Source organism: Streptomyces sp. NPDC020362 (assembly GCF_040642095.1).
In the GTDB taxonomy this organism is placed as follows: Bacteria; Actinomycetota; Actinomycetes; order Streptomycetales; family Streptomycetaceae; genus Streptomyces.
In genome coordinates, this window is sequence record NZ_JBFAET010000065.1 from 1 (window position 1) to 44,004 (window position 44,004).

Below are 44,004 nucleotides of genomic sequence, written 5' to 3' on the forward strand. Positions count from 1 at the left end.
CGCCACCCTCCTCACCCGCCGCCGTGGGCCTGACCCGATCCCAGGGTCCGGCCCTCGGCGGCGTGTGCGGCGGTTCAGCGCGTCAACGCCGGTGACCAGGGCTTTATTCCGGGATCGGCCGTATTCAAAAGTGTCTTATCTCACCGATCGTCAACCCCTTATTACGGTCGCGTAGGTCACATCCGAAGGTGAATCATGGTCCGATGTGGCAGACGATTCGAAGAGTGACAACACATCAGTGATCGGGTCGTACGTAGCGGTGGGGGACAGCTTCACCGAGGGCGTCGGCGACCCCGGACCCGATGGGGCGTTCGTGGGCTGGGCCGACCGGTTCGCGGTACTGCTCGCCGACCGGCGGCCCGAGGGCGACTTCGTGTACACGAACCTGGCCGTGCGCGGAAAGCTGCTCGACCAGATCATGGCCGACCAGCTCCCGCAGGCCGTCGAACTGGCCCCGGACCTGGTCTCCTTCTGCGCGGGCGGCAACGACATCATCCGGCCCGGCACCGACCCGGACGAGGTGGCCGAGCGCTTCGAGCGGGCCGTGTCCCAGCTCACCGAGGCAGTCGGCACCGTGCTGGTGACGACCGGCTTCGACACCCGTGGCGTCCCCTTGCTCAAGCACCTGCGTGGCAAGATCGCCACCTACAACGGGCACGTGCGCGCCATCGCCGACCGGTACGGCTGCCCCGTGCTCGACCTGTGGTCCCTCAAGTCCGTCCAGGACCGCAGGGCGTGGGACGACGACCGGCTCCACCTGTCGCCCGAGGGGCACACGCGCGTGGCACTGCGGGCCGGCCAGGCCCTCGGGCTCAAGGTCCCGGCCGACCCGGAACAGCCCTGGCCGCCGCTCCCGCCCCGGGGCAGCCTGGAGATCCGCCGTGACGACGTCCACTGGGCCCGCGAGTACCTCGTGCCCTGGATCGGCCGCCGGCTGCGCGGTGAGTCCTCCGGGGACCATGTGACGGCGAAGGGCACCCTGTCGCCGGACGACATCAAGATGCGGATCGCGTCGGTGGCCTGACCGCCCGCGCCCGTGCCCCGTACCGCAGGCTCAGTGGTGCGGGGCACGCGTGCGGCCCGATCCCGCTGCCTGGCGTGCGAGGGGGCGCTGTCATCGGCGACGTACAGGGCGCGCGCACGCACGCGACGGCCGGGCGCCTGCCCCGGCCCGTTCACCGCGATGGCCGGATGCCGCCCCGCGCCGCTCACCGCGGCAGCTGGGTGCCTGCCCCGGCCCGTTCACCGCGTCGAGGCGGTCAACGCCTCACGTTCCAGCCCGAGTTCCCGGGCCAGGGCGTCGTCCACCCAGGCCTGCGCCCGGGAGCGAGGCACCGCGCCCGGATACGACGTCAGCTGCACGGCCAGCCCGTCCAGGAGCGCGGTCAGTCGCAGGGCCGCCGCGGTCGGGTCGGCGCACACGAACTCTCCGGCCGCCACACCCTCCGCGATGACCTCGGTGATCGCCGCCTTCCACTGCTTGTCGAGGCCGCGGGTGACCTCCTGCAGCGCGGGTTCGCGCAGCGCCGCGGCCCAGCCCTCGATCCACAGCCGCCAGCCCTTGGCCTGGCCCGTGGGCGCGTACCACCGCACCGCCGCCCGCAGTCGGCGCAGCGCCGACGTCCGCCGGCCCAGCAGCCCCCGCAGATGCGCCAGATCGTCCTCGGCCGCGTGCGCGAATGCGGCGGCGACCAGCTTCTCCTTCGTGGAGAAGTGGTACAGCACCAGGGCGTTGCTCACGCCGAGGGCAGAGGCGACGTCGGAGATCCTGACCGCCGCCACACCCCGTACCTCGATCTGCCCGATGGCCGCCCGCAGCAGCTCCTCCCGCCGCTCGGCCACACTCAACCGCACTCTCGCCACGCGGTCACCCTAGCCTGCCCGTTCGCTCCCGGTGGTGTTCGCCCGGTTCCACCGTTGTGCACCGGACACCCACGAGGCCGGAGCGAGCCCCTGCGGACTCCGTCGGCAGCCGGGCCTTCCCCCGCATCTGGTCCAACCAGTTGACCAGTCGTCCGGTGCGGTCCACTCTGTGCGCCATGACGCAGCGACGCATCCGTCGTGAGGCCGTTTCCGACCAGCTCTTCGTTCTCCTGCGGGACAGGATCCTCGGCGGGGAACTGGCATCCGGGTCGGCGCTCACGCCTGAAAGAGACCTGGCGGAAGAGTTCGGCGTGAACCGGCACGCGGTCCGTGAGGCCGTCAAACGGCTTCAGCAGGCGCGGCTCGTCGAGGTCAGCCACGGCGGTCGCACGCTCGTCCTGGACTGGCGGCGCACTGCCGGCCTCGACCTCGCCATGGGGATCGCGGCGGCCGACGGCGGGCCCTCGGTGGCGGATCTGGCCCGGGACGCCCTGGAGATGCGGGCGTGCATCGGTGCCGACGCGGCCCGGTTGTGCGCGATCCGGTGCTCCGACCACACCGCCGGGAGGCTCGCCGAGGCCACGGACCGGTACGTGACGAGCGGACCCGATCTGACCGAGCTGCAGGAGGCGGACGTCGCCTGGTGGCGGATGATCGTGGAGGGTTCCGGGAATCTGGCCTATCTGCTGGCCTTCAACAGCCTGGTCGGCGGCACGCTCCCGGTCGCCGACGTGCCCGACGACGTGCGGACGGCCGAACTCCTCGATGTCGAGGCCCATGTGAGGCTCGCGGCGCACATCACGGCGCACGAGTCGGGGGCGGCGGAGCGGCTGGCACGCGAGTTGCTGTCCCGCAGCGTTCCCGTGACGCCCCGGAAGGCGGTGCGCTGACGTGATCCCGGCCGTGTTCTACGCAATACCTGCCTTCGTGCTCCTGGTCGTCGTGGAAGCTCTCTCCTACCGCTTCCTCCCGGACGACGACGAGCGCGGTTACGAACTGCGCGACACCGTGACCAGCATGTCCATGGGCGCCGGCAGCCAGGTCGTGGCGCTGCCCTGGAAGGCGGTGACGATCGTCGTGTACGCGGCCCTGTTCACCGTCGCTCCCTGGCACCTGTCGGCGTCCTCCGCGTGGACCTGGGTACTGCTGTTGTTCGCCGACGACCTGGCGTACTACGCCTTCCACCGCGCTCATCACCGCGTACGGGTGCTGTGGGCGAGCCATGTGGTGCATCACTCCAGCCTCAGGTTCAACCTCTCCACCGCGCTGCGGCAGAGCTGGACGCCGATGACGGGCCTGCCGTTCTGGCTGCCGCTGGCGCTGTGCGGCATTCCGCCGTGGATGATCCTGCTCCAGCAGTCCTTCAGCCTGGTCTACCAGTTCTTTCTGCACACCGAGCGGGTGGACAAGCTGTGGCGGCCCGTGGAGTGGTTCTTCAACACCCCCTCCCACCACCGCGTCCACCACGGCTCGAACCGCGCATACCTGGACCGCAACTACGGCGGCATCCTCATCGTCTGGGACCGGCTCTTCGGCACCTTCGAGCCCGAGGGCGAGCAGGTGGTGTACGGCCTGACGAAGAACATCGGCACCCACAACCCGGTGCGGGTCGCCTTCCACGAGTTCGGCGCCGTCTGGCAGGACGTGCGTCGGGCGCGGACCTGGCGCGACCGCGCAGGACACCTGCTCGGCCCGCCCGGCTGGGCACCCCGGGCGGACGGGTGACGGCCGGGGTTCAGACCTCGCCGCGCAGCACGGGACGCAGGGCGTCGAGCACGGCCGGGTCGTCGATGGTGGAGGGGAGTTCCGGATCCTGGCCGTCGGCGATCTCCCGCATGGTGCGCCTGAGGATCTTCCCCGACCGGGTCTTGGGCAGCGCGGCGACGATGTCGATGCGGCGCAGCGCCGCCACCGGGCCGATGGTCTCGCGCACCGAGGCCACGAGGTCGGCCGCGACCTCCTCGGGGCTTCGCACGGTGCCCGCCTTGAGGACGACGAAGCCGCGCGGCACCTGGCCCTTGAGCTCGTCGGCAACGCCTACGACGGTGCACTCCGCGACGTCCGGGTGCCCGCTGAGGACCTCCTCCAGGGCGCCGGTGGACAGACGGTGCCCCGCGACGTTGATCACGTCGTCGGTGCGGCCCATGATGAACACGTAGCCGTCCGCGTCCTTGTGCCCGCCGTCCCCGGACAGGTAGTAGCCCTCGTACGCGGAGAGATAGGAGCGCACGTACCACTCGTCGTCGCCCCACAGCGAGGTCAGCGTGCCCGGCGGCAGCGGGAGACGGATCGCGACCGCTCCGTCCGTGCCCGCATCCACCTCGCGGCCCGACGCGTCGAGGACCCGGACGTCGTAGCCGGGCATCGGCACGGTGGCGGAACCCGGCTTGACCGGCCGGGGATCCAGGCCGACGGGGTTGGCCACGATCGGCCAGCCGGTCTCCGTCTGCCACCAGTTGTCGATCACGGGGATGCCGAGCAGGTCGCCCGCCCAGCGCTGTGTTCCGGGGTCCAGACGCTCCCCGGCGAGGAACAGATGGCGCAGCGAACTGGTGTCGTACGCGCGCCGCAGCGTCCCCTCCGGGTCCTCCCGCTTGACGGCACGGATGGCGGTCGGTGCCGTGAACAGGGTGTTCACCCGGTGCTGGGCGACGACCCGCCACAGCGCGCCGGCGTCCGGGGTGCCGACCGGCTTGCCCTCGTAGAGCACCGTGGTGCAGCCCGTCAGCAGCGGGGCGTAGACGATGTACGAGTGGCCGACCACCCAGCCGACGTCGGACGCGGCCCAGAACACGTCGCCGGGACCGGCGCCGAAGATGTTCTCCATCGACCAGCGCAGCGCCACGGCGTGGCCGCCGTTGTCCCGCACCACGCCCTTGGGCCGGCCGGTGGTGCCGGAGGTGTAGAGCACGTACAGCGGGTCCCCGGCATCGACCGTGACACAGTCCGCCGGGGCGGCCTTGCTCATGGCCTCGTCCCAGTCGATGTCGCGTTCGGTCAGGTCTGCCGTGAGCTCGCTGCGCTGCCGGATGATGCAGTGGTCCGGCTGGTGGCGGGTGCGGGCGAGGGCGGCGTCGAGAAGCGGCTTGTAGGGGACCAGGCGGGACGGCTCGATGCCGCACGAGGCGGAGACGACCACCTTCGGGCGGGCGTCGTCGATGCGGGTCGCCAGCTCGTGCGCGGCGAATCCGCCGAACACGACCGAGTGCACGGCCCCGATGCGGGCGCACGCCAGCATTGCGATGACGGCCTCCGGGATCATCGGGAGGTAGATCGCCACACGGTCGCCCTTGGTCACTCCGAGGTCGCTCAGCACACCGGCAAAGCGCGCGACCTCGTCCCGCAGCCCGCGGTAGGTGTAGGAGTCCACGGTTTCCGTGACGGGGCTGTCGTACACCAGTGCGACACGGTCGCCGTGGCCGTCTTCGACGTGCCGGTCGAGGGCGTTGTGGCAGGTGTTGAGCCGTCCGTCGCGGAACCAGCCGTACAGCGGCGCGCGTGAGGAGTCGAGTGCGCGGCCCGGCGGGGTCGCCCAGTCGATGCCGCGGGCGGCGTCGAGCCAGAAGCCCTCCGGATCCTCCAGGCTGCGCCGGTAGACGGCGAGGTACTCGCCCTCTTCGGGAGTGCTCGGCATCGCGTTTCCCCTCTTCTCTTCGCCTGTGCGCCTGTGTAGCGTGCCGCCCGCCGCTGCGCCCGGCGCCTCAACCCGCCGACGGTTCCCTGTGGGCTGCGTCACCAGCGGGTCGGGCCGGCAGGCCGAGCAGCCGCACGGCGTTGCGTCCGGACCCTGTATCCAGCATCACGCGCCCTTCGTGCGGTGTCGCCGGATCCGGTGGTGCCCGGTGCCCGCGGACCTGTCGCCCGCCCCGTCAGCGGTACCACCCGAAGCGCTCCGCGATCACCCGCAACCGGTCCGTCACCAGCGCGTGGGCCGCGGTGCGCGGGGTCGTCCCGTCGGCCTGCGCGCGAGTGAGCGTCAGGTCGACCAGAGCGCGCATCGAACGGCGGATGTGCGCGAAGGCCTCGTCCGCGTCCGGGCCGATGTCCCCGAACAGCGTCCACCACCACCAGGCGTTCGTGGCGGAGTTGACCACGACGTCCGGCAGCACGGTCACCCCGCGCGCGGCGAGCAGCTCCTCCGCCTCGGGCCGGACGGGCATGTTGGCGGCCTCGACGATCCAGCGGGCGGTGATCCGCTCCTGCTCGGCGGCGCCGATCGCATAGGACACCGCCGCGGGCACGAGCACCTCCGCGTCGGCGGACAGCCAGGCGCCGCCGGGCAGTTCACGGTCGCCGGGGCGCAGTGCCGAGCGGTGGACGGTGCCGTACGCGTCCCGCGCGCCCAGCAGAGCCTCCACATCCAGGCCCTCCGGGTTGGCGATCGTCCCCTTGACGTCGGCCACGGCCACGACCGTGAGACCCGCGCGCGCGAGGAAGCGCGCCGTGGCCCCGCCCATCGTGCCCAGGCCCTGCACGGCGACCCGGGTGCCCGCGTACGGCACCGACGCCCGGTCCAGGGCGGAGAGCACCGACTCGGCGACCCCGCACCCTCCCGCCAGCTCGTCCAGCCCGATGCCGTCCACCTCGACCGCGAAGGCTTCCGCGAGCCGCTTGCGGGCGGCCGTCTCGTCGTCCAGCAGCGGGTAGACGGCCTGGATCGAGGAGACCAGCCCCGCCTCTGCGGCCGCCCGGTCCACCAGTTCCTGGGTGAGGCCGAGGTCCTCCCCGGTGGTCCAGAAGGCCTCGATGTACGGCCGCATGGCGCGCAGGTAGCGCACCAGCAGCCCGTACGCCCCCGGGTCCCGCGGATCGCAGTCGATGCCGCCCTTGGCGCCGCCGAGGGGGATGTAACGGCCGTCCGGGGCGTAGTGCAGGGCCTCCTTCATCGTCATGCCGCGGGCGAGCCCGGCGACCTCCTCGAGGGTGCAGCCGGGCCGCATGCGCAGTCCGCCGCTGGCCACACCCCGCACCAGCCGGTCGACGACCAGGAAGCCCTGCCGCCCGGTCACGTGGTCGGTCCAGACGAGCGACATCAAGGGGGCTGTCATGGGATCTCCCGGGTGTGATTACTGAATGGCGAGTCAGTATTCGGAGGCGGTGGGCGGCGTGTCAACGTGCTGAATACTCGTTCAGTAGCGTGGGCCGGTCGCCCGCCTGTGACCCATGCGGCACCGGACCTGTCGGAGGGGCCGACCATAATGGAGGACCTCAGCGACTCCACCTGGAGGTACCGTGACCGGTCTGCGTTCCCTGAGCTCCGGGCTCCGCGCACTTCAGCCCGAGGCCTTCGGCGCGGAACCGAGCGGTGAGCGCCTCGCGCGCATCCGCCGTTCCCCCCATTTCAAGGACGGCGTCTTCCAGAACCCGGGCGGCGTCGCCCGCACCCGGCCCTCCGGCTCCACAGTGGACCTGGCCAAGGTGTTCCTGGACAAGGAGACGCGGCCCCTGCGCGCCCCCCGCGGCACCGTCCCGGTGCACCCCACCACCCTCGCCGACCTGGCCAAGCCGCCGGCCGACGGCCTGCGGGTGACCTGGATGGGCCACTCCAGCGTGCTCGCGGAGATCGACGGCCACCGGGTCCTGTTCGACCCCGTCTGGGGCGAGCGCTGCTCCCCGTTCCCGTTCGTCGGGCCCAGACGGCTGCATCCGGTGCCGCTGCCGCTGGCCGCGCTCGGACCGGTCGACGTGGTGGTCATCTCGCACGACCACTACGACCATCTGGACCTGCCCTCGATCAAGACGCTGGCCGGCACCGACACCGTGTTCGCCGTACCGCTCGGCGTCGGTGCCCACCTCGAACACTGGGGTGTCTCCCCGGACCGGCTGCGCGAGCTGGACTGGCACGAATCCACCAGGGTCGGCGGGCTCACCCTCACCGCGACACCGGCACGCCACTTCTGCGGCCGCGGCCTGCGCAACACCCAGCACACCCTGTGGGCGTCCTGGGCCGTCGCCGGCGAGGAGCACCGGATCTACCACAGCGGCGACACCGGCTACTTCGAGGGCTTCAAGGACATCGGCGCCGAGCACGGCCCCTTCGACGCCACGATGATCCAGATCGGCGCGTACAGCGAGTTCTGGCCGGACATCCACATGACCCCCGAGGAGGGGATGCGCGCCCACCTCGACCTGCAGGGCGGAGTGCCGCACGGCGTCCTCATGCCGATCCACTGGGGCACCTTCAACCTCGCCCCGCACCCCTGGTCCGAGCCCGGCGAGTGGACCAAGGAGGCCGCCGAGGCGGCCGGCCAGGCGGTGGCGCTGCCCCGGCCCGGCGAGCCCTTCGAGCCCGCGGGCAAGCTCCCCGCGGAGCCCTGGTGGCGGGACGTGTCCGGATCCGTCCGCCGCACCTGGCGTTCCCTCGGGGCACTGGCCGCGGAGCCGGGTGTGCGGACGGGACTCGACCGCGCGGACTGATGCGGCGCGGTCGATCCTGGACCGAAGACGGAGAGTAGAGGCCATGGCTGATACTCTCCGTAATTTTTTTGTGGGACGGATGGTCGGCGGCGGGGGTCGGGTGGCGGCCGTGGCGGGTGGTCCCCGTCGGGCATCGGGCGCGCGGGGGCGGTCTGCGCGGCCATGAGCGTCCGGACCGCCCGTCTGCTCGCCTGACCGCTTTTGAGCAGGTCGTTTCGATCTCTTTCGGATCTGTCTCGCGAGCGCTGCGCGTTTATCGGTCTGTCGTACGACGCCTCATACCAGAGCGGGACCCTGCCCGGGTGACTTTGTCAACTGCCCACCGCACATGATGCGCAGGCGACTACTGTGAGTGTCCGGATGGCAGCCCGACGGACCAGTACGAGGACGCAGATGTCTCACCTCCGCGAACCGGCCACCCGTGCCGACCGCCGAGAGGGCGGCCGGCACGGGAGACCGGTCGCCCGACCCGCTCCCGCACTGCCCGAGACGCACATACGGCCTCAGCTCATGCGGCTGGCCGTGCTGCCGCCCGTCGCGGTCGCGCTCAGCGGCAGCGCGGCAGTCCTGTTCACCGTGCGCTCCACCGGCGCACGCCCCGGTCTCACCCTGTGGGCCGTGCTCGCCGGTGCGGTCGCGGTGACCTTCGCGGGCATCCTGATCGCCGCCGTCGCCGCGGACCGCGCCGCCCGCTCGGTCCACGACCGCGTCGACGCCCTGCGCAGCAGCGCCGCCCGGGGAGAGGCCGACCTGCGCGCTCTCGTCGAGGCCCTGCGCCGCGGGGAGACGCCGCCGCAGCGGGGGCAGCGCCGCCGCGCGCCCGAGGACGCCGACGACTTCGAACTGCTCGCCGCCGATCTGGCCCGGGCGTACGACGGCGCCGTCACCGCCGTCGTCCAGGCCGCCCAGCTCTCCAGCCAGGCCGGCAGCGAGCAGAAGCTGGAGGTGTTCGTCAACCTCGCGCGGCGGCTCCAGTCCCTGGTGCACCGGGAGATCTCGATCCTCGACGAGCTGGAGAACGAGATCGAGGATCCCGACCTGCTCAAGGGCCTGTTCCACGTGGACCACCTGGCCACCCGCATCCGGCGGCACGCGGAGAACCTCGCCGTGCTCGGCGGCGCCGTCTCCCGTCGGCAGTGGAGCAACCCGGTGTCCATGACCGAGGTGCTGCGCTCCGCCATCGCCGAGGTCGAGCAGTACTCCCGGGTCAAGCTGGTGCCGCCCATCGACGGCGAACTGCGCGGCCACGCCGTCGCCGACGTCATCCACCTGCTCGCCGAACTCGTCGAGAACGCCACGGTGTTCTCCGCCCCGCACACCCAGGTGCTGCTCCGGGCCAACCTCGTCACCTCCGGGCTCGCCGTGGAGGTCGAGGACCGCGGGCTCGGCATGCCGGTCGGCGAGCAGAGCAAGATGAACGCCCTGCTCGCCGACCCGGACCAGGTCAACGTGGCCAGCCTGCTGGCGGACGGCCGCATCGGCCTCTACGTCGTCTCCCAGCTCGCCCGCCGGCACGGCATCACCGTGCGCCTGCAGACCAACATCTACGGTGGCGTGCAGGCCGTACTCGTCGTCCCGCAGGCCCTGTTGGGCACGGCGCCGGGCGTCCCCGGGGCCGTACCGCAGCCGCAGATTCCGGGCGCGCCCGGCCAGTCGTCCGTACCTCCGTCTCCGCATGCGGTCGGTGCAGCGCGGGGCGTCGGCGGCGACGCCGGGCCGATCCCGGGGCTGCACGGCCAGGCGGAGAGCCACCAGGGCCGAGCCGCGGGGGCAGCCGGGGCGGGGACGGCGGCCGTCGGCGCGGAGACGGCGGCCGGGCAGCGGGACACAACAGGGCAATGGGACACAACAGGGCAACGGGAGGCGGTAGGGCAACGGGACGCAGCAGGGCAGGGCGGGGCCGGACAGGCTTCGGGCACCGGTCGGCGACGGCACGCGCACCGCGGGTCCGAACGGGGCGGTGCCGCCCAGAGCGAGGGCGCACAGCACGGGAGCGTGCAGGGCTCGGGTGCGCCGGACCCGCTTCCCGTGCGCGGCGCCCATGTGCAGCGGCCCAACCCCGCCGAGGCCGTGCCCGGCATCAGGGCCGAGGACCGCGCCGCGGTCGAGACGAACGCCGGCGCCGCGCCCACTCCGCGCGGCGGCGCGGTGCGCGGCACCATGGGCAAGCCCCAACTGCCGCGCCGCCGTGCCCAGGAGCACATCGTGCCCCAGCTGCGCGGCGGTCCGGCCCCCCGGCAGGACTGCGAGACCGTGGTGGGCCACGATCCCGGCCTGATGGCGGCCTTCCAGCGCGGCGTCGGCCTCGCCGAGGCACAACAGCACTTGGAGTCCGCCCATATGGAGTCCGCCCATATGGACGCCCCGCACAGGGAGTCCGCGCACGGGGAGCCCTCCTCCATGGACTCCGCGCACCTGGCCTTCCCCCACAGGGGGCCCGCCCGCACGGAGTCGGCGTACCCGGAGTCTGCGCACACGGAGTCTGCGCACACGGAGTCGGCGTACACGGAGTCGGCGTACATGGAGTCGGCGTACATGGACTCGGCCCGCACGCAGTCGCTGCCCAGGGAGTCGGCCCGAACGGCTTCGGGACATATGGGGACCGGACACCGGGATGCCGACCATCTGACTCCGGCACACAGGGACATCGGTTCCCTGGAGGCCACCCCCATGAACCCACCGCCCGGGGAAGCGGCCCCCATACGCGAGGCGCACGCCCACGCGCCCGCATCCGACGGCATCCACGGCACCGGCCGGACCGACGGGAGCGCACCGGCCCGATGACCACCCCCGTTTCCGAACGCCTCCCCACCCCCAGCGCTCCCGCAGACCTTCGTACCCCAAGGAGTCGATCCACCATGGCGAGCGATGCACCGACCGCCCAGGCATCCGACCTCGACTGGCTGCTGAGCGGCCTCGTGCAGCGCGTGCCGCACACCAGCAGCGCGGTGCTCCTGTCCTGCGACGGACTGGTGAAGTCCGTGCACGGCCTCGATCCCGACAGCGCCGACCACATGGCGGCCCTCGCCTCCGGCCTGTACTCCCTCGGCCGCAGTGCGGGCGTCCGGTTCGGCGACGGCGGGGACGTCCGCCAGGTCGTCGTCGAACTCGACTCGATGCTGCTGTTCGTCAGCACCGCGGGTTCCGGCACCTGCCTGGCGGTGCTCGCCGGCCGCGAGGCCGATGCCGCCGTGCTCGGCTACGAGATGGCGATGCTGGTCAAGAGCGTCCGTCCCTACCTCGTGACCGCGCCCCGGCAGCACGCCGTCGATTCCACGGCGATGAGGCCTTGAGCGTGGCCGCAGCCGGCGACGGGCCCTGGCTCGACGACGCGGCCGGGCGGCTGGTGCGCCCGTTCACGGTCAGCAACGGCCGCACCAAGCCCAGCATCGCCCTCGACCTGATGTCGCAGGTGATGGCCACCGGTGTCACCCCGCTCGGCTACCTCGGCCCCGAGCATGCCCAGGCGCTCGACCTGTGCCGCGCGCCCGTCTCGGTCGCCGAGGTGGCCGCGCATCTGAAACTGCCCGCGGTCGTCACCAAGGTGCTGCTCTCGGACCTCGTCGACTGCGGGGCGCTCACCACCAAGCCCCCCGCCTTCCACCACAACCCCACTGACCGGTCTCTGCTGGAGGCAGTGCTCGATGGACTACGACGACAGCTCTGACCCGTTCCCCACCGCACTGAAGATCCTGGTGGCGGGCGGGTTCGGGGTCGGCAAGACGACCTTCGTGGGAGCGGTGAGCGAGATCGCCCCGCTGAGCACCGAGGAACTGCTCACCACGGTCAGTGCCGCCACGGACAATCTCGACGGCATCGAGAACAAGGTCGAGACGACGGTCGCCATGGACTTCGGCCGGATCACCCTCGATCCGGAGCACGTCCTGTACCTGTTCGGCACGCCCGGGCAGGAGCGGTTCTGGTTCATGTGGGACGAGCTGTCCGAAGGGGCGCTCGGCGCGGTGATCCTCGCCGACACCCGCCGTCTGGAGGAGTGCTTCGCGGCCGTGGACTTCTTCGAGGAGCGCGGCCTCGCCTTCATCGTCGCGATCAACGAGTTCGACGGCGGCTACCGGTACGACCCGGCGGAAGTGCGTGCGGCCCTCGACCTCGACACCGAGGTCCCGGTCGTCTGCTGCGACGCCCGCATCTCCAGCTCCGGTGTGCAGACCCTGCTCACCCTCGTACGCCACCTCATCGCCCACGCCCCGGCGCCCGCGCCGAGCCACGGCGCCCACATGTGACCCAGCCACATCGCCCACGGAGCCGCCCTATGAGATACGCCCACAGCGACGGAGTCCGGCCATGAGCTATGAGCCGCCCCGGCCGGTCCGTGGTCTGCTGCTCACCCCGGAGGACAAGGAGGCCCCCGCCCGCATCTCCCGGCTGCGCCGACTCGGCCTGGGGGAGCGGCCCGAACCCGCCCTGGACGCCTTCGCGGACCATCTCGCCCGGCTCACGGGAGCGCCGTACGCCATGGTCAACTTCATCGGCGAGGACCACCAGTTCTTCGCGGGCCTGCGCACCCCCGTGACCGCGCCGGTGGTCCGGGAGGACGGCAGCAGGCCCGAGGTCGGCCGGGTCCTGCCGCGGGACCACGGTTTCTGCCCCCATGTGGTGGTCCGCCGCAAGGCCCTGGTCCTGGAGGACGTCCGCGACTACCCCCGCTTCGCCGGGAACCCGGTCGTGGACGAGTACGGCATTCGGTCGTATCTCGGAGCCCCGCTCATCGACAGCTCGGGCATGGTGCTCGGCACCGTGTGCGCCTCCGACATCGCCCCCCGTGCGTGGGGGAGATCCGGTCTGGAGACCATCAAGGCGCTGGCCGCCGAACTCGCCCTGAACATCGAGCGATCCGCGGACGACGGACTGCCGCTCTGAGCGACGAAACGCGGGGGACGACGGCCGCCCGGAGCGACGTGTGCACAGGGCGACGGCCGAGGGGCGTGAAGGAAAGCTGTGGCGGCGGTTAAGAAAAGCTCGATGGACCCGGGCCCGCGGATGGGGCAGATTGCACAGTGATTCCACCCCTCTGACCCGGTGCGGGCTCCTTCGGCGTGCCCGCGGCCGGGACCTCACCCACGGGAGTCGTAGCGTTGAAGGCGCTCGTCAAGCAGAAGGCGGAGCCGGGCCTGTGGCTCGCGGACGTCCCGGAGCCCGCCATCGGTCCCGGTGACGTACTGATCAAGGTCATGCGGACCGGTATCTGCGGCACCGACCTGCACATCCGGTCCTGGGACGGCTGGGCGCAGCAGGCCATCAGCACTCCGCTCGTGCTCGGGCACGAGTTCGTCGGGCAGGTCGTGGAGACCGGTCGCGACGTCACCGAGATCCGGGTCGGCGACCGGGTCAGCGGCGAGGGCCACCTGGTGTGCGGCAAGTGCCGCAACTGTCTGGCCGGCCGCCGCCACCTGTGCCGTGCAACCATCGGCCTCGGCGTCGGCCGGGACGGCGCGTTCGCCGAGTACGTCGCGCTGCCCGCGTCCAACGTCTGGGTGCACCGGGTCCCGGTCGACCTCGACGTTGCCGCGATCTTCGACCCGTTCGGCAACGCCGTGCACACCGCGCTCTCCTTCCCGCTGGTCGGCGAGGACGTCCTGATCACCGGCGCCGGCCCGATCGGCCTGATGGCCGCCGCGGTGGCCCGCCACGCCGGCGCCCGCAACGTCGTCGTCACCGACGTCAGCGAGGAGCGCCTGGAGCTCGCCCGCAAGATCGGCGCGAGCCTCGCCCTGAACGTCTCCCGGTCCACGATCGCCGACGGGCAGCGGGAACTGGGGCTGCGCGAGGGCTTCGACATCGGCCTGGAGATGTCCGGCCGCCCCGAGGCCATGCGGGAGATGATCGCCAACATGACGCACGGCGGCCGGATCGCCATGCTCGGCCTGCCCGCCGAGGAGTTCCCGGTCGACTGGTCCCGGATCGTCACCTCGATGATCACCATCAAGGGCATCTACGGCCGCGAGATGTTCGAGACCTGGTACGCGATGTCGGTGCTGCTGGAGGGCGGCCTGGACCTCGCCCCCGTGATCACCGGCCGGTACGACTACCGCGACTTCGAGGCGGCCTTCGCCGACGCGGCCAGCGGCACCGGCGGCAAGATCATCCTCGACTGGACCGCTTGATCCCGGCTCGGTTCACCTCCGGGGCGCCCGGCCGGCGGCGAGCGATCGACCGTGCTCGGCCCTTCGGGCCTCCGTGCGCCCGCCCGCTCGCCACCCGCGCGCCCCTTCGGCTCACTCGCCCTCGTACTTGATGGAGTCCCCTGATGTTCACCTCTGTTCGTGACGACCTGCGCGCCACCCTGGAGGAGATCCGCGCCGCCGGCCTGCACAAGCCCGAGCGCGTCATCGACACCCCGCAGTCCGCGACCGTCAACGTCACCGCCGGCGGCCGCCCCGGCGAGGTCCTCAACTTCTGCGCCAACAACTACCTCGGTCTCGCCGACCACCCCGAGGTCGTCGCCGCCGCCCACGACGCCCTGGACCGGTGGGGCTACGGCATGGCCTCCGTGCGCTTCATCTGCGGTACCCAGGAGGTGCACAAGCAGCTGGAGGCGCGGCTGTCCGCGTTCCTCGGCCAGGAGGACACGATCCTGTACTCCTCCTGCTTCGACGCCAACGGCGGTGTCTTCGAGACCCTGCTCGGCGAGGAGGACGCGATCATCTCCGACGCCCTCAACCACGCCTCCATCATCGACGGCATCCGCCTGTCCAAGGCCCGCCGGTTCCGCTACGCCAACCGCGACCTCGCGGACCTGGAGGCCAAGCTCAAGGAGGCGACGGAGGGCGGCGCACGGCGCAAGCTGGTCGTCACCGACGGCGTCTTCTCCATGGACGGTTACGTCGCCCCGCTCGCCGAGATCTGCGACCTCGCCGACCGCTACGACGCCATGGTCATGGTCGACGACTCGCACGCCGTCGGCTTCGTCGGCCCGACCGGCCGCGGCACCCCCGAGCTGCACGGCGTCATGGACCGCGTCGACATCATCACCGGCACCCTCGGCAAGGCCCTCGGCGGCGCCTCCGGCGGCTATGTCGCCGCACGCGCGGAGATCGTCGCCCTGCTGCGCCAGCGCTCCCGTCCGTACCTGTTCTCCAACACGCTCGCCCCGGTGATCGCCGCGGCCTCCCTGAAGGTCCTCGACCTGCTGGAGTCCGCCGACGACCTGCGCGTCCGCCTCACCGAGAACACGGCGCTGTTCCGCCGCCGGATGACCGAGGAGGGCTTCGACGTCCTTCCCGGCGACCACGCCATCGCACCCGTCATGATCGGTGACGCCGCCGAGGCGGCCCGCATGGCGGAGCTGCTGCTGGCGCGGGGTGTGTACGTGATCGGCTTCTCCTACCCGGTCGTCCCGACCGGCCAGGCCCGCATCCGGGTCCAGCTGTCCGCCGCGCACTCCACCGACGACGTGAACCGCGCGGTCGACGCCTTCGTCGCGGCGCGTGCGGAGCTGGCCGCCTGAGCGGTGCCGGCACCTGGGGACATCCGGCGCCGGCACCTTGGGATAATTGACGGCATGATCGAGGCACGGCGGCTCCACATCCTCCGTGCGGTGGCGGACCACCGCACGGTCACCGCGGCAGCCGCCGCGCTCTATCTCACCCCCTCCGCCGTCTCCCAGCAGCTGACGGCCCTGGAGCAGGAGACCGGTCACCGCCTGGTCGAGCGCAGCGCCAAGGGCGTACGGCTCACCGCGGCGGGCGAGATCCTGCTCAGCCACACCAACGCGGTCCTCGCCCAGCTGGAGCGGGCCGAGGCGGAGCTGGCCGCCTACAGTTCGGGGGAGGCCGGTACGGTCACCGTGGCCGCCTTCGCGACGGGCATCGCCCAGGTGGTGGCGCCCGCGGTGGCCAGGCTCGCCTCCACCGCGCCCGGCATCCGGCTGCGCGTCCAGGACGCCGAGGGCGACGCGAGCCTGCCCATGGTCCTGGACCGGCAGGTGGACGTGGCCGTCGCCGTCGAGTACCGGGGCGCCCCGCCCGCCGACGACCCCCGGCTCACCTACGTGCCCCTGTACGCCGAGCCCTTCGACGCGGTCGTCCCGGTCGGCCACCGCCTCGCCGACGGCCCCGAGGTCCCCCTCGCCGAACTGGCCAAGGACCCGTGGATCGGCCCGTACCCCGGCAACCCCTGTCACGACGTGGTCGTCCTGTCCTGCGAGAGCGCCGGGTTCCAGCCCCGCTTCGAGCACTCCTCCGACGACTTCCGTGCCGTGGTCGCCCTGGCCTCGGCCGACGCGGGCGTGGCTCTCGTACCGCGCTCGGCCCTGCGCGGCATGGACCTCACGGGGGTGGTCGTCCGCCCCGTCGACGGCGTGGCCCCGACCCGCCGTGTCTTCGCGGCCATACGACGAGGAGCCGAGGGGCACCCTCTGATCCGCCCGGTGCTGGCCGCACTGGGTGAGGCGGCGCGGGCGTGAGACTGCCGTAGCCCGCCGGTCTCCTCGGCGGGCCGGTCCGGCGACCTGCGCCCGACGACCCCGCACTACCGGCGGGCGGACCCGCCGACCGGGTGACTGTCAGTGGCACGGGTTACCGTGCGTGGCATGCCGGATGCCGAAGACGTACGCCGTATCGCCCTGTCCCTGCCGGACACCACGGAGAAGATCGCCTGGAGCATGCCCACGTTCCGGGTGGCCGGGAAGATGTTCGCCACACTCCCGGAGGACGAGACGTCCATCGCCGTGCGCTGCCCCAAGGAGGAGCGCGACGAGCTGGTCATGGCCGAGCCGGAGAAGTTCTGGATCGCCGACCACGAGGCCCAGTTCGCCTGGGTGAGAGCGAGACTCGCCGCCCTGGACGGCGAGGACGAACTGCGGGACATCCTCGCCGACTCCTGGCGCCAGGCCGCTCCGCCCCGGCTCCTCGACGCCTACCCGGAGTTGGGCCTGCCCGGCGGCCGCTGAAGATCCCTCGGCACCGGCCGGGGCCGCGTGGCACGATCCCGCGCGGCGGGGGCGCCGAGGGCAGGGACCGGGAGGGCAGTGCACTGGTCCACTTCCGCAGCCGCCCCCGCGCCGCCCCCCCGCCGCCCCCGCATCGCCCCCGTGCCGTGTCCGCGCGCAGTCACGCCCGCACGGCTGTCCGCCCCGCACCCGCGAACCGGCCGATCCGCTCCCGCAGGCTCCCCGCGTCGAGCCCGTGTGCGGCGACGTGCTCCTCGATCGTGCCGTAGCGCCGCAGCTCGCGGCGTCCGACGCCGAGCCCCAGCACCCGGTGCGGCACATCGGCCAGCGCCTCGCTCACGGCCGTCGTCGACGTCCCCGCGAGGTACGGCTCCACCAGCACGACATCGGTGCCCGCCGCCTCCACGGCCCGGCGCAGCGTCACCGCGTCGAAGGGTCGTACGGTCGTCGCGTACAGCACGGTCACGTCCAGCCCCTCCGTGGCGGTGAGCACGGCGTCCAGCACGGGACCGACCGCGACGACCACACCGCGGCGCCCCTCGCGGACCGTCAGGAAGCGCTCCCCGTCGACCGCCCGCCCCTGCCGGTTGGCCTGCACGGAGAGCCGGACGTACACCTTGTCGTCCCCCGCGGCGACCGCACGCCGCAGCAGCGCCTCGGCCTCGTCGGGATGCCCGGGCACGTGCACGGTCCAGCCGTCCAGGGTGTCGAGCAGCGCCACGTCGCCGGGCGCCATGTGCGTGTAGCCGCCGGCCGGCCAGTCGAAGGAGGCGGCCGCGCTCACCAGCACCGCCCCGGCATCCTGGTGCCCGAGGTCCAGTTTGACCTGCTCGAAGGGCCGTTCCACCAGGAAGCTGGCGAAGGTGTGCACGACGGGCCTGAGCCCGGTGAGTGCAAGCCCGGCCGCCGCCCCGACCAGGAGCTGCTCGCGGATGCCGACGTTGATCACCCGCTTCGGATGGCGCCGTGCGGCCTCGGCGAAGCCGTCCTTGCCGATCTCGGCGAGGACCACCGCGACACGGGGATCCTCGTCCAGCAGCCGGGAGACGACGGGGGCGAAACGGTCACGCATGGTGTCCATGAGGTTGGGCCTTTCTACGGAGATGTCGCGCGGGACGGACGAGAGGGATCAGGCGTTCTTCGGCTCGACACGGGCGACGACCACGTGTGGACGTCCCGGATGCGGGGCCGTGAACGCGGCGTGCAGCGCCTCGTGGTCACGCCCGTCGACGGTCACCGCCGACCAGCCGGCGGCCCCGAACCGTGCGGCGATCCCGCCGGGCCGGGCGTGGCTGGCGGAGGAGTTGTCGATCACGACGGTGTGCAGCCGGTCGAGCCCGGCGGGCCCGGCGAAGGCGATCGCCTCGTGGTTGCTGCCCTCGTCCAGCTCGGCGTCCCCGATCAGCACCCAGACGGCCGGCTCGTGCAGGCCCTGTGCATGCAGCCCCAGCGCGGTGCCCACACCGATCGGCAGCCCGTGCCCGAGCGACCCGCTGCCGATCTCGGCTCCCGGCACCAGCACCCGGTCGGGATGGTGCCCGAGCGGGGAGTCGTACGCCCCGAAGTCCGGCAGCCACTCGACCGGCACGAAACCCTTCGCGGCCAGCACCGCGTAGTACGCCATCGGCCCGTGCCCCTTGCTCAGCAGGAACCGGTCCCGGGCGGGGTCCTCCCCGGCGTCCGGCGTGGCCCTGAGCACCCGGTCGTACAGCACCCACAGGACGTCGAGCGTGGAGGTGGCCGCCGGACCGTGCTTCTCGTCGCCCGTCATGAGCCCCATCAGCCGGGGCAGGTCCTCGTAGCCGTACAAACGGCTGTCGTCCGCAGTGATCGTCATACCGAGGATCGTGCAACCTCAACCAAACTCGAGGTCAACCCGGAAACGGATGCGCGACCACCGACCCGAGTGCGGTAGAGTTTCCCTGCGCGTTTCGACCAGGGAAACCCCAGGTCAAACGGCACCGGGACGTGGCGCAGCTTGGTAGCGCACTTGACTGGGGGTCAAGGGGTCGCAGGTTCAAATCCTGTCGTCCCGACCAGCTTTGCAGCCGGTCGGAGGCCGTCTTCTCAGGACTGAGGAGGCGGCCTTTGCTGTGTCCGAGGGTCTCCCGCCGGCAGCTCTCCCTTCCCTTCCTCCTCGTCCTCCGTGCAGTCGAGCAGCAGGCGGTGGTCGCCGGCGGCGATCTTGGCCACCATCCCGGCGAGTTGTCCGCAGGCTCGCGCGATCTCCCGCTGGTTCTCGTTGCGCTCGCTGACGACTGCCGACAGCAGCAGCGCGGTCAGTGCGGCGGATCCGTTGAACGCCTGCAGAGTGATCATGGTGATGAGCAGGTCGTGGCCGGCGAACGGGCCTGATCTATGGGCGGCGGCGATGATCGCGAAGAGGGACACGGCCAGCGCGCAGGGGGCGGCCCCGGCCAGCTGGAAGCGGAAGGCCGCCCAGATCAGCAGCGGGAAGCCGAGGAACAGCAGTGGGGCGTCCGTGGCTTCGAGGACGCCGACACCGAGGGTGGCCGCCACAAGCAGCAGCGCCTCCACCCACCGGGAGGACGGCACGCCCCTCGGCCGGCGTGCCGAGCGCAGGACGAGAAGGAAGGGCGCGACCACCAGGACGCCCATCGCGTCGCCGGTCCACCAGACCGACCACGTCCGCCAGAAGTCGCCGGCGCTCTGCACACCCGAGAGGACCAGGGTCGCGGTGCCTACCGTCGAGCTGATCAGCATCCCGGTGAACGCGCCGAGAAAGATCAGTGCGAGCGCGTCCCGGAAGCGGTCCAGTTCATTGCGGAACCCCGCGCGGCGGAGCAGTGCGTAGGAGCAGACGGGCGCGAGGGTGTTTCCCGCCATGATCGCGAGCACGGCCAGAGGCGATGGCCCCAACGAGACGTTGACCAGGAACGCGCCGAGTGCGATCCCGGGCCAGACCCGCAGGCCCAGGATGAGCAGACCCGCCACCGCGATGCCGCTCGGCGGCCACAGGGGCGTGACCTGGTGGCGCACCAGCTCCTGGATCAGCCCCAGCTTGGCCGACCCGAAGTACAGCGCGGCGAGAGCGCCCATCTCCAGGGCGACCCGGCCACCGTGCCGGAGCCGTTCACGCCGCACGACAGCCATCGGGCGACCTCCGTGTCGTCACCGCCCCGGAACTCATCATCCGCCGGATCTCCCGGATCCTCCACGCCACCGTGGGGCCGCGCAGGCGACGCCCCCGCAGCGGGAGCCCCGGAGGTCAGGCGGGCGGGGTGCGCAGGGCGACGATGGCCATGTCGTCGTGACCGTCGCTCGGGTGGTGGTCGGCCAGTGCCCGGACGAACTCCGGCAGGGGCAGGGCGGCATGCGCCGCGGCGAGCCGGGCGAGTTCGCTCAGACTCTCGTCGATGGGGCGGTCGGGATGCTCGATCAACCCGTCGGTGAAGAAGACCACGGTCGCGGCCGGGGGGAGGAGGCGGGAGTGGTCCGGCCGAGGCTGCGCGGTGTCGACGCCGAGCGGCAGCCCGGGCTCGGCGAGCAGGTACTCCACCCGGCGCTCGTGGGTGATCACCAGGGGCGGGACGTGGCCCGCGGTGCTCCAGCGCAGCCGCCAGCCCGCTCCCTCCGGTTCGATGCGGGCCAGCGTGGTGGTCGTGACGGGGTTGTTCGTCAGGGCCTCCAGGGTCCGGTCGAGCTGGGCCAGGATCGCGCCGGGCGGACTGCTCTGGTCGAACAGCAGAGCGCGCAGCATGTTGCGGGTGGAGGCCATGGCGGCCGCGGCGTGCAGATCGTGGCCGACGACGTCACCGATCACGACCGCCACGGCGTTGTCGGGCAGGCGGACGGCGTCGTACCAGTCCCCGCCGAGCTGGCTGGGCTGGGCGGCAGGCCGGTAGATGGTGGCGGCGGTGAACGGCTGCAGGTCGGGCAGCGTGGGCAGCAGGAGCCGCTGGAACTGCTCGGCTCCGACCCGTACCCGTTCGAACAGGCGGACGTTCTCGATCGCGATGCCGGCCGCGCTGGCCAGAGCGACGACGACGTTCTCGTCCTGTGCGTCGAAGGGCCGTCCGTCGTTTCGCTCGGCGAGGTAGAGGTCGCCGTAGATCTCGCCGCGCACGCTGATGGCGACACCGAGCAGGGTGCGCAGGTGCGGGTGGCCGGGCGGGAAGCCGGCGGAGGAAGGGTGGGCCGGGATGTCGTCGACCCGCAGGGGTTCGGGGTGGTGGATCAGGTGCCCGAGGACTCCCAGGCCGCGCGGCAGGCCGGTCTCGGCCAGATCGAGGCGCTCCTGCTCGGACAGGCCGGCCGTGATGAACTTCTCCAGGCGCTCTCCGGTCTCGTTGAGCACGCCGAGCGCCCCGTAGCGGGCGCCCACCAGGTCCATGGCGGTGGTCACGATCCGGTGCAGCACCGCGGGCAGCTCCACCTCACGGCTGATGGCCACGACCGCGTCCAGCAGGCCCTGCAGCCGGTCGATGGAGGACACCAGGGCGCGCAGTTGTTCGTCGATCCGGCCCAGCTCGGAGCGGAGGCGTGCGTGCAGGTCGGGAAGCTGCTGCCGGCGCTGCCGACTCCCTGCCTTGTCTCCCGCCATCACATTCCGGCCTCCTGGCGCGGTCCCGGTCGATTCGAGACCACAGCTTGGTACAAATCAGGTTAGACACCTATGTGTCGATCCACGCACCGTGCCGCTGCCGCCGCGCCGCCATCACCGCGTACACGATGATCCCCACGAACAGGAACAGCACGCCCTGGTAGACCGCCGCGTATCCGGCGCCCGCGACGAGCCAGAGGGAGAACGCGGTCGCCACTGCGGTGATCACGGCGTCCCGTGCGAGGCGGGCCCGGTCGACCGTCCGGCCCCGGCCGGAGACGAGGTGGAAGACCTGTGCGGCGGTGGCCAGCAGGTACGGCACGGTCGCGGTGAACGTGGTGACGAGGACCAGGACGTCGAAGACCTTCGCCGAGCCCGACACGTAGTTGTAGAGGGTGAGCAGCGAGGCGAGGACGACCGTGACGCCGACCCCGACGGTGGGCACGCCCCGGCGGCGACGGGCGAACGCGGCGGGGAACAGACCGTCCCGGGCCGCGGCGTAGGGAGTCTGGGCGCTCAGCAGCGTCCAGCCGTTGAGGCAGCCGGTCATCGACACGAGCGCGGCCAGGGCGACGGCCCAGCCGCCCCAGCTGCCACCGAACATGGTGTTCACGGCGTCCGAGAAGGGCGCGGTGGAGGTCACCAGGCGGTCGTGCGGGACCGTACCGAAGACGGACAGCGTGCCCAGCAGGTACACGAACGCCGCGCCGACGGTGCCGATGACGGTGGCGCGCCCCACGTTGCGGCGGGCGTTCCTGACCTCGCCCGCGCTGACGGCGGCGGACTCCACGCCGAGGTAGGAGAAGAGCAGCAGGGCGGCGGAGGCGGACACCGCGCCGACCGCGCTGCCGCCGCCGGCGTTGAACGGCCCGAGCTTCGCCGGGTCGAAGAAGAACAGCCCGCCGACCGCGACGAGCAGCAGCGGGACGAACTTCAGCACGGTGGACACCAGCTGGACGGCGCCCACGTAGCGGGTGCCCGCGAAGTTGGCGAGCGCGGGCAGCCACTGCAGCGTCAGCGCGGCCAGACAGGCACTCCAGCGGTGGTCACCCACCGGGACGAGCACGTCGAGGTAGCCGACGGCGGCGACCGCGAGGGCCGCGTTCGATACCCAGGTGGTGATCCAGTACGCCCAGGCGGCGAGGAAGCCGGCGAAGTCCCCGAAGGCCTCGCGGGCGTAGAGGTAGGGCCCGCCGGTGCGCGGATCGCGCTCGGCGAGGCGGCCGAAGACCAGGGCGAGGGCGATGGCGCCGACGGTCAGGACGCCGAAGGCGACCAGGCTGACCGTGCCGTAGGGGGCGACGGAGGCCGGGAGCAGGAAGATGCCGCCGCCGATGATGTTGCCCATGACCAGGGCGGTGGCGACGGGCAGTCCGAAGCCGCGGGTGTGCCGGCCGGTGCCGCCCTGGGGGTCCTCGGGGGAAACCGTACGGGTTTCCGGCGGGGTGGGAGCCGGTTGCGGGGCGGTCCCGGTGACGTGCATGGGGTGGTGCGCCTCTCATCAAACTGATGTTCCCGGGATCACCGGGGCGAGGCCATGGTCGGGGACGCCCCGACCTGGCACAAAATCACCGTTCCTTGTTTCGTCAGGACCGCCCGATGACGCAAGAACTGCACCTCGGAGGGCACCTGGCCGATGGATGTCCTACGCGGTCCCGGCGTCCCGCCGCGACACTCCCAGGTAGGCGACGAACCCCAGGATCGCCACCGTCCAGGACAGGGTGACCGGGCCCAGGCCCCAGTCCAGGCCGCCGCGGGACGTCGGCAGGGCCATCCAGTCGGCGGTCGAGGCGCCGAGGGGGCGGGTGATGACGTACGCCGTCCAGAAGGCGGTCACCGCGCCGAGGGTGCCCGCCCGGTGGGCGAGGGCGGGGACGCAGATCGCGACGGCGAACAGGACGACCGAGCCGAGATAGCCGAGGCCGATCGTCGCGGTGAGGTCGCCCGCGGCGGTGCCGAGGGCGAACGTGGCGAGGACGGCCGCCCAGTAGAACGCCTCGCGGCGGCGGGTGCGGATGCTGTGGATCGACAGGGTCCGCTCGCTGGCGTACCAGAGGGCGAAGACGGCGGCCAGGGCGACCATGAACAGCGGCGTCGAGAGGGTGTAGGGGACGCCGAGGCCCACGTGCAGGATGTCGGCGGCCATCGTGCCGAACACGCTGACCATGACGATCGCCGTCCAGTAGACCCAGGCCACGTAACGGCGGACGGCGAACTGGAGCACGAGCGAGGCAGCGAACGCGAGACCCCCGAGGCCGACCGCCGGGACGGGGCCGAGCCGGTGCGCCAGGAAGTCGGACGCGGTCTCGCCCATGCCGGTGGTGAGGACCTTGATGATCCAGAAGTAGACGGTCACCTCGGGCACCTTGTTCGCGCCCTCCGCGAGGAGGGCGCGGCCGTTGCCGAGGGGCCGCTGATCGAGGACGTGCTCTGTGCTCATGACCCGCACCCTCGCACGGTCAACTGTCTGTTCCCCAGCCCCCTTTGCCATTGTTTTGGGGCTTCGGGTGCAGGTGTTGCCACGCGTCGCGGCGAGCCTGAACAGAACCTGAACGCCGTGGAGAAAACCCTGGTCACAGGCGGGATGCGGTGGGTATGAAGATCGGTTGGACCGCCGGCCGCACCGGCCTCGCCGGGGCGTCAGGACACGACGTCAGGACACCACCTCAGGACACGACGCCCACGTGCGCGAGCGCCTGCTTGAGCAATACGCCGTGCCCGCCCGGCATCTCGCTGTGCACGGCCTCGGAGGCGGCCTCCTGCGGGCTGAACCACACCAGGTCCAGCGCGTCCTGCCGGGGTCGGCAGTCGCCGGTCACCGGGACGACGTAGGCGAGGGACACGGCGTGCTGGCGCGGGTCGTGGTACGGCGTGATCCCGGCCGTCGGGAAGTACTCCGCGACGGTGAACGGCTGCAGGGAGGCCGGCACCCGGGGCAGCGCGACCGGGCCGAGGTCCTTCTCCAGGTGGCGCAGAAGGGCGTCACGGACCCGCTCGTGGTGCAGGACGCGGCCGGAGACCAGGGTCCGGCTGACCGTTCCGTCCGGGCCGATGCGCAGCAGCAGTCCGATGCTCGTGACTTCGCCGCTGTCGTCCACGCGCACGGGCACCGCCTCGACGTACAGGATCGGCATCCGGGCCCTGGCCATTTCCAGCTCGTCCGTGGTCAGCCAGCCGGGAGTGGTTTCGGTCATGTCAGCCATTGCTTGATCATACTTTCCGAGTGGGGCATCCGCTCAGTCGCGGGCCGGATCGATTGCGGGCAGTCCGTACAGTCGGCGGGCGTTGTCACGGCCCGTCCAGGCCGCGATGCGCAGGGCATCGGTCAGGCTCAACTCGTCGGCGTCCACCCGGGCTTGCAGCATTTCGGCCAGCCCCTGCCGGAAGGACACCGCGCCCAGGTGGTGGAACTCGGCCACACCATAGGCGTCGGAGCTGTACAGCAGTTTGCGGAACGGGGTGATCTCCAGCGCCTCCTCCAGCACCGCCCGGGAGCGGGCCGGACCGGTGTAGTGCAGGGCCAGGCCGACGTCCAGGTACACCTGCTCGAACACCGCGGCCAGGTAGGCCGCCTGACGCTGGTACGGCCAGCAGTGCAGCAGCAGGACCGGTATGGCCCCGGCCGTCAGGTGCAGCCAGTCGGTGAGCAGGGCGGGATCGGCGCGGTGCAGCCGCAGGTCGGCGTCGCCGAACCCGGTGTGCAGCTGGAGGGGAAGGCCCAGGTCGACGGCCGTCCACAGCAGGTGCCGGACCAGGACCGGGTCGCTCAGGCGTCCGCCGGCCGCGAACCACTGCCCGGCCGCCCGGGCCACCTCCGCGTCCGTGGGGCGCTCGGGGGCGAGGGCGAAGCCGGTGCGGTAGGCGGCCACCGACTTGACCGCGACCACGCCCGGGCGCCGTACGGCCTGCTCGGCGGCCGTTTGGAACCCGGTCGCGTACGCGCCCGCCGACCCGCCCCGGGCGGCCACCTCCTCGGCGATCTGCTCCAGCCGTACGACCTCGTGGGCGGCGCCGCCGGAGGCCTCGGCCAGCTCGGCCGGGGAGGTGACGGGGTGCGGGGCGTAGCCGGTGTCGACGCAGAAGACCTCGGCTCCCGCGGCGGCCAGGAAGCGCCGGTTGACCTCGCGCCAGCCGAGGGCCGAGCGGCGGGCGAGGTAGTCGGCGGGAGGGGCGTGGCGGGGCAGGTCCAGCAGGGGCGCGCAGTGGCGGCGCACGGCCACGCCGACCGGGCTGTCGAAGGGCGACACGCCGGGCCAGGCCTCGCCCTCGGTGATCAGCGACTCGAACTGCCCGGGCGCGAGGTCGGCCGTCACGGCGCCGTGGCAGTGGTGGTCGACCAGCGGCAGCGCGGCGAGCGCCTCGTGGACCGGGCCGGGGGCGGGCACGTCAGTACGTCCACCGGTAGGCGGCGGCCACCTGCGCGTCGTCCAGCCCGTCGACGGCCGCGGCCTCCCCGAGACGTACGGCGGTCACCGCGTCCGCCAGGACCGGGCCCAGCGCGGCCCGCAGTACCGGGTCGGCCCGGAATCTCTCGACGGCCTCGGGCAGCGAGACGGGCAGGCGCTCCACCCCGAGGGCGGCGGCCTCGTCCGGGCCGTACCGGGCCGGGTCGCCGGTGATCTCCCGCGGCAGCGTCCGGGACGCCGACATCCCGTCCAGCCCCGCGGCGATCACGCAGCCGAGTGCGAGATACGGGTTGGCGGCCAGGTCGACCGGTTTGACCTCCAGGTTCGCGTCCTCGTCCTGACGGCCGGCGGTGCCGGTGACGATGCGCAGTGCGGCCTCGCGGGTCTCCCGGCCCCAGGCGGTGAACACGCCCGCCCACTGCGAGGGTCTGAGCCGCAGATAGCTGGCCGGGCTCGGCGCGGTCACCGCCGTCAGCGCGGGCATCCGGGCGAGCACCCCGGCGGCGAACGACTCCGCCGCGGCCGTCATGCCGTAGCGGCCCTCCCCGCCGGCGTGCAGGTTCACCCCGTCGCGCCAGCAGGACAGGTGCAGATGGCCGCCGTTGCCGACGCCCTCGGCCAGGTACGCGGGCGCGAAGGAGACCCGCAGCTGGTGCCGCTGCGCCACCGCACGGATCGTCTGCCGCACCAGCACGCTCCGGTCGGCCGCCGCCACCGGGTCGAGCGCGCCGACCGAGACCTCGAACTGGCCGGCCGCGTACTCGGGATGGATCTGGTCGACGTCCACGCCCTGCGCCGCGAACGCCGCCAGCAGGTCGGCGGTGTAGTCGCTCAGCTCCACCTGCCGGATCGCGCCGTACGCGGGGCCGGACACCGCCGGGACGAATTCCTCGCGGGGCGGCGCGCCGAGCCCGATGGACCACTCGACCTCGACGGCCGCCTTGAAGGCGAGGCCGCGCCGTTCGGCGGCGTCCGAGACGATCCGGCGCAGAAAGGTCCGGGCGCAGCCGGGGTGCCGCTCGCCCTCCTGGGTGATCCGGTCCACGGGCGCCCATGCCCAGCCGGGCTGCCCGGCCAGCACCACCAGCTGGTCGAGGTCGGGGTAGAGCCTGAGGTCGCCGTCGGGGGAGCCGAGGACGTCGGTGGTGACGATCGAGTCGTCGGCCAGGAAGGTGTCGAACACCGGCGACATGCCGACCCCCCGGGTCACGGCCGCCTCCAGCCGGGCCGTGGGAATCGTCTTGACCCGGCCGATGCCCGCCGTGTCGACGTACGCCAGGACGATCCCGTGCACCCCCTGGGCGGCCAGGTCCACGGTGAGGGCGGCGACCCGGCTCAGGTCGCCGGGGCGCCCGCCGGGCACGGGGTCGGCAAGGGTGGTCATGCATCCTCCTCGACGGGCTCGGCCCCCGGCCCGGGCCGGGGTCGGGCCCGCGGGGGCGGGGTCAGGGTTTCACGGCCACCGCGCCGTACTGCGGTACCACGGCGGCATCCGGCTCGGCGCGCCACTGCGAGCACGGCACCAGCCCCGGCTCGACCGGCTCCAGACCGTCGAGGAACGCGGCGATCTCGGCGCGGCCCCGAGCGGTGATCGGCGGAGTGGCGTTGGCGTTCCAGAACTCCATCGCGGCGATGTTTCCCTCGCCGCCCACGTCGGCGTCGAAGGTCGGGTGGGTGAGCACCAGGTGGCTGCCGGAGGGCATCGCCGCCATGATCCGGCGCACGACGTCCCGGGCCTGCCCGGTGTCCAGGACGAAGTTGAGGATGCCCAGCATCATCACCGCGACCGGCCGGTCCATGTCGAGGGTCTCGGCGGCGCGTCCGACGATGGCGTCGGGGTCGTGCACGTCGGCGTCGATGTAGTCGGTGACGCCCTCCGGGGAGCTGGTGAGCAGCGAACGGGCGTGCACGAGCACGATCGGGTCGTTGTCGACGTACACGATCCGTGATTCGGGCGCGATCCGCTGCGCTATTTCGTGGGTGTTGTCCACGGTCGGCAGGCCGGTGCCGATGTCGAGGAACTGCCGCGTCCCGCGCTCCGCGGCCAGGAAGCGCACCGCCCGGCCCAGGAAGTCCCGGTCCGCGCGGGCCACGGTCCGGATCACCGGGAACATCCCGGCGACGTGCTCGCCGACCCGCTGGTCGACCTCGTAGTGGTCCTTGCCGCCGATCCAGTAGTTCCAGACCCGCGCGTTGTGCGCCACGGAGGTGTTCAGCCTCGCAGGCCCGGCCGTCGGGGATTGGCCCTCGCTCACGTCGCCGCCCTTCTCCCGTGCTTTCGTCCGCAGGTCATTCTGCCGCCGTCTGATCGCGCTGTCCCGGGAACGGCGCAGCGTGTGGGCGCGGGCGTCCTCCGAGGCGTCCGGGCGCATGAGGAACACTGGACCCCTGGTTCCCACCGGCCCCCCGGTGTCCCGTTCCCGACCGGAAGAAGGACATGCCCGCCACGCCCGCGTCCCTGCTCGAAACCCCCGGCCCGATCGCCGGTTCCGCCGGCATCCGGCTCGTCGTCACCGACATGGACGGCACCCTGCTGGACGACGCCAAGCGGATCCCCGACGGCCTGTGGCCCATGCTCGCCGAACTGCGCCGCCGCGGAGTGCTGTTCAGCCCGGCCAGCGGCCGCCAGTACACCACCCTGGCCCGGCAGTTCGCCGAGGTCGCCGAGGGCATGGTGTTCATCGCGGAGAACGGGACGTATGTGGTCCGCGACGGCGTGGAGCTGAGTTCCGAGCCGCTGGAGCGCTCCGTCGCCGCGGACCTCGCCCGGACGGTACGGCGGCTGCGCGCGGACGGCGTCGACGTGGGCGCCGTGGTCTGCGGCAAGCGGTCGGCGTACGTCGAGCGGACCGACGAGCCGTTCCTCGCCGAGGTCCGCAAGTACTACGTGGAGCACCGGATCGTCGAGGACGTCACCGCGGTCGAGGACGACCTGATCAAGGTGGCACTGTTCGACTTCGGGCCCGCCGAGCAGACCACCGCGCCGGCCCTCGAGGCGTTCGCCGCCACCCACCAGGTCGTCGTCTCGGGCGAGCACTGGGTCGACGTGATGAACCGCGCCGCCAACAAGGGCGCCGCGCTGCGCGGGCTCCAGCGCGAGCTGGGCATCACGCCCGCGCAGACCATGGTGTTCGGCGACTACCTCAACGACCTGGAGATGCTGGACGCGGCCGAGTGGTCCTTCGCCATGGCCAACGCCCACCCGGAGGTCCTCCGCCGGGCCCGCCACCTCGCCCCGTCCAACAACGACAACGGCGTACTGCGGACCGTCGCCGAGGTCCTCGGCATACCGCTGCAGCGCTCCTAGATCCGCTTCCCGGCCGGGACCGGGCGTGCTCACGCCGAACCCCGGCCTGCGGGGGGCGAAGGAGGTCGCGGAGCGGCACGAGGGCGAGGTGCACCGGGAAGCCGGGCCAAGGCTCACCGGGACGCCCTCCGGGATGCTGGGCGATCCGCTGTCCGCGGCGGCGTCCGGCCGGGGTTGCGGCCGATCCCGGCCGGCCGGGATTGCGGCCACCAGGGGCTGGGGCCGTCCGGGGTTGCGGTCGGCAGGGTTGCGGTCGGCAGGGGGTGCGGCGGGTCAGGCCGTGGGCTTGCGACCCACCGCGCCGTACAGGGATATCGGTCCGGCCCCGTCGGGCGCGTTCTCGGGGCGCCAGTCGGCCACCGACACGATCCCCGGCTCCAGCAGGCCGAGTCCCTTGAAGAACACGCCCACTTCGGCCTGCGAGCGGGCCACCAGGGTCACCCCGCCGGCGGCGTACGCGTCGATGCCCCGGCGCACGTTCTCCGGTTCGAAGTCGGCCGTCATCGTCGACACCACCAGGCAGCTGCCCGGGGCCAGCGCCTCGACCAGCGTGGCGACCAGGTCGTGGGCGCCGTCCTCGTCGGCGATGAAGTGCAGGAGCGCGATCAGGGACAGGGCGATGGGGCGGTCGAAGTCCAGGATCCCCGTTGCCTGTTCGAGGATGGCGTGCGGATCGCGGGCGTCGGCCTGGACGTACTCGGTCACACCTTCGGGGGTGCCCCGCAGCAGGGCGCCCGCGTGCGCCAGCACGATCGGGTCGTTGTCGACGTAGACGACCCGCGACCGCGGGGCGACCGACTGCGCGATCTGGTGCAGATTGGGCTCGGTGGGAATGCCGGTGCCGATGTCCAGGAACTGACGGATGCCCGTCTCGGCGGCCAGCACGCGCGTGGTCCGGCGCATGAACGCCCGGTTGGCGAGTGCCGCCCGCGGGGCACCCTGGTCGATCGCCGTGATCCGGCGCCCGAGTTGCTCGTCCACGGGGTAGTTGTCCTTGCCGCCGAGGAACCAGTCGTACACCCTGGCCGGATGCGGCCGGGTGGTGTCGATCTCGTGCCCGGCCGACTGGGTCCCCGTCACGTGCTGCTCCTCCGCTCGACTGGCCCCCGTGCGCGTCCGGGGGCGCGCGAGCAGTCTGACACGATCATGCGCAACGGTGCAGACGGCCTTCGGTCACCTGCCGCCCCCGGACGCGGTCAACAGCTCTTTTCCGGCGCAGAGTTGCCGGACGACCGCACCCTCGCCGCGGCGCCGGCCGACGCCGCAGGGGTGCCCGCCTGCCCGGTCGGCTCCGGGAGCGTGGCGTCGAGGAAGCGGATCACCTCCGCGAAGACGTCCGCCTTGTTCGTCTCGTGGAACACCTCGTGCCGCGCCCCGGCGAAGATCCGCTCGGCCCGTCGGCCGCCGCTGAGCCGCTCCACCCCGATCCGGCTCCCGGGCAGCGGCACCAGCCGGTCCTCGTCCCCGTGCAGCCACAGCAGCGGCAGTGGTCCGACGTCCCCGCCGTCGGCGACCGACTCCAGGGTCCGTACGAACGCCTGGAGCGTCGGCCGTTTCATCGGGCCGTGCCAGACCAGCGGGTCGGCGGCGTACGCGCTGCCCACGGCGGGGTCGCGGGAGAGCGCGGCCGGACTGATCGGGGTGTCCGGGATCTCGTCCAGGGCGAGCAGCCGCCCGGGCAGCTCCCAGGCCCCGATCACCGGCCCGGACAGGATCAGTGCGCTCAGCTCGCCGTCGTAGCGCTGGGCGTAGCGGGCCGCGATCAGTCCGCCCATGGAGTGGCCGACCATGACGAGGGGGAGGCCGGGGTGTGCGGCACGGGCGAGGTCCGCCACCTCGCGCACGTCGGTGACGACGTCCTCGAAGTCCTCGATCACCACCCGCTCACCGGCCGACTTTCCGTGCCCGACGTGATCGGGCCCGTACACGGCCGCTCCGTGCTCGGTGAGCAGACCCGCCAGTGCGTCGTACCGGCCCGCGTGCTCGCCGTAGCCGTGCACCACGAGGGCCAGGTAGTGCGGCTCGGCGTGCGGCCACTCGCGCACGGCGATGCCGTCGAGAACGTGCTCGCGGACGTGGGGCATGTCTCCTCCGGCTGCCTGGGTGAAGGTTCCGGGGGATCTTCCCAGGGAGCCGGTCGGAGGTCTATAGTCCAAAACTAGCAGTGCTAATTAAGTGGTGCTGCGCAACAGACAAAGATCCATGCTGATCCACAGCGTCGTCGGTCAGGAGTCCAAGCCGTGCGTCCCGTCCACTTCGCGGCCGCCCGCCGCACCCCCATCGGCAAGCTCCGCGGAGCCCTGTCCGCCCTGCGGCCCGACGATCTGGCGGCGACCGTGATCCGCCACCTGGTGGCCGACGTGCCCGCCCTGGACCCGGCCCGCATCGACGACGTCTACTGGGGCGCCGCCAACCAGGCCGGCGAGGACAACCGCAACGTCGCGCGCATGGCCGCGCTGCTGGCCGGCCTGCCCGAGTCCGTCCCGGGCGCCACCGTCAACCGGCTGTGCGCCTCCGGCCTCGAAGCGGTCACCACCGCCGCGCGCACCATCGCCGCGGGCGAGGCCGACGTCGTGCTCGCGGGCGGCTCCGAGTCGATGAGCCGCGCCCCCTTCGTGCTGCCCCGCCCCGACGAGGCCCTGCCGCACCGCATCGAGACCTACGACACCCGCCTCGGCTGGCGCCTGGTCAACCCGGCCATGAAGGACCTGCACGGCCTGCTGTCCATGGGCGAGACGGCCGAGGAGGTCGCCGAGCGGTACGGCATCTCCCGGGACCGGCAGGACGCGTTCGCGCTGCGCAGCCACCAGCGGGCCGCCGCGGCACGCAAGAACGGCCACTTCGACGACGAACTCCTGCCCGTGGAGACCCCCGACGGCATCGTGGTCGGGCAGGACGAGTGCGTCCGCGAGGACACCTCGCTGGAGAAACTGGCCCGCCTCAAGCCCGTCTTCCGGGCCGGGGGCACGGTCACGGCGGGCAACGCATCCCCGATGAACGACGGCGCGGCCGGGCTCCTGCTGGTCAGCGAGGAGGCCCTGAACGAACTGGGCCTGGAGTCCCTCGGCCGGTACGTCGCCGGCGCCTCGGCGGGCGTCCATCCCGACGTGATGGGCATCGGCCCCGTCCCCGCCACCCGCAAGGCACTGGCCCGGGCCGGCTGGACGGTCGGCGACCTCCAGGAGGCCGAGTTCAACGAGGCGTTCGCCGCCCAGGCCCTGGCCTGCGTCGACCAGCTCGGCATCGACCCGGACCTGGTGAACCCCTCCGGCGGCGCGATCGCCCTCGGCCACCCGCTGGGCTGCTCCGGCGCCCGCATCCTGACCACGCTGCTGCACCGGATGCGGCGCACCGGCGCGGAGCGGGGCCTTGCGACCATGTGCGTGGGAGTGGGGCAGGGGAGCGCGGTGCTGGTCGAGAGGCACTGACAGCTCTTCAACGGGGGCTCCCACCAGGAGATTCGGTAGCCCGAGCCGCAGCAAGGAAACGGAGCGTCACTGCATGGCAACCCTGTCCGTCGCCGCCATCCTCGCCGAGAACGCCCGGCGCCGCCCCCGGAAGACGGCACTTGTCGAAGGCGACCTGCGGCTGTCCTTCGAGGAGGTGTGGCGACGGGCCAGGGCACAGGCGGGCGCGCTCACCGCGCTGGGCGTACGGCCGGGGGACCGGGTCGCCCTGATGGCGCCCAACACCGCCGCGTTCCCCATCGCCTACTACGCGATCGCCGCGGCGGGCGCAGTCGTCGTCCCCGTGCACCTGCTGCTCTCGGCGCCCGAGGTCGAGCACGTGCTCCAGGACAGCGGCGCCACGCTGCTGCTCGTGCACCCGGCGCAGGCGGGGACGGGAAGAGCCGCCGCCGACGCCCTCGGCGTCCGCGCCGTGACCCTCGGCGAGGAGTCCGACCGGCTCGCGGCCGACGCCGAGCCGCTGCCCTCGTACGTCACCCGCGCCGCCGACGACCCCGCGGTCGTCTTCTACACGAGCGGGACGACGGGCGTCCCCAAGGGCGCGGTGCTCACCCACTTCAACCTCGTCATGAACGCGACCGTCAACGCCTTCGACGCCAACGACATCCGCGCCGACGACATTGCCCTCGGTGCGCTGCCGCTCTTCCACGCCTTCGGCCAGACGGTGTCGCTCAACTCCACCTGGCGGGCGGGCGCGACGCTCGTCCTGCTGCCCCGTTTCGACGCGGCCCGCGCCATCGAGCTGATGGCCGAGGAGAAGGTGAACACCTTCCACGGTGTGCCGACCATGTTCGTGGCCCTCGCGGCAGCCGCCGCGGACGCGGGCACGCTGCCCGAGCTGCGCGTGTGCATCTCCGGCGGCGCCTCGCTGCCGGTGGCCGTACTGGAGCGATTCGAGGCCGCGTTCGGCGCGCGGATCCACGAGGGGTACGGGCTGTCCGAGACGTCGCCGACCGCCACTGTCAACCAGCCCGTCTTCGGCACCCGGGCCGGTACCATCGGGCACCCGCTGTGGGGCGTCGACGTGGAGATCGCCCGCGCCGAGGTCGAGGGCCGCGTCGAACTCCTGCCCCCCGGCGAGCTGGGCGAGGTCGTCATCCGCGGGCACAACGTCTTCTCCGGCTATCTGGGCCGCCCCGAGGCCACCGCCGAGGCCGTGGTCGACGGCTGGTTCCGCACCGGGGACCTGGGCACCAAGGACGAGGAGGGCTTCCTCAGGATCGTCGACCGCAAGAAGGACGTCATCATCCGCGGCGGCTACAACGTGTACCCGCGGGAGGTCGAGGAGGTCCTGATGCGTCACCCCGGCGTCGCCCAGGTCGCCGTGATCGGCCTGCCCGACGAACTGCACGGCGAGGAGGTGTGCGCCGTGGTCGTACCAGCGCAGGGCACCGCCCCGGACGCCGCCGGCATCACCGAGTGGTCCAAGGAACACCTGGGCCGGCACAAGTACCCGCGGCGCGTGGAGTTCGCGGCCGCCCTGCCGCTCGGGCCGAGCATGAAGGTGCTCAAGCGGGAGCTGCGGGCGCAGTACACGGGCCGCTGAGACACCCGGCGCCGGCCCTCGACGGCCTTGGTGCGCGCGGACGTCGATGTGCCGGGTGTGTGTCGGACGTCGATGTGCCGGGTGTGTGTCGGACGTCGATGTGCCGGGTGTGTGCCGGCCGTCGGCGTGGCCCGTGTGTGCCGGCCCTCGACGTGGCCCGTGTGTGCCGGCCGTCGGCGTGGCCCGTGTGTGCCGGCCGTCGGCGTGGCCCGTGTGTGCCGGCCGTCGACGTGGCCCCTGTGTGCCGGCCCTCGACGTGCCCCCTGGACCGCCCGCTGCGGCGGGCCCGCCGGACCGGCCGTGAGGACCGCCCTGCGAGACGGTCCTTACGCCACCGGATGCGTGGGCATACCATCGGTCCCCGCATGAACACGATGACGCTCTGGCACACAACCGGCTGGGAGTTCGCAGCGCTCGCCTTCGCGGCCCTGCTCGTCGGCTTCTCCAAGACCGCCGTCAGCGGGGCCAACACGGTCAGCCTCGCGATCTTCGCGGCCGTCCTGCCGGCCCGCGCCTCCACCGGGGTGCTGCTGCCCGTCCTGATCGCGGGCGACGTGCTCGCCGTGCTCACCTACCGGCGGCACGCCCACTGGCCCACGCTGTGGCGGCTGTTCCCGGCGGTGGCGGCCGGCGTGGTGGCCGGCACGCTGTTCCTGATGTGGGCCGACGACGGCATCGTACGGACCTCGATCGGCGCGATCCTGCTGCTGATGGCCGGCATCACCCTGTGGCGGCGGCGCCGGGCCGAGGCGGCCGACGAGCCGGACGCGGTCACCACCCGGGCGGGCCGGGCGAAGGCTCGTTCGTACGGCGTCCTCGGCGGGTTCACGACGATGGTTGCCAACGCGGGCGGGCCGGTGATGTCGATGTATCTCCTTTCGGCAGGCTTCCGGAAGCTCGGATTCCTCGGCACGTCGGCGTTCTTTTTCCTCATCGTGAACGTGTCCAAGGTGCCCTTCAGCGCCGGACTCGGCCTGATCGACGGCCGCTCACTGCTGCTCGACGCGGCGCTCGCCGTGTTCGTCGTGCCCGGTGCGCTGTTCGGCCGATGGGCGGTGGACCGGATCAACCAGCGGCTGTTCGAGCAGCTGGTGATCGCCGCGACCGTCGTGGGCGGCGTCCAGCTCCTGGTGCGCTAGCCCCAGAGCCCGGGCAGGTCGGCGAAGGAGTCCAGCACGTGGTCCGGGCTGCCGCTCGCCCGCTCGACCGCCTCGGGCAGGAACTTGCCGGTCCGCACCAGCACGCCGGTGATGCCGAGCCGCTGCGCCGCGAGCACGTCCGACTCGATGTCGTCCCCGATCATCAGCGCCTCGCCCGGACCGACGCCCAGCCGTGCGAGCGCGGCCTCGAAGAAGGCCCGCGACGGCTTGCCGGTCACCTCGGCCTTCGTGCCGGCGGCCGCCTCCAGCCCGGCGACGAACGCCCCCGCGTCCAGCTGGAGCCCCGCATCCGTACGCCAGTACAGGTTCCGGTGCATGGCGACCAGCCGCGCACCCCGTTGCAGATGCCCGAAGGCCCGGTTCAGCGCGGCGTACCCGAACTCGGGCCCCGCGCCGCCGAGCAGCACGACGTCCGGTACGGCACCGGCGCCGTCGCCCTCCTCGTCGACCAGGGCGAGGCCCGCCAGGTCCTCCCGGACGTCCCCGCTGTTCAGCAGGGCGCAGCGGGCGCCGGCCAGATGGGCGGCGGTGGCCGCGGGCGCCGTCATGATGTCCTCGGCGCTCACCGCGAAGCCCGCGTCCACCAGGGTCGCGGCGATCGACGCCCGGGTGCGGGACGTCGTGTTGGTGACCAGCACGACCCCGAGCCCCGCCTCCCGGATCGCCCGCAGGGCCGCCACCGCGCCCGGCAACGGCCGCCAGGACACGGTGAGCACCCCGTCGATGTCGATGAGCACGGCACGCACGGACGCCACGGAACCCATGCCCGGACCCTAACGGGCAGGAGCACCGCCCGGAGCCCGGCGCCTCGGGACATCCCCTACGCTCACCCTCATGTCCCCGCACGTCCTGATCCTCGGCGGCACCACCGAGGCCCGCCGGCTCGCCGCCGACCTCGCCGCCCGGCCCGGCGTCCGGGTCACCACCTCCCTGGCGGGCCGCGTGAGCCGGCCGGGGGCACTGGAGGGCGAGGTGCGGATCGGCGGCTTCGGCGGCGCCGAGGGTCTCGCCGAGTGGCTGCGCACGCACCACGTCGACGCCCTGGTCGACGCCACGCACCCGTTCGCCGAGGCGATCACGGCGAACGCAGCCCGCGCCGCGACGGCCACCCGGGTGCCCGCGATCGCCCTGCGCCGTCCCGGCTGGCGCCCGGGCCCCGGCGACCGGTGGTACGACGTCGACTCCCTGACCGCGGCCGCCGAGACCCTGCCCCGACTGGGCCGGAGGGTGTTCCTCAGCACCGGCCGCCTCGGCCTCGCGGCCTTCGCCCACCTGAGGGACCTGCACTTCGTGGTGCGGTCGGTGGAGCCGCCCGAGCCGCCCCTGCCACCGGACGCCGAAGTCGTCCTCGCACGCGGCCCGTTCGGCCTCGCCGACGAGAGGGAGCTGCTGCGCGCCCACCGGATCGACGTCCTGGTGACGAAGGACAGCGGCGCAGAGGCGACGTCCGCGAAGCTGACGGCCGCGCGGGAACTCGCCCTGCCCGTGGTCGTCGTACGACGGCCCCCGCTTCCCGACGGTGTCACCGCGGTGGCGGACGTGGCGGGCGTACTCGACCGGCTGGGGTTCAGCGGCCCGTAGGGGCACCCTCCATCGGCCCCGCCCCCCGGGGCTCGCCGCTCAGGCCTCCTCGGGATTCCGGCGCAGCAGATACGTGTCCATGATCCACCCCTTGCGCTCGCGCGCCTCGGCCCGCAGCCGCTCGATGCGCGGGCCGGCCTCCCCGATCGGGCCGGACACGAGGATCTCGTCCGGGGTGCCGATGTACGCACCCCAGTAGATGTCGATGTCCTGGTCGGCGTACTCCCGGAAGGCCTGGTGCGCGTCCAGCATGACGACCACGTCGTCCACGCCGTCCGGAAAGCCCTCGGCCAGCCGCCGCCCGGTGGTGATCTGCACCGGCCGGGCGACCCGGTTCAGCCCCGTACGGTGCCGGGCGACCAGCGCGGAGACGCTGCTGATGCCGGGCACCACGTCGTACGCGAACTCCACCGCGCCCCGGGCCAGCACCTCCTCCAGGATCCCCAGCGTGCTGTCGTACAGCGACGGGTCCCCCCACACCAGGAAGGCACCGGTGCCGTCCTCGTCCAGTTCGTCGGCGATCAGCCGCTCGTAGATCCCGGCGCGGGCGCTGCGCCAGTCCTCGACGGCCGGCGAGTACGACGCCCCGCCCGCCTTTCTGTCCCGGTCCGGATCGCGGGCCTCCACCACCCGGTACGACCCCTCTGGCAGATGCGCGTCCAGGATGTCCCGGCGCAGCTGGGTCAGATCGCTCTTCACCTCGCCCTTGCCGAGCAGGAAGAACACGTCCGTGCCGCGCAGCGCCCTGACGGCCTGCAGGGTCAGCTGCTCGGGGTCGCCCGCGCCGATACCGATGACATGAATCTTTCGCACGCCCCGAGTCTGCCCCATGCCACCGACAGCCCGTCCATCGCCTCCGTACGGCCCGCGACGGAGTCGGTCAGGTGCCGACAGGAGGCTTTACTGCGTCGGTCAGGAGGCGGCAGGGGGCCTCGGCGGCGTCGGTCGGCGGCCGAGCCGGGGTGCCTCGGCGGCGGCGTCGACGGGCCCCGGTCCGCCGTCCACCCGCCCGGCCAGCTCGCGCGCCCACCGGACGACGCCCGCGAGATCCATCCCGTACGGCCGGGCCTCGTCCTGCTCGGCGGACCACTCCTCGACCGCGCCCGCGCCCCGGCGCAGCAGCCGCGCCCCGCCGGTGGCGTTGCCGCGGGCCGCGTGCGTGAGTCCCACCGCCAGCTGGGCCAGCCCCCGCCACAGTGTCCGCTCCGCCTCGGGCCCCGACTTCCAGGCATCCTCGAACACCTCGTGGGCGTGGAAGGGCCTGCCCGCGTCCAGCAGCGCCTGTGCCTCGGCGACCGTCTCCTGCGGGGTCCGTACGACGCCCTCCGGCTGCCGGGCGACACCCTCCGCTCCGTACGGAAGCGGCCGCCCCAGGCCGTCCCGCGGCCGGGCGCTGCGCGCCCGCCCGTCCACATCCCGGTCCCGGCCGCCCGCCGGCTGCTCGGCCGCTGCCCCTGCGTCTCCCATGCGACCGATTCTCCCCGCACACCCCCGCCCTTTTACGGCGCACCCCCGTCGGTGGGGTAGAGTTCTGTTCGCGCGATCACGTGGATCACCGCGAGTGAGCGCATCGGGACGTGGCGCAGCTTGGTAGCGCACTTGACTGGGGGTCAAGGGGTCGCAGGTTCAAATCCTGTCGTCCCGACTGGAGTTCGCTCCGTCGGTGCAGGTCAGGGCCTTGTTTCACGAAAGTGGAGCAGGGCCCTAACTCGTTTCCAGGGCAGTCTCTCCCAACTTCTCACACCGGTAATGATCTTGGTCGGCCGAGCAGCTCGCCCAGCTTCTCCGAGCCGGCCTTGAGCCTCTGCGGGTCGGGGTGGACGTAGACCCGCTTCGTGAAGCTGAGGTCCGTGTGTAGGAGCAGGAACCGGATCTGCTCGTCGGTCAGCACCGGCCGATGTGCTGCGGCGGTGGGCGTCATCTGCGGATCCATGAAGGGCGGTGGGGTTATCGGCCGGTGGAAACGGGGCTGGCCGGCCCCACAAGCGCTGGGCGAGGTGGGTGGTGTGGCCGGTCCCGATGACGGCGATCACGTCGCCCGGCGAAGCCAGGGTCGCGACGTGCTGCTCCAGGTCCGGGCTGAGGACGGAACGCGGTCCGTGCAGGACGCGGAGGCGGTCGGCGGTCAGGCCGTGGTGAGCGGCGGTGCGGGCGATGGTGCCGGCGCCGAAGCCCGGGTGGGCGTTGCCGGCAGGGTCGAACACGGGCAGCAGGACAACGTCGTCGGCGACGGCCAGCCGGCGGCCGAGTTCGCGGCCGTGGGCGATGGTGGCCGGCCGGCCCGTGGGCTCGTACAGTGCGATCACCCGGCCGAGGTGACCGGTCAACTGCCGTGCGGCGGCCAGGTCGTACGCCGGCTCCGCCGGGTGGACGGCGATGGAGTCCACGATCGTGATGCCGTTCGGCCTGCCGGCAACCGTCACGGACCGGACGATGCCCTCGAAGTCGGCCAGGCCTTCCGCGGGATCCGCCATGCTGGCGCCGAGTGCCTGCCCGGCAGCGACCACGAGCGCCGCATCCCGCGCTTCGTGCCAGCCCATCACCGGTATCAGCAGCTCCGCCTCCACGCCGTCCAGGCCCCGCAACCGCAGGCGGGTGGCGCTGCCGTCCCAAGAGGAGTCCAGAACGCATACACCGGCGCCGTCGTCCTGGCCGCCCGTCACCACCCGCGGCCCCGGATGGGCCGCCAGCCGTGCCGCCAGCGCTGCCGTTCCTTGATGCCAGACCGGCATCACCACCGTCTCGCTGCGCCGGGCGAGGCCCTCCAGATCCTCCAGTTCGTCCTCGAGTTGGCCGTGTTGAACAGCGGTGGCCGCGGTGATCACGCTGAGCGTGGTCGTGGCTGGGGAGCGGACCCCTGGCGCACGGAAACGGCATCTGCCGGATCCGTACGAACCGTTCGTCGAGTACGTGACAGCCCGGCTCGCCGAGGACCCGCACTTGTGGGCGCAGACGTTGATGGACGAGCTGGAACCGCTGGGGTTTCCGTTGTCGTATCAGTCGCGACTGGCAGCCGAGCCGTACAACAGCCTTCGATACATGTCGTGTGAGTACGACTACTTCGACACCGTGAAGTAGTCGGCCGGATCAAGGGTATTGAGCGGGATCCACCGCTGCGGTAATGCCGCGGTGGATACTCGAGTGCTACCCGATGAGACGCGGAAGAAGTCCTGGATATCGAGCGCAATTCGAGGATCGTCATCGACACGTCGTGCCATTTCGTAATAGACGGCCAGCACGTGGATACAACGCCCAGTGCCGTCCGAGCAGGAGCAGTCGACGCCTGCGAGTATCGGTGCCGGCGAGTGGCCCACCTCGGTGATCGTGCGGTGCACCTCATCGGTGAGGGTGGGCCGAGCACCGTACAACTGGCCGGTGATCCCCACGATCGTCTCCCGGGACATCGGCGCCACCTCGATGCAGGCCACCGATGTGCTGCGGCCACGCTGGACAACGCCGCGCACGATGCAGCCGTCGATCGTGACCTGCACTCCTCCAACGCGCGCCAGCTTGCGGGCGCGCGGCAACAGCGGGTTGGGTCGGGTCTGGCGTAACGGCTGGGCGAGCCGAACCCAGTCCCGCCCCCACGCTGTGCAACCAAAGTCGTCGTCCGCCATATCAGCCGGCTCGCTTCCGGCGCAGGGTCGCAATGAGGCGGTCGTCATCCAATCGGGCCAATTCAGCGACACCGGACATATCGGCGATATCGGATAGTGCGGATTTGCGTGAATGCATGGCCGCGATGTGCTCCTCAACGGTGGTATTGGTGGTCAGGGTGGTGACGGTCACGGTGCGGGTTTGACCGATCCGATGGACTCGATCGGAGGCCTGCGCTTCCACGGCCGGATTCCACCATCGGTCGAAGTGAATGACGTCGGCTGCACGGGTGAGAGTGAGCCCGGTGCCCCCAGCTTTCAGGCTGAGCACCAGCACTTTCGGACCATGGTCGGTCTGGAAGCGGCGGACGATGTCGGCCCGCTGTTCCTGATTCAAGCCGCCGTGGAAGAACGGGACAGGCACACGGAACTGCTCGCCGAAGTGCCGAACGAGCAGTTCACCGGTCTTCCGGTATTGGGTGAAAATCAGTGTTGGCGAATCAGTTTCGAGGTTGTTGGCCACAATGTCGGTGCACAGGTCGAGCTTTCCCGACCTCCCCGATAGTTCGTCGGAGTCGTCGGAGTCGTCGGTGACCAGTGTCGGGTGGTTGCAGACCTGCTTGAGTGCGGTCAAAGCTGCCAGCACCCGGGCCTGGCGCTGTGCGCCGCTGCCGAAGCCGTCGTTGATCGCCTGCTCCAGCACTTGGTCGTACAGTTGCTGCTGTTCTTCGGTAAGGTCGCAGATCAGGTTGGCGTGGATCTTGGGTGGGAGTGATCCTGCAACCTGAGACTTCTTCCGCATCAACACAACTGGCTCGATCGCCCCGCGCAGTCGGGTAGCGGCGGCGAGGGAACCGTCCGCGATCGGCCGGATAAAGCGACGACGGAACTGCGCCTTATGCCCGAACAGCTGCGGTGCGACCAGATTGAGCAGTGCCCAGAGTTCCTCAAGGTGATTCTCGACGGGCGTTCCGGTCAACGCGATTCTCGCGTCGGCCGCGATGGTTCGCGCGGCCTTCGATACTTGTGTGCGGGGGTTCTTCAGCACCTGCGCCTCGTCGAAAACCGCAGTGGCCCAATGATGCTCCATTAGGACAGGGCTATGTATGCGTAGCGTCGGATAGCCGGTGAGCACTACCGTCCTGTTGTCCATCGCCTCCAGCGGCCCTCCACGCCAGATCATCGTCCGTAGATCAGGTGCAAACCGCGCGATCTCGTGTGCCCAGTTCCCGACCAGCGACGTGGGACACACCACCACCTGAGGCCCCTCATCGGCGCGCCCGACGAGATAGCCGATTGCCTGCAGCGTCTTACCGAGCCCCATCTCGTCGGCAAGCACCGCACCGCCGTGTGCGTCAACAGCCTCGCGCAGCCAGCTCACACCGCGGACCTGATATGGCCGCAGCTCGGCGGCCAGTGCTGTGCGCAGTTCGGCCGCAACAGCAGCAGTGTGACGAAAGACGGCCACGGCATGCTCCGCTGATGTCACGGCGACACCAGTGGCATCGGGAACGGCATGCCCGGCGATCGGCAGGGCCGAATCGCCGCCCGCAATCCGCGCCCGCCAAGCATCGACGGACCGACCGGGCGAGTCGAGGAGCGCGCCAGCGAGCTTGTCCGGCTCGATCAGCGCGCAGTCGACGTCGGACACCTCAAACTTGGACAGGTCCGGCGTCGGGACAACCAAGGCAACCGTCTGGACGTCACCAACGGGCGGGGCAGCTCCCACCGCGCGGCAGGACCAGGTCCATAGGGCAAACATATGACGGTCGAGGAGGTACGTGGCTTGACTGTCAACCCGGACACCAGGGGGTCTTTGCCCGATTTCCATCGCGTCAGTGGCTGCCCACTCGGCACCCCCATGTGCGGGTTGGCTATCGATCCCGCAATGGGGGTCGTAACCGAGCGGCTTCGGCAACGTTGGAGGCGCGGTCATGAACACCTTCGGATATCGATCGGCGGGAACCAGAAAGACTGGACCATAAGTAAACTCCACGACGCTGTCAAGCTTAGAGATTCTTGTAAATAATGTTGCGGCCGAACGGAATGTATGCCCTCTGCCGGATTTGCGGACTGAATAATTTTGTGCCTCTGGTGGATTTACGAGTTGAAGGATTTCATGTCTTCCGGAGGGTTGCGGCTGAGCGGACGTCATGCCCTCCAGTGAGCTGTCGCACCGCGTCCTGCGACCCCAGCTCGGTGCCCACGCCAAACCGCAGCTCCTGCCCGCCCAAGACTGCCGGAACACTGGCACTTACCTGACGCTTTACCGAGCACCATTTCTGCGTCACTCACCATGGCCTTCAGCCTCGATCCATCGTGCGCATTCTGGTCACGGGTGTCGGGCGGGTTCGGGGTGGCCTTTCGGGTGCGGGGAGCAGGGTGTGCCGGGTGGCCGTCCGGTGCGGGTTCTCCGGTGTCTTTCGGGTCGTGGGTGGGCAGGGTGGTCGCGCGGGTCGGCTGAGTATGCGCTGTCCGGTCGCTGTCCACAGGTCGGTGAAGTCGTCGGCCCAGCGCCGGCGTTCGGGCAGGTGGAGGGTGAGGCGGCGGGCGCCGGTGGCGATCCGGGCGGGGATGTTGGTCGGGTGGCGGCGGTTGGTGCCGGTGCGTGCTTTGGCGTGGAAGGTGGGGGCGAGGTGGCCGGCGGCGGGGGTGAGGTTGTAGGCGGTGGCGGCGAGGGTGAGTCAGGCGGCGTTCGCGGTGGACTTCCCCGGGGGCAGGTGGGCGGGCGCGGAGTCCTCCGGGTCGGTGAAGGCCTGCTCCGCGACGGTGTGTTCGCGGTGCATGGGTTCGGCCTGGGCCAGGACGAACGGGCTGTCGGTGAAGATGGCGTGGTGGCGCCGGACGCTGAACAGTTCGGCCTGCCTCTCGGGCACATTCTTCGGGTTCAGGCGTTTGTCCCGGCGCGCGATCAGCCGGGCGGTGGCGTGGAATGCGTTCTTCTTGCTGGTGAACGCGGCGGAGGGGACCTCGGCGATCTCGGCGCCGGAGATCCGGCGTTCCTCCTCGTCGTCCCAGACGGCGGCGGCGTACCTGATCGGCGTCCAGGCGTCCTCGGCGATGCCCGCGATCGCCTCACGGATCTTCTTCCCGACCGCGACCGCGACCGCGACCGCGACCGCGACCGCGACCGCGACCGCGACCGCGACCGCGACCGCGACCGCGACCGCGACCGCGACCGCGACC

General features: G+C 71.9%; 40 protein-coding genes, 2 tRNA genes and 1 pseudogene. 21 read left to right on the forward strand and 22 right to left on the reverse strand.

What is annotated here, in order from left to right:
* The first annotated feature begins 238 nt into the window (after positions 1–238).
* On the forward strand, positions 239–1,024 hold the full coding sequence (locus AB0H32_RS23150) for an SGNH/GDSL hydrolase family protein (RefSeq protein WP_361123845.1): 786 nt from the start codon (positions 239–241) through the stop codon (positions 1,022–1,024).
* Between the two features lie 218 nt (positions 1,025–1,242).
* On the opposite strand, the gene AB0H32_RS23155 is transcribed toward AB0H32_RS23150, so the two are convergent.
* Complete coding sequence (locus tag AB0H32_RS23155) at positions 1,243–1,863, reverse strand: TetR family transcriptional regulator C-terminal domain-containing protein (protein WP_361123751.1); 621 nt, start codon at positions 1,861–1,863, stop codon at positions 1,243–1,245.
* A 176-nt stretch (positions 1,864–2,039) separates the two neighbouring features.
* Between AB0H32_RS23155 and AB0H32_RS23160 the strand changes: the two genes are divergently transcribed.
* Together AB0H32_RS23160 and AB0H32_RS23165 are read left to right on the forward strand one after the other, a co-directional pair.
* Positions 2,040–2,753 (forward strand): GntR family transcriptional regulator, encoded by a 714-nt coding sequence (locus AB0H32_RS23160; RefSeq protein ID WP_361123754.1) that lies wholly within the window; start codon positions 2,040–2,042, stop codon positions 2,751–2,753.
* 13 nt (positions 2,754–2,766) lie between these two features.
* Positions 2,767–3,588, forward strand: coding sequence for a sterol desaturase family protein (locus AB0H32_RS23165; RefSeq protein WP_361123757.1), 822 nt, complete (start codon positions 2,767–2,769; stop codon positions 3,586–3,588).
* A gap of 10 nt (positions 3,589–3,598) precedes the next feature.
* Here AB0H32_RS23165 and AB0H32_RS23170 read toward each other — a convergent pair whose 3' ends face one another.
* Entirely contained in the window at positions 3,599–5,497 is a 1,899-nt protein-coding gene (locus tag AB0H32_RS23170) for a propionyl-CoA synthetase (protein WP_361123760.1), read from the reverse strand.
* A gap of 235 nt (positions 5,498–5,732) precedes the next feature.
* A complete protein-coding gene (locus AB0H32_RS23175; RefSeq protein ID WP_361123762.1) occupies positions 5,733–6,911 on the reverse strand; it encodes a Glu/Leu/Phe/Val dehydrogenase dimerization domain-containing protein in 1,179 nt (392 codons plus the stop codon).
* A 184-nt stretch (positions 6,912–7,095) separates the two neighbouring features.
* On the opposite strand from AB0H32_RS23175, the gene AB0H32_RS23180 reads away from it, so the two are divergent.
* The 10 genes from AB0H32_RS23180 (at position 7,096) to AB0H32_RS23225 (ending at position 17,191) form a co-directional block, all read left to right on the forward strand.
* Positions 7,096–8,280, forward strand: a complete 1,185-nt coding sequence (locus AB0H32_RS23180; RefSeq protein WP_361123765.1) for an MBL fold metallo-hydrolase — start codon at positions 7,096–7,098, stop codon at positions 8,278–8,280.
* 393 nt (positions 8,281–8,673) lie between these two features.
* Positions 8,674–11,064, forward strand: a complete 2,391-nt coding sequence (locus tag AB0H32_RS23185) for an ATP-binding protein (protein ID WP_361123768.1) — start codon at positions 8,674–8,676, stop codon at positions 11,062–11,064.
* Positions 11,065–11,138: 74 nt separating this feature from the next.
* Complete coding sequence (locus AB0H32_RS23190) at positions 11,139–11,573, forward strand: roadblock/LC7 domain-containing protein (RefSeq protein ID WP_361123771.1); 435 nt, start codon at positions 11,139–11,141, stop codon at positions 11,571–11,573.
* 2 nt (positions 11,574–11,575) lie between these two features.
* Positions 11,576–11,947, forward strand: a complete 372-nt coding sequence (locus tag AB0H32_RS23195; RefSeq protein ID WP_066990450.1) for a DUF742 domain-containing protein — start codon at positions 11,576–11,578, stop codon at positions 11,945–11,947.
* Positions 11,925–12,524 (forward strand): ATP/GTP-binding protein, encoded by a 600-nt coding sequence (locus AB0H32_RS23200; RefSeq protein ID WP_361123774.1) that lies wholly within the window; start codon positions 11,925–11,927, stop codon positions 12,522–12,524. Before AB0H32_RS23195 ends, AB0H32_RS23200 begins: the two co-directional genes overlap by 23 nt.
* Before the next feature lie 61 nt (positions 12,525–12,585).
* On the forward strand, positions 12,586–13,161 hold the full coding sequence (locus AB0H32_RS23205) for a GAF domain-containing protein (RefSeq protein ID WP_361123777.1): 576 nt from the start codon (positions 12,586–12,588) through the stop codon (positions 13,159–13,161).
* Between the two features lie 215 nt (positions 13,162–13,376).
* Positions 13,377–14,405, forward strand: coding sequence for an L-threonine 3-dehydrogenase (gene tdh, locus AB0H32_RS23210; RefSeq protein ID WP_361123780.1), 1,029 nt, complete (start codon positions 13,377–13,379; stop codon positions 14,403–14,405).
* Between the two features lie 143 nt (positions 14,406–14,548).
* The gene (locus AB0H32_RS23215) at positions 14,549–15,748 is read left to right on the forward strand and encodes a glycine C-acetyltransferase (protein ID WP_361123782.1); all 1,200 of its coding nucleotides are present in this window, start codon (positions 14,549–14,551) and stop codon (positions 15,746–15,748) included.
* Positions 15,749–15,802: 54 nt separating this feature from the next.
* Positions 15,803–16,705: a LysR family transcriptional regulator gene (locus tag AB0H32_RS23220; RefSeq protein ID WP_361123785.1), complete on the forward strand. Its 903-nt coding sequence runs from the start codon at positions 15,803–15,805 to the stop codon at positions 16,703–16,705.
* Positions 16,706–16,831: 126 nt separating this feature from the next.
* The gene (locus tag AB0H32_RS23225) at positions 16,832–17,191 is read left to right on the forward strand and encodes an MmcQ/YjbR family DNA-binding protein (protein WP_361123788.1); all 360 of its coding nucleotides are present in this window, start codon (positions 16,832–16,834) and stop codon (positions 17,189–17,191) included.
* 160 nt (positions 17,192–17,351) lie between these two features.
* Here AB0H32_RS23225 and AB0H32_RS23230 read toward each other — a convergent pair whose 3' ends face one another.
* Positions 17,352–18,272, reverse strand: coding sequence for a transketolase C-terminal domain-containing protein (locus AB0H32_RS23230; protein ID WP_361123791.1), 921 nt, complete (start codon positions 18,270–18,272; stop codon positions 17,352–17,354).
* Between the two features lie 48 nt (positions 18,273–18,320).
* Positions 18,321–19,028, reverse strand: coding sequence for a transketolase (locus AB0H32_RS23235; RefSeq protein ID WP_361123794.1), 708 nt, complete (start codon positions 19,026–19,028; stop codon positions 18,321–18,323).
* Positions 19,029–19,153: 125 nt separating this feature from the next.
* Here AB0H32_RS23235 and AB0H32_RS23240 point away from each other — a divergent pair.
* Positions 19,154–19,230 (forward strand) — tRNA-Pro (locus AB0H32_RS23240).
* A gap of 28 nt (positions 19,231–19,258) precedes the next feature.
* On the opposite strand, the gene AB0H32_RS23245 is transcribed toward AB0H32_RS23240, so the two are convergent.
* The 8 genes from AB0H32_RS23245 to AB0H32_RS23280 all read right to left on the reverse strand — a co-directional run bounded on the left by AB0H32_RS23245 (position 19,259) and on the right by AB0H32_RS23280 (position 28,416).
* On the reverse strand, positions 19,259–20,305 hold the full coding sequence (locus AB0H32_RS23245; RefSeq protein ID WP_361123797.1) for an MASE1 domain-containing protein: 1,047 nt from the start codon (positions 20,303–20,305) through the stop codon (positions 19,259–19,261).
* Between the two features lie 115 nt (positions 20,306–20,420).
* Complete coding sequence (locus AB0H32_RS23250) at positions 20,421–21,755, reverse strand: GAF domain-containing SpoIIE family protein phosphatase (RefSeq protein WP_361123800.1); 1,335 nt, start codon at positions 21,753–21,755, stop codon at positions 20,421–20,423.
* A 70-nt stretch (positions 21,756–21,825) separates the two neighbouring features.
* Positions 21,826–23,238: an amino acid permease gene (locus AB0H32_RS23255; protein ID WP_361123803.1), complete on the reverse strand. Its 1,413-nt coding sequence runs from the start codon at positions 23,236–23,238 to the stop codon at positions 21,826–21,828.
* A gap of 162 nt (positions 23,239–23,400) precedes the next feature.
* A complete protein-coding gene (locus tag AB0H32_RS23260; protein ID WP_361123806.1) occupies positions 23,401–24,195 on the reverse strand; it encodes a hypothetical protein in 795 nt (264 codons plus the stop codon).
* 226 nt (positions 24,196–24,421) lie between these two features.
* Positions 24,422–24,949 (reverse strand): NUDIX hydrolase family protein, encoded by a 528-nt coding sequence (locus AB0H32_RS23265; protein ID WP_361123848.1) that lies wholly within the window; start codon positions 24,947–24,949, stop codon positions 24,422–24,424.
* 42 nt (positions 24,950–24,991) lie between these two features.
* Positions 24,992–26,140, reverse strand: a complete 1,149-nt coding sequence (locus AB0H32_RS23270) for an amidohydrolase family protein (protein WP_361123809.1) — start codon at positions 26,138–26,140, stop codon at positions 24,992–24,994.
* 1 nt (position 26,141) lies between these two features.
* Positions 26,142–27,545 carry a glutamine synthetase family protein gene (locus tag AB0H32_RS23275; RefSeq protein WP_361123812.1) on the reverse strand — a complete coding sequence of 468 codons (1,404 nt, stop codon included), beginning with the start codon at positions 27,543–27,545 and terminating at the stop codon, positions 26,142–26,144.
* Positions 27,546–27,606: 61 nt separating this feature from the next.
* Positions 27,607–28,416, reverse strand: a complete 810-nt coding sequence (locus AB0H32_RS23280) for an SAM-dependent methyltransferase (protein WP_361123851.1) — start codon at positions 28,414–28,416, stop codon at positions 27,607–27,609.
* A gap of 182 nt (positions 28,417–28,598) precedes the next feature.
* On the opposite strand from AB0H32_RS23280, the gene AB0H32_RS23285 reads away from it, so the two are divergent.
* Positions 28,599–29,468, forward strand: coding sequence for a Cof-type HAD-IIB family hydrolase (locus AB0H32_RS23285; RefSeq protein ID WP_361123815.1), 870 nt, complete (start codon positions 28,599–28,601; stop codon positions 29,466–29,468).
* A gap of 273 nt (positions 29,469–29,741) precedes the next feature.
* On the opposite strand, the gene AB0H32_RS23290 is transcribed toward AB0H32_RS23285, so the two are convergent.
* The gene (locus AB0H32_RS23290; RefSeq protein ID WP_361123818.1) at positions 29,742–30,548 is read right to left on the reverse strand and encodes an SAM-dependent methyltransferase; all 807 of its coding nucleotides are present in this window, start codon (positions 30,546–30,548) and stop codon (positions 29,742–29,744) included.
* A gap of 116 nt (positions 30,549–30,664) precedes the next feature.
* The gene (locus AB0H32_RS23295; protein WP_361123820.1) at positions 30,665–31,552 is read right to left on the reverse strand and encodes a lysophospholipase; all 888 of its coding nucleotides are present in this window, start codon (positions 31,550–31,552) and stop codon (positions 30,665–30,667) included.
* Positions 31,553–31,708: 156 nt separating this feature from the next.
* On the opposite strand from AB0H32_RS23295, the gene AB0H32_RS23300 reads away from it, so the two are divergent.
* The 3 genes from AB0H32_RS23300 (at position 31,709) to AB0H32_RS23310 (ending at position 35,620) form a co-directional block, all read left to right on the forward strand.
* Positions 31,709–32,896, forward strand: a complete 1,188-nt coding sequence (locus AB0H32_RS23300) for a thiolase family protein (RefSeq protein WP_361123822.1) — start codon at positions 31,709–31,711, stop codon at positions 32,894–32,896.
* A 73-nt stretch (positions 32,897–32,969) separates the two neighbouring features.
* Positions 32,970–34,481: a long-chain fatty acid--CoA ligase gene (locus tag AB0H32_RS23305; protein ID WP_361123824.1), complete on the forward strand. Its 1,512-nt coding sequence runs from the start codon at positions 32,970–32,972 to the stop codon at positions 34,479–34,481.
* Positions 34,482–34,846: 365 nt separating this feature from the next.
* A complete protein-coding gene (locus AB0H32_RS23310) occupies positions 34,847–35,620 on the forward strand; it encodes a sulfite exporter TauE/SafE family protein (RefSeq protein ID WP_361123826.1) in 774 nt (257 codons plus the stop codon).
* On the opposite strand, the gene AB0H32_RS23315 is transcribed toward AB0H32_RS23310, so the two are convergent.
* Positions 35,617–36,396 (reverse strand): HAD-IIA family hydrolase, encoded by a 780-nt coding sequence (locus tag AB0H32_RS23315; protein WP_361123854.1) that lies wholly within the window; start codon positions 36,394–36,396, stop codon positions 35,617–35,619. The genes AB0H32_RS23310 and AB0H32_RS23315 overlap by 4 nt on opposite strands.
* A gap of 79 nt (positions 36,397–36,475) precedes the next feature.
* Here AB0H32_RS23315 and AB0H32_RS23320 point away from each other — a divergent pair, with 79 nt between their 5' ends.
* Positions 36,476–37,222, forward strand: a complete 747-nt coding sequence (locus AB0H32_RS23320) for a cobalt-precorrin-6A reductase (protein ID WP_361123828.1) — start codon at positions 36,476–36,478, stop codon at positions 37,220–37,222.
* A 39-nt stretch (positions 37,223–37,261) separates the two neighbouring features.
* Here AB0H32_RS23320 and cobF read toward each other — a convergent pair whose 3' ends face one another.
* Together cobF and AB0H32_RS23330 are read right to left on the reverse strand one after the other, a co-directional pair.
* On the reverse strand, positions 37,262–38,035 hold the full coding sequence (cobF, locus tag AB0H32_RS23325; protein ID WP_361123830.1) for a precorrin-6A synthase (deacetylating): 774 nt from the start codon (positions 38,033–38,035) through the stop codon (positions 37,262–37,264).
* A 99-nt stretch (positions 38,036–38,134) separates the two neighbouring features.
* Positions 38,135–38,689, reverse strand: a complete 555-nt coding sequence (locus AB0H32_RS23330; RefSeq protein ID WP_361123833.1) for a DUF309 domain-containing protein — start codon at positions 38,687–38,689, stop codon at positions 38,135–38,137.
* Positions 38,690–38,793: 104 nt separating this feature from the next.
* Between AB0H32_RS23330 and AB0H32_RS23335 the strand changes: the two genes are divergently transcribed.
* Positions 38,794–38,867 (forward strand) — tRNA-Pro (locus AB0H32_RS23335).
* A 25-nt stretch (positions 38,868–38,892) separates the two neighbouring features.
* Here the strand turns inward: AB0H32_RS23335 and AB0H32_RS23340 are convergent.
* Entirely contained in the window at positions 38,893–39,789 is an 897-nt protein-coding gene (locus AB0H32_RS23340) for a hypothetical protein (RefSeq protein WP_361123835.1), read from the reverse strand.
* Positions 39,790–40,030: 241 nt separating this feature from the next.
* Between AB0H32_RS23340 and AB0H32_RS23345 the strand changes: the two genes are divergently transcribed.
* On the forward strand, positions 40,031–40,300 hold the full coding sequence (locus tag AB0H32_RS23345) for a hypothetical protein (RefSeq protein ID WP_361123838.1): 270 nt from the start codon (positions 40,031–40,033) through the stop codon (positions 40,298–40,300).
* On the opposite strand, the gene AB0H32_RS23350 is transcribed toward AB0H32_RS23345, so the two are convergent.
* From AB0H32_RS23350 to AB0H32_RS23360, 3 genes and pseudogenes are all read right to left on the reverse strand, one after another.
* Complete coding sequence (locus AB0H32_RS23350; RefSeq protein WP_361123840.1) at positions 40,279–40,839, reverse strand: hypothetical protein; 561 nt, start codon at positions 40,837–40,839, stop codon at positions 40,279–40,281. The genes AB0H32_RS23345 and AB0H32_RS23350 overlap by 22 nt on opposite strands.
* A 1-nt stretch (position 40,840) precedes the next feature.
* Entirely contained in the window at positions 40,841–42,469 is a 1,629-nt protein-coding gene (locus AB0H32_RS23355) for a DEAD/DEAH box helicase (protein ID WP_361123843.1), read from the reverse strand.
* Positions 42,470–43,502: 1,033 nt separating this feature from the next.
* Positions 43,503–44,004: pseudogene (locus AB0H32_RS23360) on the reverse strand (IS1380 family transposase); the annotation flags it as partial.

Coding starts and splice junctions, on each gene's coding strand:
- AB0H32_RS23160 (WP_361123754.1), top strand. CDS start 2,040: ATGACGCAGCGACGCATCCGTCGTGAGGCCGTTTCCGACCAGCTCTTC.
- AB0H32_RS23170 (WP_361123760.1), bottom strand. CDS start 5,497: ATGCCGAGCACTCCCGAAGAGGGCGAGTACCTCGCCGTCTACCGGCGC.
- AB0H32_RS23175 (WP_361123762.1), bottom strand. CDS start 6,911: ATGACAGCCCCCTTGATGTCGCTCGTCTGGACCGACCACGTGACCGGG.
- AB0H32_RS23185 (WP_361123768.1), top strand. CDS start 8,674: ATGTCTCACCTCCGCGAACCGGCCACCCGTGCCGACCGCCGAGAGGGC.
- AB0H32_RS23190 (WP_361123771.1), top strand. CDS start 11,139: ATGGCGAGCGATGCACCGACCGCCCAGGCATCCGACCTCGACTGGCTG.
- AB0H32_RS23200 (WP_361123774.1), top strand. CDS start 11,925: ATGGACTACGACGACAGCTCTGACCCGTTCCCCACCGCACTGAAGATC.
- AB0H32_RS23205 (WP_361123777.1), top strand. CDS start 12,586: ATGAGCTATGAGCCGCCCCGGCCGGTCCGTGGTCTGCTGCTCACCCCG.
- AB0H32_RS23215 (WP_361123782.1), top strand. CDS start 14,549: ATGTTCACCTCTGTTCGTGACGACCTGCGCGCCACCCTGGAGGAGATC.
- AB0H32_RS23220 (WP_361123785.1), top strand. CDS start 15,803: ATGATCGAGGCACGGCGGCTCCACATCCTCCGTGCGGTGGCGGACCAC.
- AB0H32_RS23225 (WP_361123788.1), top strand. CDS start 16,832: ATGCCGGATGCCGAAGACGTACGCCGTATCGCCCTGTCCCTGCCGGAC.
- AB0H32_RS23230 (WP_361123791.1), bottom strand. CDS start 18,272: ATGGACACCATGCGTGACCGTTTCGCCCCCGTCGTCTCCCGGCTGCTG.
- AB0H32_RS23235 (WP_361123794.1), bottom strand. CDS start 19,028: ATGACGATCACTGCGGACGACAGCCGTTTGTACGGCTACGAGGACCTG.
- AB0H32_RS23245 (WP_361123797.1), bottom strand. CDS start 20,305: ATGGCTGTCGTGCGGCGTGAACGGCTCCGGCACGGTGGCCGGGTCGCC.
- AB0H32_RS23250 (WP_361123800.1), bottom strand. CDS start 21,755: ATGGCGGGAGACAAGGCAGGGAGTCGGCAGCGCCGGCAGCAGCTTCCC.
- AB0H32_RS23255 (WP_361123803.1), bottom strand. CDS start 23,238: ATGCACGTCACCGGGACCGCCCCGCAACCGGCTCCCACCCCGCCGGAA.
- AB0H32_RS23260 (WP_361123806.1), bottom strand. CDS start 24,195: ATGAGCACAGAGCACGTCCTCGATCAGCGGCCCCTCGGCAACGGCCGC.
- AB0H32_RS23265 (WP_361123848.1), bottom strand. CDS start 24,949: ATGACCGAAACCACTCCCGGCTGGCTGACCACGGACGAGCTGGAAATG.
- AB0H32_RS23275 (WP_361123812.1), bottom strand. CDS start 27,545: ATGACCACCCTTGCCGACCCCGTGCCCGGCGGGCGCCCCGGCGACCTG.
- AB0H32_RS23285 (WP_361123815.1), top strand. CDS start 28,599: ATGCCCGCCACGCCCGCGTCCCTGCTCGAAACCCCCGGCCCGATCGCC.
- AB0H32_RS23295 (WP_361123820.1), bottom strand. CDS start 31,552: ATGCCCCACGTCCGCGAGCACGTTCTCGACGGCATCGCCGTGCGCGAG.
- AB0H32_RS23305 (WP_361123824.1), top strand. CDS start 32,970: ATGGCAACCCTGTCCGTCGCCGCCATCCTCGCCGAGAACGCCCGGCGC.
- AB0H32_RS23310 (WP_361123826.1), top strand. CDS start 34,847: ATGAACACGATGACGCTCTGGCACACAACCGGCTGGGAGTTCGCAGCG.
- AB0H32_RS23320 (WP_361123828.1), top strand. CDS start 36,476: ATGTCCCCGCACGTCCTGATCCTCGGCGGCACCACCGAGGCCCGCCGG.
- AB0H32_RS23330 (WP_361123833.1), bottom strand. CDS start 38,689: ATGGGAGACGCAGGGGCAGCGGCCGAGCAGCCGGCGGGCGGCCGGGAC.
- AB0H32_RS23350 (WP_361123840.1), bottom strand. CDS start 40,839: ATGGCGGACGACGACTTTGGTTGCACAGCGTGGGGGCGGGACTGGGTT.